This window comes from Candidatus Stoquefichus sp. SB1 (assembly GCF_001244545.1).
In the GTDB taxonomy this organism is placed as follows: Bacteria; Bacillota_I; Bacilli_A; order Erysipelotrichales; family Coprobacillaceae; genus Stoquefichus.
The window spans coordinates 230,686-288,356 of sequence record NZ_LN852693.1 but is presented as its reverse complement, the minus strand read 5'-3'; the positions used below and the strand labels follow the sequence as shown (position 1 = coordinate 288,356).

The window sequence follows — 57,671 nt, the reverse complement described above, 5'->3', positions numbered from 1 at the left end:
GGATTGGCTTTTCAAGTTCAAGATGATATTTTAGATGTCATTGGTGATCAAGAAAAATTAGGTAAAAAGACAGGAAGCGATTTGGAAAATCATAAATCTACATATGTGTCACTTTTGGGTCTTGATGAATCACAAAAATTAGTAGAAAAATTATTTAATAAATGCTACGAAGCAATTTATGCAATGCGTATTAATCATGGGTTAATTTTAGAGTTATTAACAATGATTATGAAAAGGGTGAATTAAATGAATCTTGATAAAATCAAAGGTCCAGATTTTTTAAAACAATTAAATATAGATGAACTTGAGGAATTAGCACAGGAAATCAGAGATTTTATTATTCATAATGTTTCTCAGACAGGTGGCCATTTTTCTAGTAATTTAGGTATTGTTGAATTAACAATTGCGTTACATTATATTTTTGATTCACCTAAAGATAAGATTATCTTTGATGTTGGTCATCAATCATATGTTCATAAAATTTTAACTGGTCGTGCTAACCAATTTCAGACATTAAGACAATTCCAAGGGTTAAGTGGATTTCAAAAAAGACAGGAAAGTGTTCATGATGTATGGGAAGCAGGTCATTCATCAACTGCTATATCTGGTGGTACTGGTATGGCTGTTGCCCGTGATTTGAATAATGAAGATGGTGAAATTATTTGTGTTGTGGGAGATGCAGCAATTATGAGCGGGGAATCTTTTGAAGCGTTAAATTATCTAGGATCAATTGATTCTAAAGTGATTATTATTCTTAATGACAATGATATGTCTATTTCTAAAAATGTTGGTGGATTTAGTAATTTCTTATCAGAAGTACGTATTTCTAATCAATATACAAATGTAAAAAATAATTATACTGCTTTTTTAAATAAAACAAAGTTTGGTAAAAAAATCTATCAATTGACAAAAAATATTAAAGATCAAATTAAAGAAAATGTTATAGATGATAATATATTTGGAGAATTTGGTTTGGATTATATTGGTCCAGTCAATGGACATGATTTTCATGATTTAATGAATGCTCTTCATGTGGCTGATGAAATGGATCATAGTGTTGTTGTTCATGTCCATACCGTTAAAGGAAAAGGATACGTATTAGCAGAGAATGATTGTCAAGGAGTTTATCATGGTGTAGCACCTTTTGATTACAAGGAAGGCATTTTAAAAAAGGAAACGTTGCTGAAAAGTTGGAGTCTGATTGTTTCCTCACAAATAAAATTATGGATGGAAAAAGACCAAGATGTTGTTGTGATAACACCAGCAATGATTGCTGGTTCTTGCCTGGATCAAATTTTTGATAAATTTCCTAATCGTAGTTTCGATGTAGGAATTGCTGAAGAACACGCTATGACATTTGCAGCTGGTCTTTCTAATGCTCAGAAAAAACCATATATAACTGTGTATTCTTCTTTTTTACAACGTGCATATGATCAAATTAATCATGATATAGCAAGGATGAATTTACCATGTTTAATTGGTGTTGATCGTAGTGGACTTGTTGGCTCTGATGGAGAAACACATCATGGTGTATTTGATATTAGTTTTTTATCATCCGTACCACATCTTATTATTATGACACCACGTAATGCTCAAGAAGCAAAGCAAATGGTGAATACAGCTTTTTCTCATTTTGATGCACCTTATATATTAAGATTCCCTAAGGGAAGTATTATGGATAGTGATGTTTCAATAGAAGAAGAGATTGAACTTGGAACATGGGAAAAAGTTATTTTTAATCAAGATTATAAAGATACAATTATTACATATGACGCAAAAGTTGATAAAGTTAAAAATATGATTGAAAAAGAAAACTTATCAGTGAATCTAATTAATGCAAGATTTATAAAACCATTAGACACAGAAATGCTTAATGAATTTCATCAGTTACAACAACATTTAATTATATATGAAACTGATTTAATGATTGGCTCATTAGGTTCTTTAATTGCACAATATTATTCTCGGAAACAACAATTTATGCTTATTGATTATTTAGGAATTGATGATCATTATACACCTCAAGGAGATATTGATACACTATTGAATTATGAGCATATTGGAATTGATGATTTATTGAAATTGGTAAAGGAGAAATGCTGTGAAAAAAGAGAGAGTTGATGTTCTTTGTGTTGAACAAGGCTTATTTGAATCACGTGAAAAAGCAAAGAGAGCTATTATGGCAGGAATTGTAAGAGATGATTATGATTATATTGATAAACCTGGAACAAAGATTCCAGTTGATTCTCATCTCTATATCAAAGGTGAAAAGCTCAAATATGTATCTCGCGGTGGTTTGAAATTAGAAAAAGCAATAAATGAATTTCAATTAAATCTTGATAATCTTTTAATGCTGGATATAGGTTCATCAACAGGCGGATTTACTGATTGCGCTTTACAGCATCATGCACGTGAAGTTTATGCTTTAGATGTAGGGACAAATCAGCTTGTTTGGCAATTAAGAAATGATCCACGTGTACATGTTATGGAACAGACAAACTTTAGATATGCAACACCAGAGATGTTTCAATATGGACAACCAGATTTTGCAAGTATAGATGTTTCTTTCATATCACTCAAACATATTTTAAAGCCATTATCACAAATAATGAAATCTAAGGGTTATGTTGTTGCTTTAATCAAACCACAATTTGAAGCTGGAAAAGAAGATGTTGGTAAACATGGTATTGTAAGTGATAAAGAAGTTCATCAAAGAGTTATTAAAGAAGTTTTTTCATATGCTCATGATGCGAAAATGTCAGTTCAGGGATTAACTTATTCACCTATTACAGGTGGAATAGGAAATATTGAATTTTTAGGATGTTTTAAAAATGATGATAATCATGATATAAATATAAATATTGATGAGATTGTTAATGAAGCTCATCTTCATTTTAAAGGGTAGGTGAAAATATGCTTAAAAGTCTATATATTTCTTCTTTTGTTATTATTGATAAAATGCGTGTCGATTTTTATCAGGGGATGAGTGCTTTAACTGGTGAAACTGGGGCAGGGAAATCCATTATTATTGACGCATTAGGACAATTATGTGGAAATAGAGCGTCCACATCTTTTATCAAAAAAGACTGTCAAAAAGCTGTTATTGAAGGAATTTTTGAAGTTGATATGTCAAAAGCTTTAGAAAATATATGTGATGAATTGCATATTGAACCGGATGAACAGTTTGTTGTTACAAAAGAAATATTATCTTCAGGAAAAAGTAATGTTAAAATTAATTATCAAAATGCTTCAAATAATGCTTTAAAAATGATCATGCCATATTTTATTGATATTCATTCGCAGTTTGAAACACAAAAAATTTTTGAAGAAAAAAATCATATTCAATTAATTGATCAATATGCTTACAAAGATTTAAAAAGTATTTTGAATGATTATCAAATAGTATATCAAGATTATCAATCTGTATCACGCCAACTCAAAAAATCAATTGAAGAAGATATGAGTGATGAACAATTAGATTTTTTAATGAGTCAATTGAATGAAATTGATGAAGTGACATATACTGATAATGAAGTTGAAGAATTAGAAGAAGAATTAAAATCACTTCAAAATATCGAAAAAATTAATGAAGTTATTCAAAATTTTGATCATTTAATGAATCATAATTATGGTGTCTTACCACAATTCAAAGATGCACTCAGTTCTTTACAAAACGTTGTGAATTATGGTCATTTTAATGATTCATATGATAGTCTATATAATCAATACTATAATTTGATGGATGAGTATGAAAATGTAATGGATATTTATAGGAGTTTAAACTTTGATGAATATCGATTTAATGAGTTACAGGATATTTTGTATAAGATTAATCGTTTAAAGCGTAAATATGGATTTACGATGGAAAGAGTCATGGAATATCGACAGGAATTACAAGAGAAAATTGATTTTATTAATCATCGTGAAGAACATATCCATGCTCTTCAAAGTGAAGTAACTATAAAGAAACAAATTGCTTTAGAATTAGCTGAAAAGATCCATAATCTTAGAATAAAAAATGCAAGAAAATTTGAGAATGATATTCATAAAGAACTTCAAGATCTTTATTTAGACAAAGCTCAATTTAAAGTTAATTTTGAAAAAACAGAACTCAACAAGAATGGTTTTGATGAAATTAAATTTATGATTTCTGTAAATAAAGGACAAAATTTAAGTTTACTTAATGAAAGTGCAAGTGGTGGAGAAATTTCACGTATTATGCTTGCAATTAAAACTATTATTTTAAAATACAGTCCAATAGAGACAATTATTTTTGATGAAGTTGATACAGGTGTAAGTGGAAAAGTGGCTACAAGCATTGGTGATAAAATGCTTCAGCTTGCCAAACAAAAACAAGTCATTTGTATTACACATTTACCACAAGTTGCAAGTTTAGCTGATTATCAATATAGTATTGAAAAAACAATAGGTACACAAGAAACTCTGACATCTATCCATTTACTAAAAACTGATGAAAGAGTTACTGAAATTGCAAAAATGTTATCTGGAGAGCAAATTACGCAAGAAGCTATTGAAAATGCTAAAAAATTATTGAATGTATAATTCAAAGCATATATGCCAAACTAAAATGTAATCGTTAGGATTACAGGGAGGTGTATATGCTTTGCTTTTGAAAAAGTTAAGTATTACACTCATAACTGTCGTTTCACTCATCTTACCGTCTTTTAGCGTGTTTGCAGCCGAAGTTATATTAGGTGGTCAATCTATAGGTATTGAACTCGATTATGATGGTGTTATGATCACAGGGACTTATGATATTTCTATTGACAATCATAAGTATAATCCTTCAAGTGATGGTTATTTATCAGGTGATTTAATTGTAAAAGTGAATGATATACGTGTTGATTCGATATCACTTTTAATGGATACTGTTGAAAAAGAAATTGAAAATAAACATTCTATTTCATTAACCCTTTTACGTAATCAAAAAGAAATCACAAAAGAACTTAAGTTTCAAGAAAATAACGGACAATTTACAACTGGACTCTATGTACAGGATGGATTAACCGGAATAGGGACTATGACTTACTACAACCCTGCTACACATCATTTTGGCGCTCTTGGACATATGATGTGTGATGTATCATTATCAAGTGATGCGGTTGTAAAAAAAGGAAGTGTCTACAATTCATATGTTAAAAAAATCAATCCATCTCAAAATGGAACACCTGGTGAAAAAGTTGCTGATATTGGCTCGATTCAAATAGGGACAATTTATGATAATAACAATTACGGCATCTATGGTCAATATGATGAATTAACTGCTAATCAGCAGATTATTTCAACAGCCTCAATAGATGAAATCAAAGAGGGAGAAGCTTATTTCTTAACAGTGCTTGATGGTCATACAATAACAAAATGTTCAATTAATATAACTCATTTAAAGAAACAAAGCAAACCTTCTATTAAAGGAATCACTTTTGAAATTACTGACAAAAAAGTTCTTTCTTTAACAAATGGGATTGTTCAGGGAATGAGTGGATCACCAATTATTCAAAACGGAAAACTCATTGGCTGTGTTACACACGTAGATATCAACAATGTTCACCAAGGTTATGGTTTATATATTGATTGGATGCTTGAAAACGACAAATAAGGAAAGGAATCATCTTTGATTCCTTTTTCTTATTTCAACACATTTAGACATTTGATAGATAACTATGTCGAAAAACATAGCGAAAAAAATGACGAATTGATTTAAATTCACTTTTCACTATACATTTTTTGTATTAAGACTATGAATCCTTTTTTGACATATATATAATAACTTTGCTGATGAGAATAAATCGAAAGGGGAAATTGGAAAAATGAAAACTTTTATAGCAATAGATCAACAAGAATTATTGGAAAATGTAAAATTATGTTTAGAAAAAACAAATCAATTTGAAATTGTTGGTACTGCTAATAACGGAACAGATTGCTTGAATTTTTTGAATCAAAGAACATGTGATTTGTTAATTATTGATTTAATGCTTTCAGAGATTGATGGGTTAGGAGTTCTTAATAGATTAAGAGAAATGCATAAATCAAGTTATCAAAAAGTCATTTGTATTACACAATTTACAAATCAGGTTATTTGTAATATGTTAGAAGACTTATCCGTAGATTATTGCTTTAAATATCCATTTGATATGCAACATTTTGTCCAATCCGCTCTTTACATAACAAGTGCTGATCAACAAAAACATGATCAATTGTTAAATATGGATGAATCAGAAAAGTATAAAAAGGTAAAAATCGAAAACGAAATTACTGAAATTTTACATGAAGTTGGAATTCCTGCACATATTAAAGGCTATATGTATTTAAGAACAGCTATTTTAACAACTTATTACAATATTGAAATCTTAGGACAAGTCACAAAAGTTCTATATCCAGATATTGCAAGAATGTATAATACAACTTCTTCAAGAGTAGAACGTGCTATTCGCCATGCAATTGAAGTGGCTTGGAATAGAGGAAATACTGATGCAATTGATGATATTTTTGGATATACTGTTTCAGCTGTTAAAGCGAAACCAACTAACTCTGAATTTATTGCAATGATTGCTGATAAATTAAGATTAGCACATAAAACAGATAACGTAAAAAAAGAAAGTCTTTATAATTATAAAAACTATATGTTAAAATAGTTATAGGGAAGGGGTGAGTCACCATGCAAATTATCTTTCATATTGATCTGAATGCTTTTTTTGCTAGTGCTGAAATAGCCACTCACCCTGAATTAAAAGGAAAACCAATTGTCATATGTCGTGACTCTCGTCGGAGTATTATCACTACTGCTTCATATGAAGCGCGACAGTTTGGAATTCATTCAGCAATGCCATTATTTAAAGCAAAAGAGTTATGTCCTCATATTATCACAATACCTCCACATTTTGATCTATATAAAACATTATCTCAACAATTTTTCCATATTGTATCAACTTTTTCTAAAAAATTAGAAGTTGCAAGTATAGATGAATGTTATGTTGATATGACCGAATATATTCAGCAAAACAACATTTCTCCTAGTGTGGCTGCCAAAAAAATTCAATCAACTGTATATGAGCATCTTCACTTGCAATGTTCGATTGGTATTGCACCTAATAAATTTTTAGCAAAAATGGCAAGTGATATGAAAAAGCCAATGGGTATTACGATTATCAATAACAAAAATTATAAAGAAAAATTATGGCCATTACCAATTCATACAATGTTTGGAATTGGCAAAAAGACTGCACCAAAGCTTATAGCAATGGGCATTATGACAATTGGAGATCTTGCTAAACATGAAAACTATGATAAGATTAGATCTGTTTTTGGAAAAAACACTTTGCTTTTTTACCAAAAAGCAAACGGAAAAGATTTTTCAAAAATCAATTATTCAAAAAATGAACTCAAATCAGTTGGGAATTCAACAACTTTTGAACAAGATAGCAATGATGAGGATTTCATCAAATCTATGTTTAGAGAATTATCACACGAAGTTTCTCAGCGTGCGAAAAAACGTCTATTAGTATCGAATTCTATATCCATCACACTCAAGTACACAAGAGAAAAAAGTCGTACCAAACAGATGATTATTGATCATTATACAAATGACTATGATACAATCTATGCTACTGCATTATTGTTGTTTGAAGGGATATATGAAGGAGAAATGTTACGTTTAGTAGGTGTCAGCTTAAACAATGTTATTCATCAAGATGAACTTAATGAACAAATATCATTGTTTGCTCATGCTAGTGAATCCAATGATGCTAAGACAGTGAATCAGACAGATCAAATTATTGATCAGCTTACAAAAGCTTTACCTGATGTTAAAATAGTAAAAGCTTCCTCACTCATAGATGAAACACCTGTCCAAAAGAAATACTTAAAAAATAATGAATAATTTCAAAAAACACTCATATGTATTATCAAAGAGGTGATTAGCAATGAGTGTTTTTTTGCGTCGATTTATTGATCATAAAAAATATATTTTTATTTTTATTGTAACTGTCTTTGTTATGGGGTTTCTTTTTGGGTTTTATCAATATTCTATTGCCAATGAAACAATGAAAGGATTTTTGGAAAATTTGTTTTATCTTAATGCAGATGGTTATCAAAATCAATATCAACTATATGTCATGCAAGGAAGTTTATATATTTTGGTATGTACATATTTAAGTTCGAGTTATTATGGACACTTTGGTTTGTTATTCTTGTTATTTATAAAGGGAATGCAGCTTTCTTTTTCATTATTATATGTTTTTTCTGTTGTTCCACTTTCATTTTTACTGGTTCTCTTGTTATTGATAGAAAGTCTTTTAGAAATCTTATTATGTATAGTTTTAAATATAACATGCATGCATATTTCTATGTATGTAACCTTGGTTACATTTTATATAGAACAAAACTTTAATATAAAAAGTATGATGAATTATCGTTTAAATAATTTAATTCTCACTTTGGTTTGTTTTTCTATATCACTTGCATTTCGAGTTTATATCATTCCAATGTTTTAATCATTACATTTGTGGTTTTTCATTTCAATTCTTGTTATAATAAATAAGGTGATGTATATTGAAATGTAAAGAGGCAATGAATGAATATCAACAATATATGGTTGTTGAAAAAGGGTATAGTTATCATACAATTAATGAATATTTAAGAGATATTCAACATTTTGTTAACTATATGAATGATCATTTTCAATTAAATGATATAACTCTGATTGAAAAAGATCATGTCTATACTTATTTAAAAGATTTAAGAAGTTCTTTTAAAACATCTTCAGCAGATAGACATATGGTAGCTTTGCGTCAGTTCTATATTTTTTTAGTTAAAGAAAAGAAAGTTCAAAAGAATGTTATGAGTTCTTTTGAAATGGCAAAAAAAGAACAGTATTTACCAGAAGTTCTAAGTGTTGATGAAGTCAATCAATTACTTAATTCTGTTGAAATGAAAGATCCAAAGAGTGCTAGAAATCGCTGTATGATGGAGATTCTTTATGGATCTGGTTTAAGAGTGAGTGAAATGTGTTCATTAACTCTTCAAAATATTAATATTCAAAAGGGTTTTGTCAAATGTATAGGAAAAGGAAATAAGGAAAGAATTGTTCCTATGAACCAACAATGCTGTATATACCTTAAGGAATATATTGAAAATTTTCGTCCACAATTATGTGAGAAAGTAACAACTCAGTATTTATTTATAAATCAAAAAGGGCAACCTATTCAAAGAGATGATTTTTATCATATTTTAGAAGGTATAGTTAAAAAAAGCGGTCTTAAAAAGCATGTAACACCACATACTTTACGACATACATTTGCTACTCATTTATTGGAAAATGATGCTGATTTACGTTCAATTCAAGAAATGCTGGGACATAGTGATATATCCACAACAACAATATATACACATGTTTCACAAAGTAAAACGATAGAAGATTATATGAAATTACATCCACGAAGTCAAGAAAGGAAGAAAAGATAGTGAAAAAGTATAAAAGAGTATTTTTAATTGTTTTAGATTCTTTAGGAGTAGGAGATGCACATGATGCAATAGAATTTGGTGATGAGGGTGCTAATACTCTTGGTCATATATGCGAAAGTGTTGGTGGTTTAGATGTTCCTCAACTAGAAGGTATGGGATTAGGAAGTATTGGTGAATTTAAAGGTATTCATCAATTAAAAAATCAATTGGCTTATACTGCTCGTTTAGAAGAGGTATCTAATGGTAAAGATACTATGACTGGTCATTGGGAAATGATGGGCTTACATATTACCAAACCATTCAAAACATTTACAGATACAGGTTTTCCTAAAGAGTTTATAGAATTATTCGAACAAAAAACAGGACGCCATTGTGTGGGTAATTATGCGGAAAGTGGAACAAAGATTCTTGATGATTGGGGAGAGCATCAAATTCAAACTGGTGATTGGATTGTGTATACATCTGCTGATTCAGTCTTTCAGATTGCTGCCAATGAAGATGTGATTCCTTTAGAAGAATTGTATCAGGCATGCGAAATAGCTCGTGAGTTAGCAATGGATGAAAGGTGGAAAATTGGACGTGTTATTGCAAGACCATATGTTGGTCAGAAAAAAGGAGAATTTGTCAGAACTGCCAATCGTCATGATTTAGCTTTAAAACCATTTGGTAAAACAGTTTTAGATGCATTAAAAGAAAATTCATTTGATGTCATTGGAATTGGTAAAATTCCTGATATTTTTGTTGATCAAGGTATTAGTGAAAAAGTAAAAACGGTTTCTAATGATGATGGTATGTTCAAAACAACGGAAATTGCTAAAAAAGATTTTGAAGGATTGGCTTTCTTGAATTTAGTTGATTTCGATGCTGTATATGGCCATAGACGAAACCCAAAAGGCTATGGCGATGCCATTGTGGCATTTGATTCACAATTGAATGATTTATTATTGGCGCTTCATGAAGATGATTTGTTAATGATAACAGCAGACCATGGAAATGATCCAACTTACAAAGGAACTGATCATACTCGTGAAAATGTACCATTGATTATCTATAGCAAATCTTTAAAACAACCGAAACATTTAGGTCTTTTAAAAAGCTATGCAGTCATCGGAGCAACTATTGCAGATAATTTTGGTGTAGAAAATCCTGGTATTGGTGAATCATTACTAGAGAAAATCATTTAGAGGTATAGATGTATGCATGAAAAGAAAGTCAGAAAAGTGGTTATACTCGCTTTAGCTGGTATGCTTATAGGGAGTTTATTATTTATTTTTGGTGCTTCTATACAAGAAACAACTGGACCAATGATTGTCAATTATATAATAGCTTTGCTATTGTATATATCTTCATTTTTAGCTGTTTATAACAATCATAAAGTTGATAAAGAACCATTATATAAATATCTTATGTGTATTGATATAGGATTAATCATTCTTGTAAGTTTTGTAGCCATTTCAAATATTCTATAACATTCACATAATATACATTATGCGAAGTTATATATAATTATAAATAAAGTAAGGAGATTTAATAAAATATCCCCTTACTTTTCTTCTTTATTGGCTTTTTCATATGAATCATAGAGTTTGGTTACATATTTCCCATTGAAACAAGACATACACAAATCACAAGTGTGTTCTTTTTTAAAATGAATTGATTTTTTTAATCCAACTTCTTGGATAAATGCCAATGAATCAGCTTCAATATATTGACATAATTCCTGATTATTCATTCGACTTGATATCAATTCTTCTATAGTTGATGTATCAACACCGTAAAAGCAAGGAAATTGAATGGCTGGCGATGCAATCCTAACATGTACTTCTTTAGCTCCGGCTTCCTTTAAAAGTCTAACAATGCGTTTAGAAGTTGTTCCTCTTACTATAGAATCATCTATCATAATCACTCTTTTTCCACTAACAATAGAAGAAACAGCCGATAATTTCATTCGTACTCCCTGCTCTCTCATTTCCTGAGTTGGCTGGATAAATGTACGCCCTACATATTTATTTTTCACTAATCCCATTTCATAAGGTATCCCAGATGCTTCAGCGTAACCAATGGCAGCTGAAATAGAGGAATCTGGAACCCCAATAACAACATCGGCTTCAACTGGTGATTCTAAATATAATTGTTTCCCTGCCAGTTTTCTTGTGGTGTGAACATTAATTCCATCAATTGTGCTATCAGGTCTTGAAAAATAAATATATTCCATAGCACATATTTTATCAACAATCTGATCATGAGTATATAATTTCGATTTTAATTGACCATCTTTTACTCTCACAATTTCACCTGGTTCTACATCTCTCAAAAATTTTGCACCAACAATATCTAGTGCACATGTTTCTGAAGCAAAAACATATGCGCCATTAGGTAATATACCAATAGACAAAGGTCTTAATCCATATTTATCCCTAGCAGCATACAAACGATCCTCAATTAATATAAGAAAAGCGAATGCCCCATCTAATTTATCCAGTGAAGAACAAATGCGTTCTATCATTGTTCCTTTTTGACGTTTGATAAGATGTCCTAAAACTTCAGTATCAGAAGAAGATGAAAAAATACTTCCCTTTTCTTCAAGCTCTTGTTTTAGAATGTTTGCATTAACAAGGTTTCCATTATGACAAATACCCATAGAACCTGTCATTGTTTTAAATAAAAACGGCTGAACATTAGCAATACCGCCTCCACCAGCTGTAGAATAACGGACATGCCCAATAGCCGCATCTCCTTGAATTGCTGATAATTTTTCAGCATTGAACACTTCAGTGACTAACCCTTCTCCTTTATGAATATTCATTTTTTGATGATAGGTAGTTAAAATACCAGCCGCTTCTTGCCCACGATGTTGCAAACTATGTAAGCCATAATAACACATATTCGCTGCATTTTTATGACCAATAACACCAAATACACCACATTCTTCATGTAATTCATTGCTCATGAGACATCCTCCATATAATAAATTTTTATTAATACTATTGAAATTTATCACATTCTTTATAACATGTCAATCACTAAGAGAAAATAAAAAGAAAAAGAATTTCATCTTTTTCTTAATAAATCTCATTTATATATCTATTTTTATCAATAAAATCACTATTTTCTTGATTAGACATCATTGTTATTATTGATTGAGATGTCCCTTTTATGTTGACTCTCAAATCACATTCTAAGGTAATTTTAAGTTGTGAATCTCGCCAATATGATAACATTCTTAATATTGCTTCATCATTGAGATAAATAAATTCTGTAATATAGATTTCATTATCATCTTGATGATAAATCATATAACCTAAATCTTTAAATATCACTATATTTTCATGGAATGCTTGACATCTCTTTACAAGCATATACCAATCATTCTCTTGTCTTATACGATAATCATTAAAAGATGCTGTATAAGCTTCATAATAGTCTTTTAACAGCGATAAATCATCAATAGGCTCTGGAGTATTAAAAGTCAATTCTGTCTTATCTACATCGATTATTTGATGATAATGTGAGGCATGAAAACCAAATGGACGATAAATTTTAGGAATATATGCTTGTAAATAGATATCTTGTTGTTTATAAAGATCTAAAACAAAGTCCATAAGAAATTTCATACATCCCTGCCCTTGCACATGTGGATGTGTACACACACCTAAAATGAAATAACTGTTTTGAATCTGTTGATACTTTTGAATCATCATTGGAACAATCTGTAAAACAGATAAAATCTCATTATTATTTTTTAATACATAAGTATTTTCCATTTGATAAAGATTTTCAAAATAAAATGCAGTTGATTCATCAGTTTCATCCTGGAAACAGATTTTCCATAATTCGATAATATCATTGAAATCATCAGGAGTTGCCTGAGTCACTTGCAGATTCTTCTCATAAATTCGATATTTATAAATCATTTTGACTGGATGAAGTGATTGCTTCGATTTTCTTAAATTTTCCAATCCCATATCTTCTTCTCTATTAACATATTTTTCATCTGGAAAATGATGCTCTAACATCTCTTTTAATATAGCTGGATATAATCCTCTTATTTCTTTATTGGCTTTTTCAACATGAATTTGAATTGTTGAATGTTTTAATCGCGATGCAATAATAAATGCTTCCATTTGCCCTTCAATAAAAATACCACCAACTTCAAAATCCAATAAATGCTTAGAAGACAACAAAGACATAATACCACGGACTTCACTTGTCATTGATTCACTTAGATTATCTTTCTCATTTTCCCAGCGATTCAAACAACTTAAAATAGTTTCAAAATCATCTGTAATATCTAAATCACGATAAACATAATGAGGATAATTCTTTAAAAAAGAATTATAATGATTTCTTCTTTTTTGCATCTTTTTACCAGATAATGTCTGCAGCATTTGACGATCATAAATATAATCATCATTATAAGGGGTTCTTTCAAAAAGTAATTGTTGAGAATATATAGGTTTTATCTTTTCAACAAAATCTTCAATTGCACAATCAATCATAAAGGTAAACTGATGCTGATGACTATAGTTTATCATGTAATCAATAGCTTCTTGATAATATTCTGGACTTGTAAATGGCATTGCCCAAAATTTAATATCTTTATAATGATGTAACATAATCAAAAAATGCTCATGAACTTCGTATTGAATATGATATTCATGATTCCACATCATCATTGTCACAAAGTTGGAATTATATCCTTCATAATCAGCTAAATCCAAAAAAGGTTTTATTATTGAATAATCTTCTAATTTTAATTCTTTCATTATTTCTTTCCAAGCAACATATGAATAAATTGTTTTGCAGTGCGCCCGGAAAAACCTCCATTTCTTATTTCCCATTGCAAAGCTAATTCATGTAATTCATCTAAAGGTATATCAATACCATATGTATTGGCAAGCCCATCGACAATGTCTAAATAATGCTGTTTATCAGGATGGATATACATAATTTGTACACCAAAACGTGAAACCAATGATAATTTTTCTTGTTTTGCATCATTATTGTTAATTTCTTGATCATGGTTTCGATCATTCCAAGTTTCTTTGATTAAATGTCTACGATTACTTGTCGCATAAATCAAAATATTATCTGGTTTCTTTTCCAAACCACCTTCAATAACAGCTTTTAAATATTTGTATTCAACTTCAAATTCTTCAAAAGATAAATCATCCATAAAAATAACAAAATGATATTGACGATTTTGTAGTTCATTAATGATTTGTGGCAAAGCAATAAATTGATGTTTATAAACTTCTACCATTCTTAAACCATCTTTATAGTATTCATTCAGTAAAGCTTTAATACTACTAGACTTTCCAGTTCCACTATCACCATAGAGCAAAACATTATTGGCTTTCTTTCCTTTAAGAAAAGCTTCAGTATTCGCTTTAAGACGTTCCTTTTGACTCTCATATCCAATCAATTGATCTAATGTATTATTACCAATATGATCAATTGGTATAATAGAATCATTCAAATAGCGAAAAGCTTTATTTAAACCATATTTTCCTACTCCATATTGACTGTAATGATTATATAATATATTGTAAAATTCTTCCACTGATGTGCTTTGTGAAAGCAAAGTTTGTAAATGTGTTAATAAATCAAAGATTTCTTGATTAACAATAGGTTTACTATGAGGGAAATCATAAAATAGATCTTTGTATAAAGAATCTAAAAAAGAAAAATCATAATGAAAAAATTGATAAAGTATTTCGATATCTTTCATAATCACTTTTTTTAAAGAATCAGGAATACTTTGTTTTCTTTCTAAAGAAAGAGTAAAAGAATTTTCATGGTTTGCTAATAAAAAAGTCATAAGACTCTGAAATAATTGTCCATGTAGATCATATTTTTCAGTTAATTGTAACATTGTTGAAACAAATTCTGATTCATCAATAAGAGGTTCTTTTTGGATAAAAGATATACATTTATAAATATCTTTATCATTGGTAAGATTTCGATAAATAATAAGTTGTTCTAATTGCATATAATATCCTTCTTTCTTGTAAAAAAAGACGATATCATCGTCTTTTTAGTTTTTAAAACTATGAATTGGAGCTGGTATTCTTCCTCCACGATCAATAAATTCATCACATGAAAAAGAATTAACCGGCATAATTGGAGCATATCCAAGCAATCCACCAAATTCAACTGTCTCCCCAACATCTTTACCAATAACAGGAATGATTCTAACAGCTGTTGTTTTTTGGTTGATCATTCCAATTGCCATTTCATCAGCAATGACACCAGAAATTGTTTTGGCTGATGTTTTACCAGGAATAGCAATCATATCTAATCCAACTGAACAAACACATGTCATAGCTTCTAATTTTTCTAAAGTTAAAGCGCCAGCCTCTACTGCATCAATCATTCCCTGATCTTCACTTACAGGAATAAAAGCTCCAGATAATCCACCGACATATGATGAAGCCATAACGCCACCTTTTTTCACTTGGTCATTTAAAATAGCAAGAGCAGCAGTTGTTCCAGGTGCCCCTACTCTTTCTAATCCCATTTCCTGCAAACAATCGGCAATACTATCACCAACAGCAGGAGTTGGTGCCAATGATAAATCAATAATTCCAAAAGGAATATTTAATGCAGCTGATGCTTCGCGTGCGACCAACTGTCCTACACGTGTAATTTTAAAAGCTGTTTTTTTGACTGTCTCACATAACTCACCAAAATCTTTACCTTTAGCAGTTTTAATCGCATTTCTGACAACACCAGGACCACTTACACCGACATTGATAATAGCATCTGCTTCACTCACGCCATGGAAAGCCCCTGCCATAAATGGATTATCATCAGGTGCATTACAAAGAATAACGAGCTTTGCACAACCAATTGAATCATTTTCCTTTGTGATTTCAGCTGTTTCTTTCACAATTTCACCAGCAAGTTTAACAGCATCCATATTGATACCAGTTTTTGTTGAACCCACATTTACAGAACTACATACAAGTTCAGTTTCTTTCATTGCCTGAGGTATTGAACGAATCAACAATTCCTCAGCCTTTGTCATTCCTTTTGAAACGATGGCACTATATCCCCCAATAAAGTTTACTCCAATTTCATGAGCACAACGATCCAATGTTTTTGCAATCTTGACAAAATCTTCTGATGAATGACAGGCACTTGCCCCAATAAATCCAATTGGCGTTACTGAAATTCTTTTATTAACAATTGGAATTCCATATTTTTTTTCAATAGCTTCTCCTGTCTTGACAAGATCTTTTGCAGTATTTGTTATTTTTTGATAAATGTTTTCACAAAGAACATTAATATTTGCATCAATACAATCTAATAAGCTTATCCCAATTGTGATTGTACGCACATCTAAGTTCTCTTGTTCAATCATTTTATTTGTTTCCGCAACCTCAAATAAATTAATCATTTTATTCCTCCTTAGATTCTATGCATTTTATTAAAAATGTCTTCATGTTGTAATTTGATATTCACTCCGATTTCATCACCTAATACTGACAATTGATCAGCAAGTATAGAAAATTCATCATTTGCACAAGACGTATCAACAATCATCATCATATTAAAATATCCTTGTAAAATTGTTTGTGAAATATCAAGAATGTTGATTTGTGCTTCAGCTAAATATGTACATACTTTTGCAATAATCCCAACTTGATCTTTTCCAACAACTGTTATAATCGCTTTTTTCATTTATAAACCCCTCCTAATATTTTTTAATATTATAGCAAACCTCGTCAAAAAAAGAAAGAAAAAAAGGAGTTTACACTCCTTTTGATTGAGAATTATTCACCTAACATTGATAAAGCTTTATCGAAAACAGCTTTTCCGTTCATTGTTCCGTAATCTCTCATATCGATAACGTCAACAGGGATAGCACCAGCTTTTCTTGAAGCAGCTAATTTTTCGATTGCAGCTTTTTGGAATCTTACTTGTGGGCCAAGTAAAATACAATCAACTTCTTCTAATACTCTAGGGGCATCAGAGAAAGGTAATGCAAAGATTTTGCATTCAACTCCAGCGTCTTTAGCAGCCGCTTCCATTTTTGTTACTAATAAACTTGTAGACATTCCTGCAGAACATACTAATAAAATAGTTTTCATATTTGTTACTCCTTTTCTAGTTATTTCACTGATATTATTTTACCAACTTTTAGGGCAATTGTAAACACTTACGAGACAATTTTTTTCTATTTCAGAAAATTTCGTCAATTCATCGCATAAAAATAAAATAAATATTTTGTATATAAAAAGAAAAGAGTATACTATAGACAAAGAATATAATAAAAATAGAAAGAAGATGATGTTTTGAAAATATTAGTTGTCAGTGACAGTCACTTAATTGGTGATGATTTACAGCGAGTCACTCATCTTTATAAAGAGAAAGTAGATCTTATGATTCATTGTGGTGATTCATCATTGCCATTAAATGATCCTATTATTAAAAAATTTGATATTGTTGTGAAAGGAAATCATGATGATGCGCTTTTCCCAAAATATGAAACATATCAAAATATTTGTGTAACACATGGTCAATTCTACAATGTTTATTATGGGTATGAGCAGTTAATTCAATTGTGTCATGAACAAAATTGTCAAATTTGTTTTCATGGTCATACACATGTCCCTACACATCAAATCCATGATGGCATTCATTTTATTAATCCAGGCAGCTTAATGATGAATCGTGGGACATATGGTTATGGAACCTATGCAATTGTTCAGATTGATACACAGTTAAGTATTGATTTTTACCATCATCATACTGATGAGAAATGTGATCCAACAATCTTAACTGAAGGTTTAGCATTATTAGAAGAATTTAAAACACTTCTTACAAAAGAATAAACCCATAAAAAAACATTTCAATATTCTGTAATATTTACAAAACCTGAAATGCCCAAACAAAACAGTTAAATTGTTTTGTTTTTTTCTTCAATTCTTTTACGCTTATATTCAATAATGAACATAACTTCTTTTAAATCCTCATCAGGTAATTCTGTTAAAAGACGAGCAATATTTGCAATGTTATAATAATCATATTTTTTACCACTCATAATCTCTTCAACACTACGTCCATAAAGATGAGATAAGATTTTTAATTCTCCCACTGTCACATCACGTTTACCATTCTCTATATCTGATATTGCAGAGTGTGGAACATTAAGGTGAGCAGCAACTTCTTTTTGTGTTAAATGTTTAAAATTACGATAAGTTTTCAATCGCTTAGCCAAATCCATATCAATTGACATAATGCCACCTCCATGTCTTTATTATAGCATCATTAGAAAATGATATCAATTTAGAATTATAAAAAAATGCATTTATGAAAGACATAAATAAAATGTTTTATGCAAAATTCAACATTATTCTTTATAATATCCGTAAGTCGTGGATATTTTTTCTTTTAAACGACTTTTATCTTCTTTTTTTAATAAAGATATAAAATGTTCAATCACAAATTTTGTCAATTCTTGGGTTTCATTTGTGAAATGAATAAACAGACCTTGTGAATGACACTTGTATATCTTATCAAAATATAATGTTCTACAATTCAGTAAATGCATACGACATTGCTCATCCATCATTAAATCAAATTTTTCTTTCTTTCGATCAATTAGTGAAAATTGATGTTTTTTGCAAATTTGACAATTTTTCTTCTGATATCCATAATAGTATTGAGAAATAGGACAGTATTCGCTAATCATATTTTCTACTTTACCATAAACCTGAACAATACAATCTGAAAAATCCACATTTAATTGATTGATTTCTTGCAATGACATTTCTAATGAAAGGATTCGCTTTTCAATATAATGAGAAGCAGCATAGGAATTATAAATATTGCATCCTGTACCAACTATACGTTTCTTATCTTGAAAAGCATAATAAGCACCATAATCATTAACCAATATTGTATCAATATGGGAATAGATTGCTGATTTTTGGATATCATTGATATCTTTTTGTTTTAAAACATGTGGTAACCCCATAATAAGTGTTTTTTGATAATGCCGACATACTTGATATGCTTCTTCAATATCGGATTGATAAGGATAAATAATATAATTAATTGGTAATTGACAGGCAGCATTTAATTGTTCTAGATGACTGACTTGAACATAGAGCTGCTTTGGCTGATCTGTTTTTATTTGTTGATATGATGGTATTTTAAATGGTGTTATATGATGAATTTTTTTGTTTGATAAAAGCTGACTTAATAATTGTGAACATTCTCTTCTCATTTGATTCAATGTTTTAATAGGAAGTGTTATATTATTATCTGAATCAATCGTTATTTGCTCAACAAAAAATGGAGTGTCTTTTAATTTTGAGAGTTGCTGGCATATTCTTTCTTGGGTTAATGGTGTTTTCAAAGCTTTTTCAACAAGTTCATGTGATTCAATTTTAATCTGTTCCTGGAGATGTTGAAAAGTTAATTCGGCAGGTTGATTTATTTTGGCTTTAAATGTAATTTTAAGTGGAATTTGGCGATATTCTTTGTCATAAGTTTTATGTAATTGACTAATGACTTTAGTATCAACTGTTTTGCGAACAATTCCTTGTGATACAGGATAATCAAATTCAACTTCTACGAGATCGCCAGGATTTCCATTGGCTACTAGTTTTCCATGAATATAAATTTTATTAACCGGTCTACCCTTATCTATTTTTTCAAACACAATACTATCACCTTGATTTAAAGTTTTATTCAAAGCAATAACAACACGTTTCTGAGCAGAAATATAACGGACGACTTGCCCTATTTTTACTCCTTTATTTCCTGAATAATCACCATCTAAAAGATAAGGATCATTCATTAAATAGCCCTGGGTATAATTACGGTTAAACATTGCCTGCATATCTGCAATATCTTCTTGATAATCAGAAGATTGATGTTGATAATAATTGTCAATAGCATGACGATAAGCTTTCACAACACTTGCAACATATTCAGGTCGTTTCATTCTCCCTTCAATTTTCAAAGAAGTCACACCTGCTTCTATTAATTCAGGAATATGTTCAATTGTCATCATATCTTTTGGAGATAGAAGAAAAGGTATTTTATTTTCTAATATTTTTCCATCCTCAACAAGCTGATATTGAAGACGACATGGCTGTGCACAGGCTCCCCTATTCCCACTACGCTTTCCAATCATGCTGCTCATTAAACATTGTCCTGAATAACAGATACAAATGGCCCCATGAATAAAAACTTCAATTTCTAATTTTGTTGATTGACAAATATCTTTAATCTCTAAAAGAGTATTTTCCCTTGCTAAAACAACTCTTGAAGCTCCTATTTGATCAAAATATTGAACAGCAGAATTATTCATAATTGATGATTGCGTACTCATATGAATTTCAAAATCAGGATAAGCATGTTTGACAACATCAAATAGACCAATATCCTGAATTATTAAAGCATCAACTTGAAAATGATAAAGACGATCAATATATTCTAATAATAAAGGAAATTCCTTATCTTTATAAAGTGTATTAACTGTTACATAAACTTTGACATCACGACAATGAGCATATTGAACAGCCCATTGTAATTGCTCATCATCAAAATTCTTAGCAAAAGCTCTTGCGTTGAAAAGCGTTCCGCCTAAATAAATTGCATCTGCACCATTTTGTATGGCAGCCACAAAAGATTCTTGATCACCTGCTGGTGCTAATAATTCAATTTTTTTCAAATCGTTCACCTCCAAAAAAGAAGCAATAACAAAAGTTATTGCTATAACGAAGAAATAAGGGCATAGCACATTTGTGCTGATGCATAACTTGCTTTCTTTAAATATTCTTCAAATTGAATTGAGTTTTCACCTTTTTGAAACACATCACTTAATGAACGTGTAATAATAAAAGGTTTCTTAAAAACATAACAAACTTGTGCAATCGCAGCCGCTTCCATTTCTGCACACATCGCTTCAGGAAAATGTTTACGAATGGTCTCAACTTGACTATCAAGAGAAATAAATTGGTCACCAGAAGCAATTAAACCTACATGTGAAGGAATATTTTGTTGCCTTAAAATATTCTCAACCTTTGTTAATAAACTATGGTCAGCCTCAAAATAACAAGGCATTCCAGGAACTTCTCCTAACTTTCTTTGAAATGCTGTCACATCAACATCATGATGAACAACATGTGAAGAAATCACAACATCTCCAACATTTTGTTGTTTAGGCAATAGTCCACCAGCTGATCCAATATTCATAACAAATTGAATATCATAATGTGAAAACAATAAAGTAGCAGAAATAGCTGCATTGACTTTACCAATTCCACCCTGCAATAAAACAACAGGTTGATTTGCGAGTGTTCCTTCATAAAAAGTATAATCAAGATATTGTTTTTGTTCTTTTAAATCCATTAATTTTAAAATTTCTGTAACTTCCTGTTCCATTGCACCAATAATCCCAATCATCATTTTTCTCCCTTCTGACATATAAAAATAACTCTTTCACAATCATCATGATAATGATGGAAATCACTATAATAGTCAACCTTTTCAAAACCAGCTTCTTTTAACCAATACAAGTATTGTGAAACACTATATGTTTTTTGATAATGATCTTCATTCACAATTTCTTTTTCAATTTTATCTTCAATATAAACATGATGATGAACATAACCATCATCAAGATTTTCAACTGACCATTCAAAAGCAAATTCATCATCTTCTTCTTTTTCATGATAATCATTCAAAATAACATTCATTTTATAAAGACTATCAATATCAAAAATAAATTGACCACCATCTTTTAATGAATGAAAAACATGATAAAAAGTCTTTAAAACATCTTCAACATCTATTAAATAATTGATTGAATCACATAAACACAAAATCAAATCAACACTATGAGATGTAGAAAAATCGCTCATGTCTACTCTTTGCAACATTAAATTCACATTCATAGACATTGCTTTTTGTTTCGTAACTTCTAACATATCTGGTGAAATATCTGTCGCAAATACATTTTTACCATCTTGTGCTAAACGAATTGCTATTTCACCCGTTCCACATCCCAATTCAAGAACTTCCTTAAAATCACAGTGTTGAATAATAAACTGATAATAATCATCGTAGAATTGAGGATCCATCAAACTATCATAATAGTATGCAAAAGTTTCATAACTCATTTTGCTAACATTCCTTCAACATTAATACGTGGCATATCACCCCATAATTTTTCTAAATTATAACTTTCTCTTTCTCCAGCCTCAAAAATATGACAGACAATATCACCTAGATCAATCAATAACCATTTAGAATTTCTTAACCCTTCAATACTTTTGATTTCAAAACCATTCTTTTCACATTCATCTTTGATATTTTGACTAATGGCTTGCATTAAACGTTCATTATTTGCAGTACATAAGACAAAAGTCTCAAAGATCGGACTTGCATCACGCATATCAATCGCAACTATATGAGTTGCTAATTTATCATCCATTGCTTTAACAATACATTCTAATTTTGTCATTTAAATTTCTCCTTTTGTTACAAAATAATCATAAATTTCAAAAAAATAGTCATCTATAGGTCTGTTCTTCTTTGTTGAAAAATCATAAAAATCAATAAGTGAATCTCTAAAACCTTGATGGATATCGCTCATACACACTTCTATTTGATGGGAAGAATCATATCCACGCAATGGATCAAGCTTATCAGCTACATAAACACACTTCCCTACTGGTGACATATGAATAGATCCTGTTGTATGATGTTCAATTGCCTCTAAGATAACGGAATCATCAATAAGATATTCATGTTCACTGACATATCGCGATACCCATTGATGCCATATAGCAAACGGTTTATCAAGGTATTGAGGATAATGCTGCTGCATAATCAATAAAGCCTCTTGTTCATCCATCTCTTTTGCAATATCATGAAACATTCCAGCGATATAAGCTTGTCGATCATTTAAGTGATTCGCCTTAGCAATTTTTGCAGCAAGATTGGCTACACTACATGTATGTTTCCAACGTTTTTCTTTCATTCGACATGATACCATAGTTTCCAAATAAAGCCCATGTTTTGTAATATATTTAAGAACTGCAGGAGTTAGCATTTCAATATGTCCGTTTCTAACATCACTGCTTGAAGCATAGACAGGTTCATTTTTCAAAAGAAGGAAATGATATTGCTCTAAAACATCCCTATTCGCTTCATATCCTCCTCTTTGAAAGGCAACCAACTGTACCATTTGACTCATTTCATAGGCATTTTTCCATTCACTAAATAAATTGGCCTGATCCATTCCCATAATATACGTATATTCAATATCTGGATATCTTTTCTTTAATTGCTTTAAGGTATCATAAGTATAATTTTTTTTGTTTTCTGGCATTTCTAATTCAATTGTATTAATGGACATATCTTTTTCATTGCCAATGGCTTCTTGCATCATCGCAAGACGATCTATCTGATTGGCACCACTTGTTTCTTTCCATGGATTGTTCAATGTTGGTATAAACTGAATTTCATCAAGTTGAAGCTGTTCTAAAGCGATTTTTGCAATTTCGATATGTGCTTTATGGATCGGATCAAAACTTCCTCCAAATAAACCTACTTTTTTCATGCCAGTTTATAAATTCCTTTATCAGTTGCTTTGTAGAGGACAATTGTATGACCAATAATTTGAACAACTTCAGATTTTGTTTGAACACTTAATTCTAATGCGACTGTATGCACATCATCTGGACAACTTTCTAAAAGCTTCACTTTGATTAATTCCTGTGCTTCTAATGCTTCGATAATTCCTTTAACTTGATTACTTGTGACACCATCTTTCCCAACCTGATAAATGGCATTTAAATGATGTGCCTGACTTCTTAAATATCTTTTTTGTTTTCCTGTTAACATAATTTTTCCTTCCTTTATATAATAGCTTCTCTCATTAAAACAGAAATATGTGGTGGAACAAGCATTCGTATTTTTCCACCATGAGAACTAATTGTTATAAATCCTAATCCTGAAATCACAATATCACATTTCCCCGATGGCAATTGAAATTCATATGACTTCATTTGGGTAATATCTTCGATTCCTTCAATTTCATATTGCAATGCCTGATGACGATTATATAAATCATCAGCCTTTTGTGTTTTTGTACGATGAATCTTTAAATTTTTTGAAAAATAAGCAACAAAATTTGCTTGTTCACCAACACAGTAATCTAGACGTGCTAATCCACCAAAATAAAGTGTTTGATCACTATTTAACTGAAAAACCATAGGTCTTAATTCACTTTGTGGAATGACACTTTTTATGTCCTGCGGTTTTAATAAATGTGTCATTTGTGAATCATTAATAATACCTGGAGTATCATAGAGACTTGTTTTTTCATCAAGTGGAATTTCAATTAAATTAAGCGTTGTTCCAGGGAATTCAGAAACCGTAATAAGATTTTGATTTTCTACATCAGCATAATGCTTAAGCAATGCATTAATAAACGTCGATTTCCCAACATTTGTGACACCAACAACATACACATCACGATTTTGACGATGAGTCATAATTGCATCATAAATCAAATCTAAATTCATATGTTTTTTTCCACTTGTAATAATCACATCAACAGGTTTTATCCCCTCTTCTTTAAGTTGTCTTCTTACCCAGTGTTCTAATTTTCTTTCTTTGACAGATTTTGGTAGAATGTCACGTTTGTTTGCTAAAACAAGTACATCATTATGACCAATATGACGGATTAACCCCTGAATCAAACTTCCATTATAATCAAAAAGATCAATCATATAAACAACCAAACAATCTTTTTCTCCAATTTGTTGAAGACAATTTAAAAAATCATCTTTCGTTAATGTTGTCTGTTGTAATTTATGATAATTCTTTAATTGAAAACATCTTTGACATAAAATTTTATCTTTATTGATGGCACTTTTAGGGACATATCCAATATGTTTTTCATTTTCACTTTGAATAATAGCCCCACAGCCAAAACATTTCATTTCTTTATTCATACATACCTTCCTTTTTGAATATTGTACCCTATTTTTGAATAGTTGAAAAGCATAAACATAAACATCGACAATTTTCATATAATGTTTTGAGGTGGATTATGTTTACAACACTTGTTACATTATTACAGCAATTTTTATTTGTATCATTTATTAAGACCCAAGCCTTTAAACCACAACTGACAACTCAACAGGAAAATGAACTCTTAGAAAAATATTTTCAAGGAGATCAAGATGCGAGAAATCAGTTAATTGAGCACAATTTACGATTAGTTGCTCATATTGCTAAAAAATATGATGGTGGTAAGGATTTACAAGAAGATCTGATTAGCATTGGCACAATTGGACTTATCAAGGCAGTTGATAGCTATAAACCAGATAAAGCAACAAAACTTGGAACTTATGCTGCTAAATGCATAGAAAACGAAATTCTGATGCACATGCGTGGTAATAAGAAAACAGCTCTTGATGTTTCATTAAATGAAGTCTTAGGAATAGATAAAGATGGCGGTGAAATGACTCTTCTTGATATTCTTCCATGCGAACAAAAAGAAATTATTGATCAAATTCAAACAGATGATCAAATCCGCAAATTGCAAGAATATTTTGTTTTATTGACACCTAGAGAACAAGACATTCTCATCTGTCGATATGGCCTTAACAAACACCAAGTTTATACCCAAAAGGAAATTGCTGCAAAGATGCATATTTCCCGTTCCTATGTATCACGTTTAGAAAAAAGAGCACTTATTAAACTATTAAAAGCTTATTTAAATGACAAGTAAAAGAATATGAGATGACAATCTCATATTCTAAAAATCTTCTTTAAAGAGATCATCAAAAGAGATAGGTTCAAAATGTTTATCATCTTCGTTATGATCATTCTTTTTTAAAGGTTGAACAATGACTGGTTCAACTTTTTTTTCTGTTTCATCAATATCTTCAAATAATTCTGGTTCTGGTATAACTTGAAAAGCATCTTCATGATGTTCATCACTTTTGACTTTCTGAATCATATCAGCTATTAAAGTCTTTGGATTATAAACATAAACAAGTTGTTCATCCTTTAAAGCCATAATAGCACTTGGTTTATTTAACAATTGACCATAACTATAATCTTTCACCTGAACTTTAAAATGCTGTTGATTTGTTTCTAACACAAGTTCATCTTGAGTCGTTAAAACAAAGGCAGTTAAAGCATGAATCTGATTTGTTTTTGGCGATTTAAAAACCAAATTCCCCTTTGTTGCACGATTACAGCTTGGAATATCAGAAATACGTAAACGTTTGATTCCTGGCTGATCACTAATAAGAATATACGAATCTGTCTGCAGAGGATTAAAAACATTCATTGCTATAAGTTCATCATTTTTCAAATTAATTCCTTTAATACCACCAGCTTTAACTCCAAGAATTGAAATTTCTTGTTCACTATAAAGTGTCGCATATCCAGCTTTTGTTGTTAAAACAATGCCTTGATGATCATCACTTAATGCAACCTGTAAAAGTGAATCTCCTTTTTTAAGATTCATACATTTCATTGGTTTTGTATATCTTGTCACTTCTAAATCTTTTAAAGCAACACGTTTTAATTGTCCAAAGCGCGTTGCAAAAAGAACATACAGTGGCGATTGAAAAGATTTGACAAGGATTGACCCAATAATCTTTTCATCAGGTGATACCTTTACAAGATAACTAATATGCTTACCAAGTTCTTTCCATTTGAACTCCTCTAATTTATGAAGTGGAATAAAAAGATAATTCCCTTTATCTGTAAAAATGAGTAACTTATCTAAAGTATTCGCATGATGTAAATCAATGAGAACATCATCGTCTTTTTTACCAATTGGTGTATTTTCACTTGCCTTATAAGAACGTTGTGAAATTCTTTTGACATATCCATCACGAGAAACAGAAACATAAATATCCTCAGGTAAAATCATCGCTTCTTCATTAATAACAACTTCTTGAACTTCATCTTTGATTTCAGTTAACCTTGGAGTTGGATATTGTTTTTTTATTTGTTTTAATTCATCAATAATAACTTTTCTTAAAACTTTATCACTATTTAAAATATCATTTAATGTTTGAATAAAGCTTTCTAATTCACTTTTCTCTTTTTCTAAAGCAACAATATCCGTATTTGTTAAACGATACAATTGTAACATAACAATAGCTTCAGATTGCTGTTCAGTGAACTGATATTGTTGCTGTAAATTCTTTTTAGCATCCTGTTTATCTTTGGAATGACGAATTGTATGGACAACATCATCCAAAATAGATACAGCTTTAATTAAGCCATCAACAATATGTTTTCTTTCCTGTGCTTTATTTAAATCATATAATGAACGTTTTGTAATGACTTCAATTTGATGTCCAATATAACCATCAATAATATCTACAATCCCCATACATACTGGTCTTTTATCTTTGATTGCAACCATGTTATATGTATAATTTTTTTGTAAATCTGTATTCTTATAAAAATAATTAAGAGTATTTTGAATATCTACATCTTTTTTTAAATCAATAACAATACTCAAGCCATTTCGATCTGATTCATCACGTACTTCAATAATCCCATCTATATTTTTATTAAAACGAACTTCATCAAGTTTTCTCACTAATTCCGCTTTATTAACCTCATAAGGAATTTCACTTACGACTATCTTATTTAAATTTTTTTCTTCAACAATTTGAACACAAGAACGAACAACAACTTTTCCTTTTCCTGTTTCAAAAGCACCACGTATTCCTTTTTTTCCCTCTACTATAGCACCAGTTGGAAAATCTGGTCCTTTCATAAATTTCATTAGATCATCCAATGTACAATGAGGATGCAAGATTCGATAAATCGTCGCATCAATAACTTCTTCTAGATTATGTGGTGGGATATCAGTCGCATATCCTGCTGATATTCCAGTTGCTCCATTGACTAATAAATTAGGATATTTAGCTGGTAAAACAGTTGGTTCATATTCAGTATCATCGAAATTTAACGCCATTTTTACAGTCTCTTTATCAATATCCTTAAGCAACTCTGAAGCAATCGCAGAAAGACGTGCTTCTGTATAACGCATAGCCGCTGCTGGATCGTTATCAATCGATCCATTATTTCCCTGCATATCAACAAGCGGAATACGCATTTTCCATTCTTGTGATAAACGTACCATCGCTTCATATACTGAACTATCACCATGAGGATGATAGTTACCAATCACGTTCCCAACTGTTTTAGCAGACTTACGATAAGGTTTTAGATGGGTATTCCCTTCTTTAAACATTGCATATAAAATTCTTCTTTGAACTGGTTTTAATCCATCTCTGACATCTGGTAATGCACGATCTTGAATTATATATTTTGAATATTTTCCAAAACGATCACCCATGATATCATCTAATGATTCAGTTAATATCTTTTCGCTCATGCATACCCTCCTTAATTTGTAATAAAGAATGAATCTTCCAATGAAAATTGAACATTTTCTTCAATCCACTCTCTACGTGGCTCTACTTTATCTCCCATCAAAACAGATACACGACGCTCAACCAAAGCAGCATCTTCAATAGAAACTTGAATTAAAGTACGTGTATCAGGATTCATTGTTGTTTCCCATAATTGATCAGCATTCATCTCACCTAGACCTTTATATCTTTGAACAGTGTATCCACGCCCTACTTTTTGTTTGGCTTGTTCTAATTCATGATCATCCCAAGCATAAATAGAATCACTATGCTTTCCATTTTTCTTACTCACTTTATAAAGCGGTGGCATCGCAATATAAACACGTCCTGATGAAATTAATCCACGCATATAACGATAGAAAAATGTTAACAAAAGAACTTGAATATGGGCTCCATCAGTATCCGCATCGGTCATGATAATCACTTTTGCATAATTTGAATTTTCTGCATTAAAATCATCACCAATTCCTGCTCCAACAGTGTTAATAATAGTTGCAATTTCTTCATTCTTTAAAATATCTGCCATAGACGTTTTTTCGGCATTTAATACTTTTCCACGTAAAGGTAAAATGGCTTGAAATTTACGATCTCGCCCTTGCTTTGCACTCCCACCAGCCGAATCACCTTCGACAAGATAGAGTTCTTTTTTCTTTTTATCTTTAGACTGAGCAGGCGCTAATTTACCACTTAGAATTTTTTCGGTTTTATTACCTTTTCCTTTTCTCGCTTCTTCTCGAGCTTTACGTGCAGCATTACGAGCCTGAGCTGCTTTCATCATTTTTCCAATTAGTTTATTCGCAACTTCTTTATTTTCTTCTAAATAATAATTAATTTGTTCATAAACAACACTATCTACAATATTTCTTGCTTCTGGTGTTCCTAATTTTGATTTAGTTTGTCCTTCAAACTGTAATAGTGATTCTGGTATCTTTACAGATACAATCGCTGTTAATCCTTCTCTGACATCAGTTCCTTCTAAATTTTTATCCTTTTGTTTTAATAACCCATACTTTCTGGCATACTCATTAAAAACTTTGGTCAATCCAGATTTAAACCCAGTTTCATGTGTTCCACCATCACCAGTTCTCACAAGATTAACAAATGAAATAAGCGTTTCATGATATCCATCAGTAAACTGTAAAGCAATTTCAACTTCAATAGAATGAGATGTATCATCAAATGAAATTGTCTTATGTAACAAGCTTTTATCAACATTCAAATATTCAATAAAAGCTTCTAACCCATTTTCAAATTGAAATGAATCATGTCGGTCACTTCGCTCATCAATAACATTCATTTCAATACCTTTTAATAAAAAGGCACTTTCTTTAAGTCTTTCACAAATAGTAGAATAATTAAATTCAATTGTTGAAAAAATTTCTGAACTTGGTTTAAATTGAATTGTTGTGCCAGTTCTTGTGGTTTTGCCTATAACTTTTAATGGAGATATTTTTTTAGCACCATTTTCAAATCTTTGCTGATGAATTTTTCCATCACGATAAACTGTCACTTCTAGCCATTCACTCAATGCATTGACAACAGAAGATCCTACACCATGTAGTCCTCCAGATGTTTTATATCCACCATCTTCACTAAACTTTCCTCCAGCATGAAGAATTGTTAAAATAACTTCAGTTGTTGGTTTTCCAGAAGCATGCATACCAGTAGGCATTCCACGACCTTCATCTTCAACCTTAATACTATTATCTTTACCAATTGTCACAGTAATTTTATTTCCAAAACCTGCCAGGGCTTCGTCTATTGAATTATCTACAATTTCCCAGACAAGATGATGTAAACCACGATAATCAGTAGATCCAATATACATACCAGGACGCTTACGAACAGCTTCTAAACCTTCTAAAATTTGTATATTTGATTCATCATAATGATTTTTTTTCATTTATGATATCCTCCCTTCGCAACTCTTTAATTATATCAAAAACAAGTCACTTATGCTAGATTTTTTCATAGGATAATCAAACAACCTCATATTTTGCTTGATTTGAGCTTTTAAAATGATTGATTTTTCACTCTTTTCATGTATAATTATGGTCGAGGATGTGAAAATATGGATATATTTATTTATATATTACTCATTATAATGAGTTATTTATATGGTTCTATACCTTTTGCATTAGTGATTGGAAAATTATTTTACAATACTGATGTTAGAGAAAGTGGTTCTGGAAATCTTGGGGGAACAAATGCTGGTAGAGTTTTAGGCAAAAAAGCTGGGATGGCTGTCATATTATTGGATGCATCAAAATGCTGTATTTCAATACTTATGGCAAAAGTAATAGCCCATTATATGGGATTAAATGTTGATATCATTTATCCTTGTGCCTTGGCATGTGTTATAGGACATTGTTACCCTATTTTTGCTGGATTTCGTGGCGGTAAAGCTGTCTCAGTAGCTATTGGATATGCCCTTGTGACAAATATATTTGCCTTTCTTATTGCAATAGTCATTTTCTTAATAACATTAAAAATATCAAAATATGTTTCTCTTTCATCAATTCTTGCATCTGTATCAATATTAGTCGTTTCGCCTTTTATTGGTTATAGTACTGCTGGAATTGTTACAAATGCTTGTATTGTGGGATTACTTGTTTATAAGCATAAAGCAAATATTGTAAGAATAAAAAATGGAACTGAAAGTAAAATTACATGGATGTAAAAAAAGACCAATGCGATGTGGTCTTTTTTATTTTGAAAAAGAAGCATTCATAACATGTGGTAAAAAATGACAGTCATTATAATTCAATAATTCATAATGCCCATTTTGTTGTTCAAGTACCGTTAAAGAACATCCTTCAACAACTTTTTGATTAAGCTTAATATAATCTTTTCTTTCTAACCCTAACATCGTTGCTAATAAAACGATAAAATACATACCATGAGTCACAATCATGACAGTACTATTTTCATCTAATTTTTGAAGGTCATCTAAGAAACTTTGTGCACGTAACATGACATCATCATAACTTTCTCCCTGAGGAATACATGTAAAACATTCTGGATGATTCCAAAGATTATGATATAGTTCGAAATCCGTTTCTAAAATATCAGATATTTTTCTTCCTTCAAATATTCCGAAATTCATTTCCATTAAACGGGAATCTTGGATAATCTTTTTTTCATCAAATAATAGTGTTGCTGTTTTATAAGCACGCGTAATTGGACTTGAATAAATAAAATCAAAATGCAAATGAGATTGTTCAAGATACTTTTTTAAAGCATATGCATTTTCAATTCCTTCAGATGTCAAAGGAGAATCGCATCTCCCTTGCAATCTTTTTTCATGATTCCAGATGGTTTTAGAATGACGTGTTAAATATATCTTCATAATATAGAAAAAATAAGGGAACACCCTTATTTGTACTGATCATTGATACTTTTCATAATTCTCTTGATTTGAGTCTCGTTAGGTTTACGTCCCATCTCCATAAACATTGCACGAATCATTTTTTCATTGATTGGTGGATTCTTCTTTAAATTTTTCTTAAATACATATCGAGATACGAAGAATCCTATAGCAAGACCTACAGCAAGTCCTAAAAAAGCATATAACATTTTTCAATCCTCCATTTCAATTACTTGATTATTATAGCATACAATGATTTGATTTGTAAAATCAATTATGCCATAATCATATAAAAGTTTTTAGAAAATGTCCTCATAATATCAAAAATAACATGATTTCCACTTTTTTCATCAACTTCAATATCAAATTCATTTAATTTTATTGTCACATTTTCATCAGTAATAGGATTGTTTAATTGATGAACACCATGAAAATAATGATAATCATCTCTTTCCTGAATCATTTTTAATAGCTTTTCTTTGCTTTGTCCAAGAGGTTTAAAAAGCAACTCTACCTGTTTTGTATCATAAGAATTTTGTTGTGAAGAATATAACATCTCAATCAACGATGGATATGTACTTGCAATGTCCTGAAAATTTTCTTTTAAATAAACTATTTTATATTTCATATTTAATCACCACATTGATTATACATGTTATTGAGTGCATTTTTTGTCAAAGTAAAGGTTCTAGTTTGTCTAGAACCTTTCATTATTATTTAAATTTTTTCTGTTTATCATAAGTTGTATGAAGTAATTCATGAGCCAGATGTGAATTAGGCTGACCTAAGAAATCTTCATATAATTTTTGAATTTGAGTATTCTTATGAGATTTTCTTGCTGGCATTGAACGATCTTCATCATATAACGCTTTTGCTCTTGCACCTTTAAAATCAAAACCACTATTTCTAATAAGTGCACTAACATAAGATTGCCCACCACCATTGATACAACCACCAGGACATCCCATCACTTCAATAAAGTGATATGGTGAACGTCCGGCACGAATTTCATCTAATAATGGCTTAGCAATAGCCATACTATGTGCTACAGCAACACGAACTGTTAAATCACCAACTTGTAATGTTGCTTCTTTTAAGCCACGTTGACCTCTTACAGCATGATATTCAATTGAATCTAAATCCTGATTTGTCAATACATCAACAACAGTACGCAAAGCAGCTTCCATCACGCCACCACTTGCTCCAAAAATAACTGCTGCACCAGTGTATTCACCAAACATATCCTGATCAAACTCTTCATCTTTTAAATCAACAAAATTAACACCAAACATTTTGATCAGCTTTCCTAATTCTCTTGTTGTTAAAACAGCATCAACATCTTTCATACCATCTTTTATCATTTGAGAACGTTCTTTTTCACCTTTTTTAGCAACACAAGGCATAATAGAAACAACATAAATATTTTTTGGATCTAATTGATGTTGTTTTGCATAATATGATTTAATCATTGCTCCTAACATCATATGTGGTGATTTACATGATGACAAATGATCTAATAAATCTGGATATTCTTTTTCACAATAATTAATCCATCCTGGTGAACAAGATGTAATCATTGGTAATTGACCACCATTTTGAAGACGATGAATAAATTCGTATCCTTCTTCCATAATTGTCAAATCAGCACCAAAGTTCGTATCATAAACTTTATCAAATCCTAATAGTTTTAATGCAGCAACCATTTTTCCAGTGACACGTGTTCCTATTGGCATACCAAATTCTTCACCTAAACTTGCACGAACGGCTGGAGCAGTTTGCACTACAACATGTTTTGTTGGATCATTAAGCGCTTCTATAACATTATGAATTTCTTCTTTTTCCTGTAATGCACCTACTGGACACACATTAATACATTGTCCACATTGCATACAGTTTACATCATTCAAACTACGATCAAAAACAGGACCAACCTTTGTTTTAAAACCACGTTCCATAAATCCTAAAACACCTAATTCCTGATGTTTCTTACATGCAGCAATACAACGTCCACATAAAATACATTTTGATGTATTTCTAACAACTCCTGGTGAAACTTCATCAAATGTTGGGTTCGTTTTTGCACCTTTAAAAGCATCTTCACGGACACCTAATTCCTGGCAAAGACGTTGCAGTTCACAGTTTGTATTACGAATACATGACAAACAATCTTTAGAGTGATTAGAAACAATAAGTTCAACGACACGACGACGCGCATCAAGGGCACGCATTGAATTTGTTTTAATAACCATACCATCTCTTACTGGATATACACAAGCAGCACAAAGATTCTTAACACCTTCTACTTCAACTTGGCAAACACGGCATGCTCCTGTACCTGTATAGTCCTTTAAATAACACAAAGTAGGTATATGAATGCCATTTTCACGTGCAACTTCTAAAATAGTTTTTCCTTCATAAGCTTCAACTTGACGATTATTAATAGTTAATTTTATTTTTCCCATTCTATCCACCTACTTTCTTGTAATGACACCAAAGTGACAAGCTTTCAAACAGTTACCACATTTGATACATTTATCTTGATCAATACGATATGGAACTTTTCCAAGTTCTCCATCAATGGCATTAGCAGGACATTGTCTTGCACAAAGACCACATTTACGACATTTATCTTCATCAATTTCATAAGACAATAAGGCTTTACATACTCCTGCAGGACATTTTTTATCAACAATATGAGCAATATATTCATCTCTAAATTGAGAAATTGTTGAAAGGACAGGGTTAGGAGCAGATTGTCCTAAACCACAAAGGGCAGTATCTTTAATCGTATGAGCAAGAACTTCTAACTCATCTAACGATTCCATTGTTCCTCTACCTTCACAAATATCTTCAAGTATTTCTAACATACGTTTTGTTCCTATACGACATGGTGAACATTTTCCACAAGATTCATCAACAATAAAATCCATATAGAATCTGGCAACATCAACCATACAGTTATCTTCATCCAAAACAATCATACCACCTGAACCCATCATAGAACCTAATTTAACGAGTTCATCAAAACCAATAGGTGTATCTAATTGACTTTCTGTTAAACAACCACCAGATGGTCCCCCTGTTTGAACTGCTTTAAATTGTTTACGATTTGGACATCCACCACCAATTTCATAAATAACTTCACGTAAAGTTGTTCCCATCGGAACTTCTACAAGCCCAGTGTTTGTAATTTTTCCACCTAAAGCAAAGACTTTTGTTCCAAAAGATGTTTCTGTACCAATTGATTTAAACCAATCTGCACCATTGATAATAATTTGAGCAATATTCGCATAAGTTTCAACATTATTAATAATTGTTGGTTTTCCCCATACACCTTTATGAGCTGGGAATGGTGGTTTAGGATTTGGCATTCCTCTTTCACCTTCAATAGACTGAATTAAAGCTGTTTCTTCACCACAAACAAATGCACCTGCGCCTAAACGAATCTCTAAATCAAAGTCAAAGCCAGAACCAAAAATATTTTGACCTAACAAACCTAAATCTTTAGCTTGTGAAATCGCATGTTTTAATCTTTCAACAGCAATTGGATATTCAGCACGAATATAAATATATCCATAATGTGCTCCAATTGCATAGGCAGCAATAGCCATTGCTTCAATGACACTATGTGGATTTCCTTCCAAGATAGATCGATCCATAAAAGCACCTGGGTCTCCCTCATCAGCATTACAGATCACGTATTTCTCATCACCTGGTTCATTTAATGCAAACTGCCATTTGAGTCCAGTTGGGAAACCTCCCCCACCACGACCTCTTAGACCGCTTGCTTTAATCACATCAACAACCTCTTGAGGCTGCATTTCAGTAAGGACTTTTCCAAGTGCAAAATAACCATCTTTTGCTATATACTCATCAATATTCTCAGGATCAATAACACCACAATTATGTAATGCTATACGTTTTTGTTTTGAATAAAACTTCGTTTTATTAATATCATGAATCTCATTTGTTTCTTGATCAGATTCATTTAACATTAATCGTTGAACTGGACGGCCTTTATAAAAATGTTCCATAACAATTTCTTTAACATCTTCAACCTTAACAGATTTATAAATAATATTATCAGGATATATAGAAACATTTGGACCAACACCACAAAGACCTAAACATCCAGTACGTAAAACACTGACTTCTTTTTCTAATCCCATTGATTTGATTTCATTTTGAAAGGCTTCAATCAAATCACCAGAATTACCAATTGTACACCCTGTTCCAGCGCATACTAAGACTTGTATTCTTTCCATGTCTTATCCTCCTACTTCTTATATTTCCCGACTGTATAGTCATCAATAACTTCATCATTCATCAAATGACGGACAACAATTTCTTTAGCTTTTTTAGCATCAACCAAAACATATGTTGTTTTATGATCATTTTTATCAAAAACTTCAACAATTGGTTCTAATGTACACATACCAATACAACCTGTCTGTAAAACTGTTACAGGGAGTTTAGCCTTTGCAACTTCTTCAACAATTGCATTTAAGACCGGTCTTGCTCCAGCAGCAATCCCGCACGTTGCCATTCCCACAACAACACGATACTTTTGTTCATCATCCATACGCATTGTCATTTTGTTTTGAGCAGCTTCTCTAATCTTTTTTAAATCTTCTAATGATTTCATTTCTGTAATCCCTCCTTCATAAACTCTTTTATCCATAAGAGAACTTCTGGTTCTGTGATTTTCACATCTCCTAAAATCTCTTTCATTTCCTTGGTTTTCATGACAAACGAATTTTCATCTGTCACATATTCAAATTCATAATCAATCTGTTCATCTGCCTGAATCAACGTTAACATTGTTTCAATGATATCTCCCATAATAGGTGTATCAATATGATTTTTAATAAACTGAGCAGTTACTCTTGTTCCAACCTGTAATTGTGACTGAATAGTCAATGAACCACCTGTTAATTCAGCGTTTTGTTTAAACAGTGGAACACCTAATCCTACGACTCTTGTTGTTCGTGTTGTATAAAAAGGATCAGTCACTTTTTCAATAGTATCCGCTGTCATGCCTTTACCATTATCTTCTATTTCAATATGAATAATATTTTGTTTGATACTATCAAGAATAGAAATACGAACGAATGAAGCGTCAGCACGGATAGAATTATAAGCAATATCTAAAATATTTAAAGCTAGTTCATCCATAACGCTTCCTCCACAATCCATAAAATTCTTCTTCACTGATTTCATATATTGGCTCATTAATCATATCTAAACGATGAGCATCACTATTTATTAACCATAACTTGTTTTTTAAATATGGATATTTTTCGGTTAATTGTATACGTTGATGAGGATCTGTCACTTCGATACCATCAATATCTAATGACTCATCAATATTCATAAAGACATGCATAATTGAAAATCTTTCACTCATAGCATGTGCAAAAACAGCAATCCCTTTATGCTGATGAATCCAATCAATAATTTCTTCTACGGATAAATCCAAAGATTTAATCAGTAATCTTTTTTCCTGTGCAATCACTTGATCCATTTCATCAAAAATATATTGATGTCCAAAGTAATATTCATCATTAGGCTCTTCAATTAAATACTCATCTAAAAATGCTTGAATTTCATCTAAAGAACAATCATCTAAGAAATATCCTAAAATATGAACTTCTTCTCGACTTTGAATCTCTACTCCATAAATATAGCGAACTTTATCTTTGGCAACTGTGGCTAAATGATAAAGCTGCTTTACTGAGTTATGATCTGTAATCGCAATCAAATCAAGTGCCTTTAAATATGCCATATTGACAATATTATTTAAAGTCATATCATCATCACTGCAAGGCGATAAAGCAGAATGGATATGTAAGTCATAAAACATATTAAATACCTAATTTCATAAATTCTTTTGTTAATGAATAAGCATCTAATGGGCTTATCAATAATGGAATATGATATTCATTTGCCTTTTCAATTGTTTCATCATCAGGAATCACACCTTGGACAAAAACAATACCAGCAAAATCATTTAATTCAGCCACCGCAACAACATTAACATGTTTTTGTACAGTCAGCCATAAAGCACCTTCTTTTCCATTAGCCATTACAAAACTTAATAAATCACCAATATAAATATCCGTAATTTCATTTTCTAGTGAAGCATGGTTCACTAGCTTTATATCCAATTCATTTATACAATCTTTAAGTTTCATTTTTGCTCACCCTGTTTTCTTACACGACATCTTTGAATATCAACTTTTCCATCAACAACGCTCTGAGCCAAACTGCGACAATTAGCAAAACCACATGCGCCACAATCATATTGAGGTAAAGTCTCTAGAATTTCATTCACTTTAGCAAACCAAGCCATTCTTTCTTTCATTGATTTCATTTCCTGGCGATCAAGTTGATGATCAATGCGATATTCATGTTCATCAAGCTCAATATTTTCTAAAGTATATTCATCCATCATACTTTCAATATTATAACAACCTTCAAAAGGATTTGACCACAAATAATAACCACCTATACATCCTTGGTAACAGGCATACATAGCGACTAAATCAACATGTTGAATACGATCAAATTCAATTAAATCTAATAAACTTTGTGTTTGATTTAATCCTTCCACTCTCACAACTGATAGGCTCCGATTACCAAACAAATCTTCGACATTACTTTTGACACCATATCTATTCATTGTAATAGGATATTTATGATCATCTTTTAATTTATTAATTTTTGGAAAAATATGTGATATCGTCATCGCATAATCAATTGCAGAATCTTGATTTCCAAATGGTTCTTTTGCTAAGGTCATCTTCCCAACGCACTCACATAGTGAATAAATACCAACATCTTTATCACTTAATTTCTGACGGATTCTGCGAGCCGCAATTTCAACAGGATAATCATATGGCAACAAACGATCAAGTAATGTTGGATAATTTTTTTCAATCAATTGATTAATGGTTGGACAAAAAGAAGTCAACCAAATTCCCTCTTTTTCATGACTTTCCGAGATAGCTTTTTTATATAAAAAGCCTTCAATATCACTATAATGATGAACCTCATCAAATCCTAATTTCAAAATAGCCTGGCAAATTTTTTGAAAATCATCATATGATTTCATATCAGATAATAAACTTGTGGGAATCAAAGCAACATTATATTCGTGACATTGAAGTGTTTCATTCATATGGGCACTTTGTACCTTCAAAACACGTGATGGACAACGTTGAATACAAACATCACAATGAATACATTTCTCTTCATCGATATTAACCTGTTCATCAACGATAGAAATAGCATCAGTTGGACATGATTTTAAACACTTAATACATTGTGAACATTTTGTATCGAGCCAACTTATCACTGGTTTCATACGAATGTCATCTGCAAATGGGTTCCATCGCTTGAAGATTGAATATCAAAAGTTGTTGCACAATTTTTCATATTATCCAGTCCCATTCCTGCTCCAAAACCAAATTCACGTGCTTTTTTAGATGCTGTAGAATAACCTGGAGTCATGGCCAAATGAATATCTGGAATACCAGGACCTACATCATCAAAGTATAAATAGACTTTGCCATCATCGTCTATTTCAAAAGTAATTGCACCACCATCTGAATGAATAACCAAATTAATTTCTGCTTCATAACAAGCAATTGAAACACGCTTTAAAACCTTTGGATCTAAACCAAGTGTTTTTAAAGTCATTTTAATATCACGCGATGCCTGTCCCGCATCTTCATAATTATCCTTTTCTATTTTATAAACTTTTTTCATTTACCTAGTCCTTTTTCATAAAGACGTCCACAAGTTTCATACATTGTATAATCAGTAACAAAGACACTCACATTACTCATTTTAGCTCCTTGTATCATATGCTCATCAACCTGCTTTCCTCTTACAATTAATATTGCTGCCAAATCAAGAGTATTGGCAGTATGGAAAATTTGCATATTCGCAAGTCCAGTAATTAATAATTCAGTTTCATCAGCATCTCTTAATTGACACAATGCATCTGACATCAAATCAGTTCCAAAAGCATTTTGAAAATCAATATCATACACATGCGGATCATCAATATAAACTTCCTGCCCATTCACAATGTCTAAAATCTCTTTTAGTCTCATGCTGGAGCTTCCTCCTTTTTGTAATCAAGAACCAGCATTTTTAAGTCTTCTAATTGCTTTGTACAACCAAAAACAGTACCATCCACGCTCACAACCGGTGCCAATCCACAAGCTCCGACACAACGTGTTGCATCAATTGAAAAAACACCATCAGCACTTGTTCCATTGACAGGCGCACCTGTCATTTCGACTAATAAATCTAAAATTGTTTGTGAGCCGTTGACATAACAAGCAGTTCCTAAGCAAACACTAATGACATGTTTTCCTTTCGGCTCTGTTGTAAATTGTGAATAAAAAGTTACAACTCCATAAATTTTAGAAACTGGCTCATGAATAACTTCACTCATTCTTTCCATTGCTTCAAAAGGAATATAACCTAATTCATTTTGAATTTCGTGAAGCATCAACTTAATAGGCCCTTTTTTGTCTTTATGTTTATAGATAACATCATCTATAAAATCCAAAGACTTTTGATTCAATTTTTTCATACTCTCACCTCATTCTTTTTAACTAATATTATTATATCATAGAAAAGTGCATAAATGAAACCGTTTTCTTTTATATAAAAAAAGAAAACTGTTAATAAAAATATTAACAGTTTATTATATTTACATAGCTAAGAAAGTATTCACAATGTTTTCAACAGTAAAGCCATATTCTTCAATCACTTGAGCAGCTGGAGCACTGGCACCAAACTGATTAACAGAAATCATTTTTCCATCTAATCCAATATATTTATACCAACCAAAATCAGTTGCCATTTCAATACCAAGACGTTTTCTCATTGATTGAGGTAATACAGATTCCTTATACTCATCACTTTGAGCATCAAACAATTCCATTGATGGCATTGAAACAACACGCACATCATGTCCTTTTTTCAACAATTCTGCTTGTGCATTGATTGCCAATTCAACTTCACTACCAGTTGCAATCAAAATACCATCCAATTGATTTTGTTCAGATGAAACAATATAAGCTCCATGATTAACATCATCAAATGTTGCATTTGTCATATTCGTTACATTTTGTCTTGTAAGAATCAATGCAGTTGGTTTATCTGTTGTCTCTACTGCTTTTTTCCATGCAGCACACATTTCAAAAGCATCAGCTGGTCTTAGAACCTGAATATTGACCATTGAACGCATCATCGCTAATTGTTCAACTGGCTGATGTGTTGGTCCATCTTCACCTACAGCTATTGAATCATGTGATAGTGGCAAAATAATTGGTAATTTCATTAAACATGCCATTCTTAATGCAGCCTTGAAATAATCACTAAAAACAAGGAAACCACCTGAGGCAACTTTAACGCCTTGGTGCAAGGTCATCCCGTTCATAATTGTCACCATAGCAAATTCTCTAATTCCAAAATAAAGATTTCGACCGCTATAATCATCACAACTAAAACGCCCACCGTCTTTGATTGTTGTTTTTGTTGAAGATGCTAAATCCGCTGTTCCAGATAAAAACGTTGGATTTTGCTTTGCAATTTCATTAATTAATTTTTCACTTGTGTTACGTGTTGCTTCACTTAATCCTGCAGGATAATCAGGAAGCATTTTTTCATAATCAAATGTATATTGTCCTTTAACTGCATCAGCAAGTTCTTTATAAAGTTCAGGATATGCATTTTTATAATCACGCATCATTTTTTTCCATTTATTAAATGCACGTTTACCACGATTCATAACATTTTTTTGAAAATCAAGATAAACATCTTCAGGAACAAAGAAATCTTCATGATCAAATCCATAAGATAATTTTGCTTTTTTTCCATCATCTTCACCTAATGGAGCACCATGAACTTTACTTGTTCCCTGATTTTGAGAACCATAACCAATCACTGTATCCATAATAATTAAAGTTGGTTTAAAGCTTTCTTTCTTTCCTTTTTTGATTGCTTTTAAAATTGCATTTGTATCATTACCATCATTGACACAGATAACTTGCCAATTCATAGCTTCGTATCTTTTTTTCACATCTTCACTAAATGAATAATCCAAAGGTCCATCTAAAGTGACATGATTTGAATCATAAATAACAATTAATTTTCCTAAAGCCAGGTGTCCCGCTAAAGATGCGGCCTCATATGTGACACCTTCTTGCATATCGCCATCACCACATAATGCATACGTATAGTGATTGACAACTTCATATTCATCTTGGTTATAGCGTTGTGCTAAATAACATTCAGCCATTGCCATTCCAACTGCCATTGGGATCCCTTGTCCTAAAGGTCCACTTGAGGCATCAACACCATCAGTTAATTCTAACTCAGGATGTCCAGGTGTACGGCTTTGCCATTGTCTAAACGCTTTTAAATCATCCATTGTCAAATCAAAACCTGACAAATGTAATAAGCTGTATAATAATGAAGACGCATGTCCACTTGCAAGAACAAAACGATCTCTATTAAACCAATCAGATTCTTGAGGAAATATCTTTAATTCCTTTGTAAATAAGGTATATAAAGCTGGTGCTGACCCCAGTACCATTCCAGGATGCCCTGAATTTGCTTTATTAATCATATCAATTCCTAAAGATCTAATTGTCGCTATTGATAATTCCGATTGATTCATTTCTTCTTTTTCCTCCTCAAAACACACTCATCGTTATTATACACAAATTAAGCATAATAGCAAATATCAATTTGACAAATTTCTATAAATTAATTCAATTTTTTTGCTTTTTTGAGTTTTTTTGGTGTTACATCACGACCATTTGCATCAACAACCTTAATGCTTTTCAACTGTTGATCAAAACCACTTCTAAAAATGCGTAAATACTCTTGACGCAATTCATGTTGTCTTTGCTTTTCTTCTTCACTTAATCCAACAGTTTTGCTTTTATGAGCTAACTCATTAATCTCTTTGATCATTTCATCACTTATTTTAGCCATATTCATTCCTCCAAAAGAAAAACCTAAGAGTTTTTTAGATTAATCCCTGGTATATTCAGGTGGGTATCTTGTGCTCGATTTTAGGATTCCTATTCTTGATAGGCATTCAACACCATCGACCAACAATCAGATTCCCGTATCTATAGTGTAGGAAATACATATATCTCTTAGGTCAATCACATTATATCATAAAATTAAAATCTGTAAACTCCCTTTTATTGATGTTTTAAAATTCCTTAATTTTTCATAAAAATTTATGATTTTACCATTTTCCAAGACTTTTTCAGGAACTATTTCTCCACTTTCAATCCCAAAAAGAACAAGCCAGTTCAAACTGGCTATTTTAACTATTTTTTGGTGAAATAATACATGTACTTGTATAGTCTAAATTAAATAACTGTTTAAGCTCATTTAATTGATCTAATGTTAATGTTGAGACACAATCAATTAAATCAAAAATCATAATACCTTCAAAATAATAACGACTAAACAAATTAGCAATACTTTCAGGACTATTAAAAACACCAATTAACATCCCAATATTTTTCTTTTTCACACGATTAAATTCTTCCTCACAAATCTGATAGTCTTTCATATCTTCAATCAAATCCAATATTTTCTCTTTTAACTGTTCAGGTTTTGTTGTATCACCACCGATTTGTAAAAAAGAATAATCACGTTCTTGTGTGAAACTTGCACTAAAACTATCGTTGATAAGCCCTTCTTGTGTCCATTTCTCATATAATGATGAACTTCTTGCAAAAAGAAGATCTAAAAGCACATTCATTCCTAACTCTCGTTTCAGTTTTTCCTTTGGATCTTGTAAAATATCATTTATTTTCATAGAAACAATTAATTTTGGCATAACAACATCCATCTGTAAAACTTCTTCTTTTTGATCAATTTCATATGGTTCTTCAACAATTGCTCTTTCTACCATATTTTCACGTTCAAAATCTTTTTGAGCCTGATTATGTCGAATAAGTTCCATGGTTTCATTAGGTTCAATATTTCCAACCACAAATAACATCATATTACTTGGATGATAGAATGTATGATAACATTTTTCCAAAGTCTCTTTATCAATTTGCGCAACTGTTTCTACCGTTCCAGCAATATCAATCTTAACTGGATGTTTTTGATAAAGATTTTGAATACTACCAAAATAACAACGCCAATCAGGATCATCATCATACATACCAATTTCCTGATTAATAATTCCTTTTTCTTTTTCTACATTTTCTGGTGTCAGATAAATATCTTGAACAAAATCTAATAATAATTCAATACATTCATTTTCATGACTTGTTGTACTAAAAAGATAAGCAGTTCGTGATGAAGAAGTAAATGCATTTGTACTCGCACCAAGTTTTGCAAAAGCATTACTAGCATCACCATCTTCCATTTCAAACATTTTATGTTCTAAAAAATGTGCAATGCCATCAGGAACTTTTATCATTTCTGTTTCTCCAATTGGAACAAAAGTCGTATCTATTGATCCAAAATGAGTTGAAAAGAGACCATAAGTTTTTGAAAACCCTTTTTTAGGTAACAAATAAACATTTAATCCATTATCCATTTGTTCATAATATAATGTTTCTTGAAGGGTTTGATAATTAATTGTTTTCATTGAAATCCTTTCCTGTTAAGAAGAAAATTGTATCTAATTGAACTTTTGAGGCTACATTAATAATATCCTCTTTCTTAACATTTAATAATTTTGCAATATATTCATCATTTGTCTCTTCTTTATGAGTAATATCACGATTATAAGCAAGGGTAATCATACTTCCAGCTTCATCCTTAGTTTTACGTAAAGCATTTTCTAACATCATTTTTGCAATTTCAATATCATGATCAGCCAAATCACCATTTTGTATTCTTGTGAGTTCTTGGGCAATTAAATCCATTGTCTTATGGTAATCAGCAGCCTCTATTCCTGCGTTGACAAGCATAATCCCATTAAAAGCATCATAACTAGAGGAAACATAATAACAAAGGCTATTTTCTTCTCTTACAACCTGGAAAAGACGTGATTGTGAGAAACCACCAAAAATAGCATTAAAAACAGTAAAAGCATAATGATTTAAAGATGTAAAATCACAGTCAATACGATAACCCAAATTTAATTTAGATTGCGTAATATCTTGTTTTTCAATAACTTCTAATACTTCTTTACGTTCACTCGTAAAAGTATAAGCAGAAGCATAATCATGCGTATTCATTGGAAATTGCAAATACTGTTCAAAAATATCTACAATCGTTTCATCAATATCACCTACCACATAAATATGTTTCTCATCTTCATTAATACAATTCAAGAAATACTGATAGAGACTATGAGCATCAATTTTTTCAATTTCATCTTCATAACCAGTACTTGGAACACCCAATGTTTGATCTTTTCCCATATATTCAAATAATTTATCTAAGGAATAAGAAAATTTATCATCTTTAGCCACTTGTAATCTTTCTTTTAATTCTTTTTTCTTTAATTCAACAATTGTTTCATCAAATGCATTATCAATAACAAATGGATTAAAAAAGAGATCACTCAAGAGTTGAATTTGTTTTTCCAATAACTGTTCATTTTGAGGAAGGTATACATCATTTACAAAGCTCGTATAAACATTCATAATTTGAGATTGACCTTTTGTTGCTACATTTGTTGATAAACGAGCCCCATAATTATCATCAAGATAACTTGCTAAAAGTTTTGTAGATGGATAATCTTTGGTTGCCGCAATTAAAACAAATGTTAAAAGTGTTCGCAATGTTGTTGTTTCTTTAGTTAAGGGACTTTGCATTCGCAAAGATATTGTAATCGTTTTAAATTTCTTTGTAGGGATAAGATGCAAAGTATATCCCTTCATTTGATATACAGTTTTCATAAATCCTCCTTTTTTGTCACATATTACTATTATACTCATTTTTATAAAAAATAAAATAAAAAAGACCAAGACTTATTGTCTTGATCAGTTTTCTAACGTTTTGCTTTATCAAAAGGTTCCCCTTCTGCTTTTGGTGCTGCCGAATTTTTAGAAGTAAAGGCAAGCAAAATTAAAGTTGCAACATAAGGGATTAACTTATATGCAGTCGCAGGCAAAGAAAGCGCTGCTAAAAACGATATGGAATTATATGTATATGCAATCGTCTTTGTCACTCCAAAGAAGAACGCAGCTCCAGCAATTCGCCATGGTTTCCAATTTCCAAAAATCAATACTGCAAGTGCCAAGAATCCATATCCAGCCACGTTACAATTGAATTCTGTACTAATTGGTAAAATATAAATAAGGCCACCAACTCCAGCTAGAAAACCTGATATAACAACACCTAAATATCGCATTTTATAAACACTAATTCCAGCCGCATCAGATGCCTGAGGGTTTTCACCACATGATCTTAAACGCAAACCTATTCTTGTTTTCATAAGGAAAACATAAGAAGCAATTAAAATGAAAATACCTATAAATGTTGTTAAATAACAATTTTTAAAAAACAAATCTCCTAAAATCGGAATATCTGAAAGTATTGGAACAGCTTCAATTCTAAATTGATTTTCAAACATAACACTTTGCACACCATCTTGAACAGTTTTAGCAATAAATAATCCCAAAGCAGGTGCAAACAAATTCAACGCAGTCCCACTAATTGTCTGGTCAGCTTTTAAGTGAATAGAAGCAAATGCATGTAAAAGTGAAAACAATGCCCCAACAACACCAGCAACTAATAAAGCAACCAGCAACAAAGCCTGGCCAGACAAAATCTGATTTGTCTGCATGAAATTAATAAAGAAAATACCAAAGAAACCACCTAAAATCATGATACCTTCCAAAGCAATATTAATAACACCACTACGTTCTGAAAACATTCCCCCTAAAGCAACAACCATTAAAGGGATAGCAAATAATAAGGTTTGCGCAAATAAGAAATAAACAATATTCATTATTCATGCCCTCCTTCTTCTATTTTTATTTTTTTATTCTTATGATGATTGAAAATCATCTTAATAAACAAAGTAAAAGAACTAAAATAGATAATTGATGCAACAATAATATCAATAACTTCAACAGCAATATTTAATGATTGCATATAATTACCACCAACATTAATATATCCAATAAATAAAGCCGCAAAAATACAACCAATTGGATTATTAAAACCAAGTAGTGCAACCGGAATACCATTAAAGCCTTCATTTGGTAAAACTTCAGAGATAGGTAATGTTTTTCCAGTTCCAGAAAGATAAGCAATAGCGCCACCGACTCCAGCAAAAAAACCAGCAATCGCCATTGATAAAATAATACATTTCTTTTCATTCATACCAGCATATTTTGCAGCATTAGAATTATAACCACAAGCTTTTAATTCATATCCAAAAGTTGTTTTATTCATAATGATATAAGCTAATATACAAAAACCAATAGCAATAATAATTCCAAAGTTAATATTTGAATCCGGAAACAACAAATCTAACCCGAAAGCCGGTATAGCTTTAGATGCTGGTACAGCAAATGATTCAGCTCCAGCCGGATTATAAATGAAAGCTTTAATTCCTTCAATTACCAATAACATACCAATGTAATTACACATAATACATGAAATAACAACATTTACATTTTTAAAGGCTTTTAAAACACCTGGGATAATAGCCCATAATGCTCCAGCAATACCAGCAGCCAAGATACAGAAAATCCATAATATTGAATCAGGAATAAATGTACATTTTAAAGCCACAAAAACAGCTGTAAATGCACCAACAATATATTGTCCTGGTGTTCCAATATTGAACTCTCCACATTTAAAAGCAAAAGCAACAGAAAGCCCTGTCATCATAATAGGAACAGCAAGATAAAAAACTTGTCCTAAACTTTTTGCACCACGATAAAAACCACCTGTTAAAAGTAATTTAAATCCCGACAAAGCATCTGATGGATTGGCAATCACTATAATTAATAGTCCAAACAATAAACCCATTCCAATCGCAGCCAAAGATGAGACAACAGACTTACTGCCTTCTTTTTTGAATAAAGCAGAAATTCTATCTTTTAAATTATTCATATCCTACACCTCTCTTTGACCCAGCCATATAAAGACCTAATTCTTTCGTATCAATTTCTTTAGGATTTAAATCAGCAACGATTTCTCCTTCATACATAACCAAAATACGATCACTAACATTCATGACTTCATCTAATTCAAGCGAAACCAATAAGACACCTTTATCATGATCTCGATGTTCTACTAATTGTTTATGAATAAATTCAATTGCTCCTACATCTAATCCTCTCGTTGGTTGAACAGCAATCAGTAAATCAGAATTGCTATCAATTTCTCTAGCAATAATTGCTTTTTGCTGATTACCACCTGACATTCCTCTAGCAATTGATTTTCCACCTTCACCAGATCTTACATCAAATTTATCAATCAACTGATTAGCATACTGATTCATTTTATCAAAACGAATAAAACCATGCTTTTCAAATTCAGGTTTATAATAATTTCGTAAAATCAGATTTTCAGCTAATGTATAATCCAAAACCAAACCATGTTTATGTCGGTCTTCAGGAATATGAGACATACCACAATCACTTCTATATCGAATAGAAGTTTTTGTAATATCTTCATCATTTAAATAAATATGTCCACTCGTCACCGGAACCATTCCTGTCAACGCATAAACGAGTTCACTTTGTCCATTCCCATCAATTCCAGCTATACATACAATTTCTCCTCTACGAACCTGAAAAGAAATATTTTTAAGAATATCTTTATGAGAAGACTTTGGATGATATGTTAAATTTTCAACTTTTAAAATTGTTGTACCTGTTTCAATTTCATCTTTTTCAACATTAAAATTAACTTTTCTACCAACCATTTTCTCAGACATTTCTTCTTTTGAAACACTTGCAACATCAACTGTATCAATATATTTACCTTTACGTAAAATCGTACAGCGATCTGCAACTGCTTTAATTTCATTTAACTTATGCGTAATAAAAATAATTGATTTTCCTTCTTTAATTAATCCTTTCATAATATGCATTAATTCTTCGATTTCCTGTGGTGTCAAAACAGCCGTCGGTTCATCAAAAATTAAAATATCATTATCTCTAAATAACATTTTAAGAATCTCAACACGTTGTTGCATTCCCACTGTAATATCTTCAATATAAGCATCTGGATCAACATTTAAATGATATTTTTGGGATAATTCAACAACTTTCTTACGAGCATCATTTTTTTTGATAAATCCCATTGAAGTATCTTCAACACCCAAAATAATATTTTCCAAAACTGTAAAATTATGAACCAATTTAAAATGCTGGTGAACCATTCCTATCGCATATTTATTGGCATCATTTGGATTGTTAATCTGAACTTCTTTACCATTGATTTTAATTTGACCTTCATCTGGCTGATACAAGCCAAAAAGAATACTCATCAATGTTGACTTTCCTGCACCATTTTCACCTAAAAGTGCATGAATTTCACCTTGTCTTACTTGAAGAGTAATATTATCATTGGCTTTAATTCCAGGAAACTCTTTTGTAATATTAAGCATTTCAATTGCGTATTCCAATATCCTCACCTCGCCATTATTATACTATAAATTTTATATTTCGAAAATAAATTTATTTTCTATTATCAATTTTTCTATCATTATAATAGAAATGATAAACATCAAAAAGAAAGAGTGAAGTCAAAAGAAATGATTTCACCCCATCATAATCATATAAATATTCAACTTTCAAGATTTGAATTATTTATCATATGTAACTTTAATATTTGTAAATGTATCTTTTAATACTTTTGTATTAGGATCACCTTGTGCATTTTTATCTACATCAGCATTTGTAACGATTTTAACTTTATCACTCTTAACAGTTTCAAAAACCTTATCATAATCAGATTTTGTGAATTTTTTGAATCTTGTGAAATCTTCTGATAATCCAACATAATTACCAGTTGCATCTAGTGTATGAACTCCACCTTTAAATGTGTTATCAAATGCAGCAGCGATTTCATCATAAACTGTCTTTTTAACACCTTTCATTGCAGAAGTTAAAACAGTTTTACTTGCATCTTTTTGGTCACTATCTACACCAATTGACATTTTATTTGATTCTTCAGCAGCAGCAAATACTGAGTTACAAATTTGTCCACCACAAGAGAAGATAACTTCAGTTCCAGTGTTATACCATCCAGCAGCTTTTGATTTGATATCTGGTGATTCATTAAATGTACCAGTATAAGCATATTTCACTTCAACATTAATACCTAATTCTTTAGCTGCATCATTAGCACCTTGTAAATATCCATAACCATAGTTAATAACGGCTGGTAAAGCAATACCACCCATAAATCCTAATTTTGTATAACCTTCTTTAACAGCAGCATAACCAGCTAAATATCCTGGTTGTTGTTCTTTATATAATGCACAATAAACATTATCTTTTGGATCTACAGCATTTCCTTTTGCATCAGCAGGTGTTGCATCAATTAAAATAAATTTAACATCTTTGTATTTTTCTTGAACATTTGCAATTGTTTCAGAGAATTTAAATCCTGGACAAACAATAACCTTAGCACCATTGTCAACTGCATTTTCAATTTGAGCAGTATAACCAGCAGTATCAAATGTCGCTGGCTTATAATATTTATTACCTAAGCCTTTTTCCTTTGCATACTGTTCTACAGCTTCCCATGCAGATTGGTTAAATGATTTGTCACTAATAGTTCCCTGATCAGTAACTAAAGCAATCACTGGTGTATCATCTTTTTTCTCATCTGATCCACCACCGCATCCAACTAGCATTAATGATAATGCCAATAATGACGCAAACATTTTTTTCATATTCAGTTTTCCTCCTTCAAATTTCTACACATATTTTAACATTAAATTAACAAAATGAAAAGAGAGATTGTACATAACTTAAAACATTTTTATATATTATGCCCACTCTCTCTTAAATTATAAATCTTCTTCATGATATTGACGTATAAAAACTTCTCTTGGTTTGCTGCCGAGTTGAGGTCCAATTACCCCTTCTTCTTCTAAACGATCAATAATACGTGCTGCCTTATTATAGCCAATTCTAAACTTTCTTTGTAATAAAGATGTACTGGCTTTTTGAGCCTGAATAACAAATTCACGACAATTTTCATATTCTTCATCTTCATCGTCATAACCATCTCCACTAGTCGAAGAACCTGAAGATAAACTCTTGGCATTGACATAACGCTCTTCATATATTGCTTCTTGTTGGGAAGACACATAATGAACAATCTCTGCCACTTCATCATCAGAAACAAAACAACCTTGAACACGAATCGGTGATGAAGCACCCATTGGTGAAAATAGCATGTCCCCTTTTCCCAATAATTTTTCAGCACCTGATGTATCTAAAATCGTTCGTGAATCAATGCTTGAAGAAACTGCAAAAGCAATTCGTGAAGGAATATTGGCTTTAATAACACCAGTAATAATATCCGTTGATGGACGTTGTGTGGCAACAATTAAATGAATACCAGCAGCACGCGCCATTTGTGAAATACGCATAATGCAGTCTTCAACCTCTTTACTTGCTACCATCATCAAATCTGCAACCTCATCTAATATAATCACATGATATGAAAGAATTTCTTTTTGTTCTGACTCATCTTTTCCTACATTATATTCATGCGCAAACGCATTATAACTTTTAATATTTCTAGCATTAACACTAGCAAAAACATCATATCGGCGTTCCATTTCTGCAACAACTTCTCTTAAAACAGCAGCTGCTTTCTTTGGATCAGTCACTACTGGTGCTAATAAATGAGGAATTCCATTATAAACAGATAATTCAACTTTTTTAGGATCTACCAATATTAATTTAACTTCGTCAGGTCTTGCACGCATCAAAATAGATGAAATAATTGTATTGACACATACTGATTTCCCAGAACCTGTAGCTCCTGCAATTAATAAATGGGGCATTTTATCTAATTCAGCATAAATCGGCTGACCGGAAACATCTTTTCCTAAAGCAACAACAAGTTTGTTATCCATAAGTTTTTTACTAGATTGTAATGTCTTAAAAACATCTTTAAATCCAACCATTGAAGCCGACTGATTTGGAACTTCTATTCCTACATAAGGTTTACCAGGAATAGGCGCTTCAATACGTATATCAGCGGTTGCTAAAGCAAGTTTAATATCATCTTGTAATTGTAAGATTTTGTTGACTCTTGTTCCTGTTTCTAATTTTAATTCATATTTTGTAATTGTTGGTCCAATAAATGCATTTTCTATTGTTGCATTAACTCCAAATTGTTTTAAGACACTTGTTAGTCGAGCAGCATTTTTATTAGCTGAACTTCTTTCTTTGGAAGCATTGTTAGTTGATTTTGTTGATAATAAAGATAATGGTGGTAATTGATAATGGGAAGATGTTTTGATTGTTGGTTTGATTATTTTTTCTTCTTCAATCTTTTCTTCTTTAGGTGGTTCCATTTCTTTAATATCTAATTTCATCTTTTGTTCATCAAATTCAAAGGCACTTGTAATTTCTTCTTCTATAGGTGTTTGCTCGATTGGATCTTCAAAAACATCATCAGGAAATAAAGGAATTTCTTCATCTTTGGAAAGGAAATCAAAGAAATGTGATTTCTTTTTTAAAACAATTGTTTGAACAGCTGGATCTGGTTGATTCTCAACTTTGGTTTTCACTGTTTTTTTCTTCTTTTTCTTAACTTGAGATTGATGTTTCATATAAATTTTACTAAACAATAAGACACATCCAATCAAAAGAATCACAATCGCTAAAATAAGTGCTCCTAAATTATCAAACAAAGAGCTAAAGACACCATAAAAAACAGTTCCTAAAAAACCACCTTTATTATTTAAACGACTTTGAATATATGTATTAATAACCCCTAATCCTTTCACTTGTGGATTACTAGGAATTGAAGCCATTGTTAAAGCACTGACTGAAATCAAATAAATACCAATAGCCTCTGGTCCATTCAAACGAGGAATTGTTGCTTTATATATGATATAACACAAAAAAAGAATCAAACCTAAATAGACAACACCAAATAAATTACCAACCATAAAAGCAAAACACTGATGAAGAGTTTGACCAATGACCCCTAACCTTAAAGCAGCAATTACAATCAGGAAAATTAACAATAATGATATAATTCTTAATCTTAATGTTTCTTCAATAATTTGTTCTTTAGATTTTTTAGAACGCTTTGTCTTGGCCATAAGCTTCACCTTCTTTCACTTTTCCCATTATATCAAAATATTGACTTAATGAAAAGAAAAAGCAAGATTTTCTCTTGCTTAGATTTCTACAACAACCCCTATAAAAACTGGTTTTTTCCCTGTTTCCTTAATAATATATTTCATTGACTGATCTTTCATCATAGCTCTAATTTCGGCAATTTCTAATTGAGGATCTTCTTTTAATTTTGCAACAACATTTTCACAAATCTCAATGATATGTTTAATCACATACTCTGAATCCTTCAAATAGACAAACCCTCTTGTTTGACAATCAGTCTGAGCAATAATATCCTTTGTTTCACGAGAGATAGTCAAACCAACAATAACCACACCATCATTAGCTAATTGAATACGATCATCAATCACCTTTTCACCAACATCACCTATTCCAATACCATCAATCATGACATCTTCAATTTCAAAAGTTTCACGTCCAGGTATTAATTCTCCATTTTTAAACGCAATACTCTCACCATTATCTAAAATAATGATATGTTCTTTATCAATACCCATTTCCTCAGCAATCTGCTGATTAAAAATCAAATGCTGATATTCACCTTTCATTGGAATATAATATTTTGGTTTGAAAATCTGAATAATCACTTTAATATCTTCTTCAGATGCATGCATTGAAAATAAATCCTTATTTTTCAACAAATGAATATGTGCATCTGTCTTATATAAACCATTATGTGCTTTATTGGCAATTTTCTCTGTTCCAGGCAAAACAGGTGATGCAACGATAAATGTATCGCCTTTACGTAACTTTAATAATTCATCACCACCATCAATAATATCACAAATATCATGATAGATATGACGTGGGCTGCCACTTAATAAAATGACATAATTACTATCATATTGTGCTTGCCCAATATATTCTTTTTTACCTAGTAATTGGGCAGGTACATCGATAATTGGTTCTTTTGATTTTTTACCTATACGTAATAAACTGTTTGTATTATCATATTTGTCTCTACCATAGAAAACAATTTGACGTTTATACTTCTTAGTTAATTCAATAATTTCTTTTGTTCTAAAAACATTTTGCGCATAACTAGAAATAATAATTCTTTCATTACTGTCTTCAAAAATATGATCAATGCGATTTGTTAATTTATGATTAGGAGAAGTATAGCCCTCATGTTTTGCACTTGATGATTCCACCAATAAAGCTAACACACCTTTTTTCCCGATCTCCATCATCTTTTGAATATCACATCTAAATCCCTCTGGTGCACCAAAATCAATAATGAATTCTCCACTATAAACCAAATATCCTTTATCTGTCCATAATGCCACACCAACACTTCCAGGAATAGAATGTGTCACTGGGAAAAATTCAATTGGAACACCTGCTATATCAATAGAAGCATTTCTTTTCACACGATGCAAGTCTAAATGCAGTTTCACACGATTATGTCGTTGGAAACGATCAATCATCTGCTCAATTAAGTCCGCTGTTAAGTTTGGTGCATAAACCGGTACATTGACACTTTGAAGCAAATATGGCAAAGCTGCCATAGCATCATCATGACCATGTGTAATAATAATGGCCACAATTTTATCTAACCTTTCTTCTAAATATGTAAAACTAGGAATGATCACATCAACACCTAGTTTATCTGAATCAGGAAAACGGAAACCTGAATCTATTATAAATATCTTTTCATTGATTTCAAAACAGTACATGCTTTTACCCATTTCTGCTTGTCCACCCATAGGTATAAACCTAATGATATCGTTTTTCATTTTTTCACCCTTTCTTTTCATTTGTATATTGCTATAATCATTATACATGTCTTTCTTTATTGTGTATAGTTTTTTCAAAAGTATGATTATCATATCACATAAAATGTTTCTCATCAAATCATTTTCTTATATTTTTCAATTAATGGTGCTAACTTCACTTCCGATTCTTCTCCAATCGGTGTTAAGGGACATCTTAGTATATTTTGAATATACCCAAGCTGACTTAAGATATACTTGATAGGTGCAGGTGATGGTTCAATAAAAACATATTCACTAATTAGTTTTAAATAACGATCATCAAAAACATTTTCATTTTTACATATTTCATCAATTAATGGATAATCAAGATGGCTCGTTACTGAAATAACACCATCAGCTCTTTGTTTTAATCCTTCTAACAGTAAGTGATCATCACCAATATAAACCTTAAATTGAGGCAAAGCATCTTTAATTTGATGAATTTCTTCTAATGGACCACATTGTTTCATACCAATAATATTTTTATGTTTATTTGCTAAACGAATGACTGTACTAACTTCAATCGCAACACCACATCGACTCGGAATATTATAGATCATTATCTTTTTTTCTGTTGAAGCCGCAATTAAATCAAAATGTTTAAAAATACCGCTTTGGCTTGGTTTAATATAATAAGGAACAATTACTAAAAAAGCATAGATACGAGGATTATCTTTATACATTTGGATATGACGAATAACCTGTGATGTGCTATTTGAACTAATTCCAACAATGACACGGATAGTTGGATATTTTTCAAGTATATTTTCAACAAGCAGACGACGTTCATCTAATTTTAAAGTTGATGTTTCACCTGTTGTTCCACAAAGTAAAAATGATTTATTCCCCTCTTCTATTAATTTATCCATAATTCGATATAGTCCAGGATAATCAATTGATTGATCTTGATTAAATGGTGTAATTAATGCTGTAAATATCTCTTTCATTTTATACCTCCTTATAGCCTAATACAAACGGCTGATATTGAAGATGTTGAATAGCACAGTTTAATGTATCTTTTACTTTCTTTTTACAAGCAATCATACTGTTAGGTTTGTTTTTATAGTGATCCTGATACATTGGTACAAAATAAAAATGTTTGCGTCCCATTAAAGAAAGAAGATTTTGTCCACTTGCATATAAAACATCATTAGAATAAACTCCTAAAACAATTGGTGTTTGATTTCTTAGTGAAGATTTAATTAACATAGTTACTGCATTATCATTAATTCCATGATTTAATTTTGCTAAAGTAGAAGCATCACAAGGATAAACCAAAACAACATCTAATTTTTTCATTGGTCCATAGACCTCTGCTTCTTGAATAGTTGTATGAGGTTCTTTTTGAGTGATTTCCTGAATTTTTTCTTTCAGTTCAACATGTGAATAGAACCTTGTATCCATTGTATTCACATTTGGTGTTAAAAAGACCTCAATATCATAATCATCTTTCAATTCCTTTAAAACATATAACATATCATCCATACTACAAAAAGACCCTGTAATACAAAATCCTAATTTAAGCATTTTCTAACTCCCTTTCTATTTCATCAGCCACCATTTTACCAGCATAACCATAAGCATATTTACAAGGTATAGATGATAAAATCTGACAATTTAATCCCTTTGATAAAGCATAGTGATGATCAATACCATAAGGATAAGATGCAATATCAATAATCATGATATGATGATTAACACGATCTAACTTATCCTCTTTGACAACAACATAAGGTATCGTATTAATTAAAATATCGCTTTGAGATAATGATAAATCATCTAATCGAATATACTCAGCCCCCATTTCCTCAATATCTTTTTGATAAATACCTTTTCTAACAGCAACTCTTACCTTTGCTTGCATTGCAACAAGATATTCAATAATCGGTTTTGCACAATGCCCAAATCCTAATATATCAATGTGACTGTGATATATAGGCATTCTCCGATGTGCAATTAAATAGGCTATTAACCCTTCAGCCGTTAAAATGCTATTTTTCGTTACAAAATTCTCATCATCTAATAAAGCAATATAACGAAAATGATACTGCTTTGATAATTCATTAAGATAAGCATTATGGACTAAAGTCAATATCAAACAATTATCTTTTAAGCTTTCCAGCATTTTTTGATCAATCATTATTGTTTCCTGATGCGTCAACAAACGATTTTTACGATCTGGTCCTTTCAACCCTAAATAAAGAACATCTGCATACTTCATATCCTTAAATTGATCACTCACATAATATCCACGACGAATCATCTCTTCCATCAATTCCAAAGAACGCATATCATCATGATTCACAAA

General features: G+C 31.2%; 56 protein-coding genes and 1 other RNA gene (2 of these 57 only partly in view). 14 read left to right on the top strand and 43 right to left on the bottom strand.

Annotated elements, in window-relative coordinates:
- The 11 genes from BN1865_RS02505 to BN1865_RS02455 form a co-directional block, all read left to right on the top strand.
- Positions 1-246, top strand: the 3' end of a protein-coding gene (locus BN1865_RS02505; RefSeq protein ID WP_050635686.1) for a polyprenyl synthetase family protein. It extends 603 nt beyond the left edge of the window; only the last 246 of its 849 coding nucleotides appear in the window; its start codon lies off the left edge, out of view; the stop codon is at positions 244-246.
- A complete protein-coding gene (gene dxs, locus BN1865_RS02500) occupies positions 247-2,121 on the top strand; it encodes a 1-deoxy-D-xylulose-5-phosphate synthase (RefSeq protein ID WP_050635685.1) in 1,875 nt (624 codons plus the stop codon).
- Positions 2,102-2,905, top strand: coding sequence for a TlyA family RNA methyltransferase (locus BN1865_RS02495; RefSeq protein ID WP_050635684.1), 804 nt, complete (start codon positions 2,102-2,104; stop codon positions 2,903-2,905). The genes dxs and BN1865_RS02495 overlap by 20 nt, the downstream gene beginning before the upstream one ends.
- 8 nt (positions 2,906-2,913) lie before the next feature.
- A complete protein-coding gene (gene recN, locus BN1865_RS02490; protein ID WP_050635683.1) occupies positions 2,914-4,563 on the top strand; it encodes a DNA repair protein RecN in 1,650 nt (549 codons plus the stop codon).
- Positions 4,564-4,624: 61 nt separating this feature from the next.
- The gene (locus tag BN1865_RS02485) at positions 4,625-5,617 is read left to right on the top strand and encodes a SpoIVB peptidase S55 domain-containing protein (RefSeq protein WP_050635682.1); all 993 of its coding nucleotides are present in this window, start codon (positions 4,625-4,627) and stop codon (positions 5,615-5,617) included.
- Between the two features lie 211 nt (positions 5,618-5,828).
- The gene (spo0A, locus tag BN1865_RS02480) at positions 5,829-6,653 is read left to right on the top strand and encodes a sporulation transcription factor Spo0A (protein ID WP_050635681.1); all 825 of its coding nucleotides are present in this window, start codon (positions 5,829-5,831) and stop codon (positions 6,651-6,653) included.
- A gap of 23 nt (positions 6,654-6,676) precedes the next feature.
- On the top strand, positions 6,677-7,897 hold the full coding sequence (locus BN1865_RS02475) for a DNA polymerase IV (RefSeq protein ID WP_050635680.1): 1,221 nt from the start codon (positions 6,677-6,679) through the stop codon (positions 7,895-7,897).
- Between the two features lie 43 nt (positions 7,898-7,940).
- A complete protein-coding gene (locus BN1865_RS02470; protein ID WP_050635679.1) occupies positions 7,941-8,510 on the top strand; it encodes a hypothetical protein in 570 nt (189 codons plus the stop codon).
- Between the two features lie 58 nt (positions 8,511-8,568).
- A complete protein-coding gene (gene xerA / locus BN1865_RS02465; protein ID WP_050635678.1) occupies positions 8,569-9,480 on the top strand; it encodes a site-specific tyrosine recombinase/integron integrase in 912 nt (303 codons plus the stop codon).
- Complete coding sequence (locus tag BN1865_RS02460; RefSeq protein WP_050635677.1) at positions 9,480-10,664, top strand: phosphopentomutase; 1,185 nt, start codon at positions 9,480-9,482, stop codon at positions 10,662-10,664. Before xerA ends, BN1865_RS02460 begins: the two co-directional genes overlap by 1 nt.
- A gap of 12 nt (positions 10,665-10,676) precedes the next feature.
- The gene (locus tag BN1865_RS02455) at positions 10,677-10,949 is read left to right on the top strand and encodes a hypothetical protein (protein WP_050635676.1); all 273 of its coding nucleotides are present in this window, start codon (positions 10,677-10,679) and stop codon (positions 10,947-10,949) included.
- Between the two features lie 74 nt (positions 10,950-11,023).
- Here the strand turns inward: BN1865_RS02455 and purF are convergent, their stop codons facing one another.
- The 6 genes from purF to BN1865_RS02425 all read right to left on the bottom strand — a co-directional run bounded on the left by purF (position 11,024) and on the right by BN1865_RS02425 (position 17,576).
- Positions 11,024-12,430: an amidophosphoribosyltransferase gene (purF, locus tag BN1865_RS02450; protein WP_050635675.1), complete on the bottom strand. Its 1,407-nt coding sequence runs from the start codon at positions 12,428-12,430 to the stop codon at positions 11,024-11,026.
- Positions 12,431-12,542: 112 nt separating this feature from the next.
- Entirely contained in the window at positions 12,543-14,246 is a 1,704-nt protein-coding gene (locus tag BN1865_RS02445; protein WP_050635674.1) for a GNAT family N-acetyltransferase, read from the bottom strand.
- Complete coding sequence (locus BN1865_RS02440; RefSeq protein WP_050635673.1) at positions 14,246-15,472, bottom strand: ATP-binding protein; 1,227 nt, start codon at positions 15,470-15,472, stop codon at positions 14,246-14,248. The genes BN1865_RS02445 and BN1865_RS02440 overlap by 1 nt, the downstream gene beginning before the upstream one ends.
- A 45-nt stretch (positions 15,473-15,517) precedes the next feature.
- Positions 15,518-16,882, bottom strand: a complete 1,365-nt coding sequence (locus BN1865_RS02435) for a PFL family protein (RefSeq protein ID WP_050635672.1) — start codon at positions 16,880-16,882, stop codon at positions 15,518-15,520.
- An 11-nt stretch (positions 16,883-16,893) separates the two neighbouring features.
- Positions 16,894-17,166, bottom strand: a complete 273-nt coding sequence (locus tag BN1865_RS02430; RefSeq protein WP_050635671.1) for an ACT domain-containing protein — start codon at positions 17,164-17,166, stop codon at positions 16,894-16,896.
- A 92-nt stretch (positions 17,167-17,258) separates the two neighbouring features.
- Positions 17,259-17,576: a PTS sugar transporter subunit IIB gene (locus BN1865_RS02425; RefSeq protein WP_050635670.1), complete on the bottom strand. Its 318-nt coding sequence runs from the start codon at positions 17,574-17,576 to the stop codon at positions 17,259-17,261.
- A gap of 204 nt (positions 17,577-17,780) precedes the next feature.
- On the opposite strand from BN1865_RS02425, the gene BN1865_RS02420 reads away from it, so the two are divergent.
- Positions 17,781-18,320, top strand: coding sequence for a metallophosphoesterase family protein (locus BN1865_RS02420; RefSeq protein ID WP_050635669.1), 540 nt, complete (start codon positions 17,781-17,783; stop codon positions 18,318-18,320).
- A gap of 65 nt (positions 18,321-18,385) precedes the next feature.
- Here BN1865_RS02420 and BN1865_RS02415 read toward each other — a convergent pair whose 3' ends face one another.
- The 8 genes from BN1865_RS02415 to yqeH form a co-directional block, all read right to left on the bottom strand.
- The gene (locus BN1865_RS02415; RefSeq protein ID WP_050635668.1) at positions 18,386-18,724 is read right to left on the bottom strand and encodes a helix-turn-helix domain-containing protein; all 339 of its coding nucleotides are present in this window, start codon (positions 18,722-18,724) and stop codon (positions 18,386-18,388) included.
- A gap of 114 nt (positions 18,725-18,838) precedes the next feature.
- Positions 18,839-21,172 carry a U32 family peptidase gene (locus BN1865_RS02410; protein WP_050635667.1) on the bottom strand — a complete coding sequence of 778 codons (2,334 nt, stop codon included), beginning with the start codon at positions 21,170-21,172 and terminating at the stop codon, positions 18,839-18,841.
- A gap of 41 nt (positions 21,173-21,213) precedes the next feature.
- A complete protein-coding gene (locus BN1865_RS02405) occupies positions 21,214-21,909 on the bottom strand; it encodes a 5'-methylthioadenosine/adenosylhomocysteine nucleosidase (protein WP_232780298.1) in 696 nt (231 codons plus the stop codon).
- Positions 21,906-22,622, bottom strand: a complete 717-nt coding sequence (locus BN1865_RS02400; RefSeq protein ID WP_050635665.1) for a class I SAM-dependent DNA methyltransferase — start codon at positions 22,620-22,622, stop codon at positions 21,906-21,908. The genes BN1865_RS02405 and BN1865_RS02400 overlap by 4 nt, the downstream gene beginning before the upstream one ends.
- Complete coding sequence (gene rsfS / locus BN1865_RS02395) at positions 22,619-22,966, bottom strand: ribosome silencing factor (RefSeq protein WP_050635664.1); 348 nt, start codon at positions 22,964-22,966, stop codon at positions 22,619-22,621. Before rsfS ends, BN1865_RS02400 begins: the two co-directional genes overlap by 4 nt.
- Positions 22,967-24,067 carry a nicotinate-nucleotide adenylyltransferase gene (locus tag BN1865_RS02390; RefSeq protein WP_050635663.1) on the bottom strand — a complete coding sequence of 367 codons (1,101 nt, stop codon included), beginning with the start codon at positions 24,065-24,067 and terminating at the stop codon, positions 22,967-22,969. It lies immediately after the preceding gene.
- Complete coding sequence (yhbY, locus tag BN1865_RS02385; protein ID WP_050635662.1) at positions 24,064-24,351, bottom strand: ribosome assembly RNA-binding protein YhbY; 288 nt, start codon at positions 24,349-24,351, stop codon at positions 24,064-24,066. Before yhbY ends, BN1865_RS02390 begins: the two co-directional genes overlap by 4 nt.
- 14 nt (positions 24,352-24,365) lie before the next feature.
- The gene (gene yqeH / locus BN1865_RS02380) at positions 24,366-25,466 is read right to left on the bottom strand and encodes a ribosome biogenesis GTPase YqeH (protein WP_050635661.1); all 1,101 of its coding nucleotides are present in this window, start codon (positions 25,464-25,466) and stop codon (positions 24,366-24,368) included.
- A 98-nt stretch (positions 25,467-25,564) separates the two neighbouring features.
- Between yqeH and sigK the strand changes: the two genes are divergently transcribed.
- Entirely contained in the window at positions 25,565-26,248 is a 684-nt protein-coding gene (gene sigK, locus BN1865_RS02375) for an RNA polymerase sporulation sigma factor SigK (RefSeq protein WP_050635660.1), read from the top strand.
- Positions 26,249-26,275: 27 nt separating this feature from the next.
- Here the strand turns inward: sigK and parC are convergent, their stop codons facing one another.
- Positions 26,276-28,891 carry a DNA topoisomerase IV subunit A gene (gene parC / locus BN1865_RS02370; RefSeq protein WP_050635659.1) on the bottom strand — a complete coding sequence of 872 codons (2,616 nt, stop codon included), beginning with the start codon at positions 28,889-28,891 and terminating at the stop codon, positions 26,276-26,278.
- An 11-nt stretch (positions 28,892-28,902) separates the two neighbouring features.
- Entirely contained in the window at positions 28,903-30,831 is a 1,929-nt protein-coding gene (gene parE / locus BN1865_RS02365; RefSeq protein WP_050635658.1) for a DNA topoisomerase IV subunit B, read from the bottom strand.
- Positions 30,832-30,999: 168 nt separating this feature from the next.
- Between parE and plsY the strand changes: the two genes are divergently transcribed.
- Positions 31,000-31,608 carry a glycerol-3-phosphate 1-O-acyltransferase PlsY gene (plsY, locus tag BN1865_RS02360; RefSeq protein ID WP_050635657.1) on the top strand — a complete coding sequence of 203 codons (609 nt, stop codon included), beginning with the start codon at positions 31,000-31,002 and terminating at the stop codon, positions 31,606-31,608.
- 27 nt (positions 31,609-31,635) lie between these two features.
- Here plsY and BN1865_RS02355 read toward each other — a convergent pair whose 3' ends face one another.
- From BN1865_RS02355 to BN1865_RS02230, 27 genes are all read right to left on the bottom strand, one after another.
- Positions 31,636-32,277 (bottom strand): histidine phosphatase family protein, encoded by a 642-nt coding sequence (locus BN1865_RS02355; RefSeq protein WP_050635656.1) that lies wholly within the window; start codon positions 32,275-32,277, stop codon positions 31,636-31,638.
- 26 nt (positions 32,278-32,303) lie between these two features.
- Positions 32,304-32,504 (bottom strand): YneF family protein, encoded by a 201-nt coding sequence (locus BN1865_RS02350; RefSeq protein WP_050635655.1) that lies wholly within the window; start codon positions 32,502-32,504, stop codon positions 32,304-32,306.
- Between the two features lie 65 nt (positions 32,505-32,569).
- Positions 32,570-32,923: a hypothetical protein gene (locus tag BN1865_RS02345; RefSeq protein ID WP_050635654.1), complete on the bottom strand. Its 354-nt coding sequence runs from the start codon at positions 32,921-32,923 to the stop codon at positions 32,570-32,572.
- Positions 32,924-33,008: 85 nt separating this feature from the next.
- Positions 33,009-34,757, bottom strand: coding sequence for an NADH-dependent [FeFe] hydrogenase, group A6 (locus BN1865_RS02340; RefSeq protein ID WP_050635653.1), 1,749 nt, complete (start codon positions 34,755-34,757; stop codon positions 33,009-33,011).
- A gap of 9 nt (positions 34,758-34,766) precedes the next feature.
- On the bottom strand, positions 34,767-36,560 hold the full coding sequence (locus BN1865_RS02335) for an NADH-quinone oxidoreductase subunit NuoF (protein WP_050635652.1): 1,794 nt from the start codon (positions 36,558-36,560) through the stop codon (positions 34,767-34,769).
- Positions 36,561-36,571: 11 nt separating this feature from the next.
- Entirely contained in the window at positions 36,572-36,940 is a 369-nt protein-coding gene (locus BN1865_RS02330) for a (2Fe-2S) ferredoxin domain-containing protein (protein ID WP_050635651.1), read from the bottom strand.
- Positions 36,937-37,470: an ATP-binding protein gene (locus BN1865_RS02325; protein ID WP_050635650.1), complete on the bottom strand. Its 534-nt coding sequence runs from the start codon at positions 37,468-37,470 to the stop codon at positions 36,937-36,939. Before BN1865_RS02325 ends, BN1865_RS02330 begins: the two co-directional genes overlap by 4 nt.
- Positions 37,463-38,158, bottom strand: coding sequence for a PHP domain-containing protein (locus BN1865_RS02320; RefSeq protein ID WP_050635649.1), 696 nt, complete (start codon positions 38,156-38,158; stop codon positions 37,463-37,465). Before BN1865_RS02320 ends, BN1865_RS02325 begins: the two co-directional genes overlap by 8 nt.
- Before the next feature lies 1 nt (position 38,159).
- Positions 38,160-38,489, bottom strand: coding sequence for a hypothetical protein (locus BN1865_RS02315; protein WP_050635648.1), 330 nt, complete (start codon positions 38,487-38,489; stop codon positions 38,160-38,162).
- Complete coding sequence (locus BN1865_RS02310; RefSeq protein ID WP_050635647.1) at positions 38,486-39,661, bottom strand: [Fe-Fe] hydrogenase large subunit C-terminal domain-containing protein; 1,176 nt, start codon at positions 39,659-39,661, stop codon at positions 38,486-38,488. Before BN1865_RS02310 ends, BN1865_RS02315 begins: the two co-directional genes overlap by 4 nt.
- On the bottom strand, positions 39,658-40,065 hold the full coding sequence (locus BN1865_RS02305; RefSeq protein WP_050635646.1) for an ATP-binding protein: 408 nt from the start codon (positions 40,063-40,065) through the stop codon (positions 39,658-39,660). Before BN1865_RS02305 ends, BN1865_RS02310 begins: the two co-directional genes overlap by 4 nt.
- Positions 40,062-40,415 (bottom strand): hypothetical protein, encoded by a 354-nt coding sequence (locus tag BN1865_RS02300; RefSeq protein ID WP_050635645.1) that lies wholly within the window; start codon positions 40,413-40,415, stop codon positions 40,062-40,064. The genes BN1865_RS02305 and BN1865_RS02300 overlap by 4 nt, the downstream gene beginning before the upstream one ends.
- Entirely contained in the window at positions 40,412-40,903 is a 492-nt protein-coding gene (locus BN1865_RS02295) for an NADH-quinone oxidoreductase subunit NuoE family protein (RefSeq protein ID WP_050635644.1), read from the bottom strand. The genes BN1865_RS02300 and BN1865_RS02295 overlap by 4 nt, the downstream gene beginning before the upstream one ends.
- A gap of 120 nt (positions 40,904-41,023) precedes the next feature.
- Positions 41,024-42,997: a transketolase gene (gene tkt, locus BN1865_RS02290; RefSeq protein ID WP_050635643.1), complete on the bottom strand. Its 1,974-nt coding sequence runs from the start codon at positions 42,995-42,997 to the stop codon at positions 41,024-41,026.
- A gap of 89 nt (positions 42,998-43,086) precedes the next feature.
- A complete protein-coding gene (locus tag BN1865_RS02285; RefSeq protein ID WP_050635642.1) occupies positions 43,087-43,317 on the bottom strand; it encodes a DUF896 domain-containing protein in 231 nt (76 codons plus the stop codon).
- A gap of 16 nt (positions 43,318-43,333) precedes the next feature.
- Positions 43,334-43,494: non-coding RNA, 6S RNA (gene ssrS / locus BN1865_RS17860), on the bottom strand.
- 166 nt (positions 43,495-43,660) lie between these two features.
- Positions 43,661-44,947, bottom strand: coding sequence for an EF-P 5-aminopentanol modification-associated protein YfmH (gene yfmH / locus BN1865_RS02280; protein ID WP_050635641.1), 1,287 nt, complete (start codon positions 44,945-44,947; stop codon positions 43,661-43,663).
- Complete coding sequence (yfmF, locus tag BN1865_RS02275; RefSeq protein ID WP_050635640.1) at positions 44,934-46,208, bottom strand: EF-P 5-aminopentanol modification-associated protein YfmF; 1,275 nt, start codon at positions 46,206-46,208, stop codon at positions 44,934-44,936. The genes yfmH and yfmF overlap by 14 nt, the downstream gene beginning before the upstream one ends.
- A 92-nt stretch (positions 46,209-46,300) precedes the next feature.
- Positions 46,301-47,263, bottom strand: a complete 963-nt coding sequence (locus tag BN1865_RS02270; protein WP_050635639.1) for an ABC transporter permease — start codon at positions 47,261-47,263, stop codon at positions 46,301-46,303.
- Positions 47,263-48,378: an ABC transporter permease gene (locus BN1865_RS02265; RefSeq protein WP_050635638.1), complete on the bottom strand. Its 1,116-nt coding sequence runs from the start codon at positions 48,376-48,378 to the stop codon at positions 47,263-47,265. Before BN1865_RS02265 ends, BN1865_RS02270 begins: the two co-directional genes overlap by 1 nt.
- Positions 48,371-49,900 (bottom strand): ABC transporter ATP-binding protein, encoded by a 1,530-nt coding sequence (locus tag BN1865_RS02260; RefSeq protein WP_050635637.1) that lies wholly within the window; start codon positions 49,898-49,900, stop codon positions 48,371-48,373. The genes BN1865_RS02265 and BN1865_RS02260 overlap by 8 nt, the downstream gene beginning before the upstream one ends.
- Before the next feature lie 180 nt (positions 49,901-50,080).
- A complete protein-coding gene (locus BN1865_RS02255; protein WP_050635636.1) occupies positions 50,081-51,175 on the bottom strand; it encodes a BMP family lipoprotein in 1,095 nt (364 codons plus the stop codon).
- Positions 51,176-51,292: 117 nt separating this feature from the next.
- On the bottom strand, positions 51,293-53,572 hold the full coding sequence (locus tag BN1865_RS02250) for a DNA translocase FtsK (RefSeq protein WP_050635635.1): 2,280 nt from the start codon (positions 53,570-53,572) through the stop codon (positions 51,293-51,295).
- A gap of 78 nt (positions 53,573-53,650) precedes the next feature.
- The gene (locus BN1865_RS02245) at positions 53,651-55,366 is read right to left on the bottom strand and encodes a ribonuclease J (RefSeq protein WP_232780297.1); all 1,716 of its coding nucleotides are present in this window, start codon (positions 55,364-55,366) and stop codon (positions 53,651-53,653) included.
- Between the two features lie 92 nt (positions 55,367-55,458).
- Complete coding sequence (dapA, locus tag BN1865_RS02240; RefSeq protein WP_050635634.1) at positions 55,459-56,310, bottom strand: 4-hydroxy-tetrahydrodipicolinate synthase; 852 nt, start codon at positions 56,308-56,310, stop codon at positions 55,459-55,461.
- 1 nt (position 56,311) lies between these two features.
- Positions 56,312-56,890, bottom strand: a complete 579-nt coding sequence (locus BN1865_RS02235; protein ID WP_050635633.1) for a dipicolinate synthase subunit B — start codon at positions 56,888-56,890, stop codon at positions 56,312-56,314.
- Positions 56,883-57,671: the 3' portion of an NAD(P)-dependent oxidoreductase gene (locus BN1865_RS02230; RefSeq protein WP_050635632.1), read on the bottom strand. 9 nt of this gene lie beyond the right edge of the window; the window shows 789 of its 798 coding nt (coding positions 10-798); its start codon lies off the right edge, out of view — the gene reads right to left on this strand; the stop codon is at positions 56,883-56,885. The genes BN1865_RS02235 and BN1865_RS02230 overlap by 8 nt, the downstream gene beginning before the upstream one ends.

Excerpts from the sequence above, each read along its gene's own strand:
- BN1865_RS02415 (WP_050635668.1), bottom strand. The coding sequence starts at position 18,724 with ATGTCAATTGATATGGATTTGGCTAAGCGATTGAAAACTTATCGTAAT.
- BN1865_RS02400 (WP_050635665.1), bottom strand. The coding sequence starts at position 22,622 with ATGAGTTATGAAACTTTTGCATACTATTATGATAGTTTGATGGATCCT.
- yhbY (WP_050635662.1), bottom strand. The coding sequence starts at position 24,351 with ATGTTAACAGGAAAACAAAAAAGATATTTAAGAAGTCAGGCACATCAT.
- BN1865_RS02390 (WP_050635663.1), bottom strand. The coding sequence starts at position 24,067 with ATGAAAAAAGTAGGTTTATTTGGAGGAAGTTTTGATCCGATCCATAAA.
- BN1865_RS02345 (WP_050635654.1), bottom strand. The coding sequence starts at position 32,923 with ATGAAATATAAAATAGTTTATTTAAAAGAAAATTTTCAGGACATTGCA.
- yqeH (WP_050635661.1), bottom strand. The coding sequence starts at position 25,466 with ATGAATAAAGAAATGAAATGTTTTGGCTGTGGGGCTATTATTCAAAGT.
- BN1865_RS02405 (WP_232780298.1), bottom strand. The coding sequence starts at position 21,909 with ATGATGATTGGGATTATTGGTGCAATGGAACAGGAAGTTACAGAAATT.
- tkt (WP_050635643.1), bottom strand. The coding sequence starts at position 42,997 with ATGAATCAATCGGAATTATCAATAGCGACAATTAGATCTTTAGGAATT.
- BN1865_RS02440 (WP_050635673.1), bottom strand. The coding sequence starts at position 15,472 with ATGCAATTAGAACAACTTATTATTTATCGAAATCTTACCAATGATAAA.
- BN1865_RS02300 (WP_050635645.1), bottom strand. The coding sequence starts at position 40,415 with ATGAGACTAAAAGAGATTTTAGACATTGTGAATGGGCAGGAAGTTTAT.
- recN (WP_050635683.1), top strand. The coding sequence starts at position 2,914 with ATGCTTAAAAGTCTATATATTTCTTCTTTTGTTATTATTGATAAAATG.
- BN1865_RS02235 (WP_050635633.1), bottom strand. The coding sequence starts at position 56,890 with ATGCTTAAATTAGGATTTTGTATTACAGGGTCTTTTTGTAGTATGGAT.
- parC (WP_050635659.1), bottom strand. The coding sequence starts at position 28,891 with ATGAGCGAAAAGATATTAACTGAATCATTAGATGATATCATGGGTGAT.
- BN1865_RS02305 (WP_050635646.1), bottom strand. The coding sequence starts at position 40,065 with ATGAAAAAAGTTTATAAAATAGAAAAGGATAATTATGAAGATGCGGGA.
- spo0A (WP_050635681.1), top strand. The coding sequence starts at position 5,829 with ATGAAAACTTTTATAGCAATAGATCAACAAGAATTATTGGAAAATGTA.
- BN1865_RS02325 (WP_050635650.1), bottom strand. The coding sequence starts at position 37,470 with ATGGATGAACTAGCTTTAAATATTTTAGATATTGCTTATAATTCTATC.
- BN1865_RS02475 (WP_050635680.1), top strand. The coding sequence starts at position 6,677 with ATGCAAATTATCTTTCATATTGATCTGAATGCTTTTTTTGCTAGTGCT.
- dapA (WP_050635634.1), bottom strand. The coding sequence starts at position 56,310 with ATGAAAGAGATATTTACAGCATTAATTACACCATTTAATCAAGATCAA.
- BN1865_RS02425 (WP_050635670.1), bottom strand. The coding sequence starts at position 17,576 with ATGAAAACTATTTTATTAGTATGTTCTGCAGGAATGTCTACAAGTTTA.
- BN1865_RS02250 (WP_050635635.1), bottom strand. The coding sequence starts at position 53,572 with ATGGCCAAGACAAAGCGTTCTAAAAAATCTAAAGAACAAATTATTGAA.
- BN1865_RS02335 (WP_050635652.1), bottom strand. The coding sequence starts at position 36,560 with ATGGAAAGAATACAAGTCTTAGTATGCGCTGGAACAGGGTGTACAATT.
- BN1865_RS02355 (WP_050635656.1), bottom strand. The coding sequence starts at position 32,277 with ATGAAGATATATTTAACACGTCATTCTAAAACCATCTGGAATCATGAA.
- BN1865_RS02270 (WP_050635639.1), bottom strand. The coding sequence starts at position 47,263 with ATGAATATTGTTTATTTCTTATTTGCGCAAACCTTATTATTTGCTATC.
- BN1865_RS02435 (WP_050635672.1), bottom strand. The coding sequence starts at position 16,882 with ATGATTAATTTATTTGAGGTTGCGGAAACAAATAAAATGATTGAACAA.
- BN1865_RS02310 (WP_050635647.1), bottom strand. The coding sequence starts at position 39,661 with ATGAAACCAGTGATAAGTTGGCTCGATACAAAATGTTCACAATGTATT.
- BN1865_RS02470 (WP_050635679.1), top strand. The coding sequence starts at position 7,941 with ATGAGTGTTTTTTTGCGTCGATTTATTGATCATAAAAAATATATTTTT.
- plsY (WP_050635657.1), top strand. The coding sequence starts at position 31,000 with ATGGATATATTTATTTATATATTACTCATTATAATGAGTTATTTATAT.
- yfmH (WP_050635641.1), bottom strand. The coding sequence starts at position 44,947 with ATGAAAACAATTAATTATCAAACCCTTCAAGAAACATTATATTATGAA.
- purF (WP_050635675.1), bottom strand. The coding sequence starts at position 12,430 with ATGAGCAATGAATTACATGAAGAATGTGGTGTATTTGGTGTTATTGGT.
- BN1865_RS02340 (WP_050635653.1), bottom strand. The coding sequence starts at position 34,757 with ATGGGAAAAATAAAATTAACTATTAATAATCGTCAAGTTGAAGCTTAT.
- sigK (WP_050635660.1), top strand. The coding sequence starts at position 25,565 with ATGTTTACAACACTTGTTACATTATTACAGCAATTTTTATTTGTATCA.
- yfmF (WP_050635640.1), bottom strand. The coding sequence starts at position 46,208 with ATGAAAACTGTATATCAAATGAAGGGATATACTTTGCATCTTATCCCT.
- BN1865_RS02320 (WP_050635649.1), bottom strand. The coding sequence starts at position 38,158 with ATGTTTTATGACTTACATATCCATTCTGCTTTATCGCCTTGCAGTGAT.
- parE (WP_050635658.1), bottom strand. The coding sequence starts at position 30,831 with ATGAAAAAAAATCATTATGATGAATCAAATATACAAATTTTAGAAGGT.
- BN1865_RS02455 (WP_050635676.1), top strand. The coding sequence starts at position 10,677 with ATGCATGAAAAGAAAGTCAGAAAAGTGGTTATACTCGCTTTAGCTGGT.
- BN1865_RS02255 (WP_050635636.1), bottom strand. The coding sequence starts at position 51,175 with ATGAAAAAAATGTTTGCGTCATTATTGGCATTATCATTAATGCTAGTT.
- BN1865_RS02265 (WP_050635638.1), bottom strand. The coding sequence starts at position 48,378 with ATGAATAATTTAAAAGATAGAATTTCTGCTTTATTCAAAAAAGAAGGC.
- dxs (WP_050635685.1), top strand. The coding sequence starts at position 247 with ATGAATCTTGATAAAATCAAAGGTCCAGATTTTTTAAAACAATTAAAT.
- BN1865_RS02330 (WP_050635651.1), bottom strand. The coding sequence starts at position 36,940 with ATGAAATCATTAGAAGATTTAAAAAAGATTAGAGAAGCTGCTCAAAAC.
- BN1865_RS02295 (WP_050635644.1), bottom strand. The coding sequence starts at position 40,903 with ATGAAAAAATTGAATCAAAAGTCTTTGGATTTTATAGATGATGTTATC.
- BN1865_RS02445 (WP_050635674.1), bottom strand. The coding sequence starts at position 14,246 with ATGAAAGAATTAAAATTAGAAGATTATTCAATAATAAAACCTTTTTTG.
- BN1865_RS02285 (WP_050635642.1), bottom strand. The coding sequence starts at position 43,317 with ATGGCTAAAATAAGTGATGAAATGATCAAAGAGATTAATGAGTTAGCT.
- BN1865_RS02350 (WP_050635655.1), bottom strand. The coding sequence starts at position 32,504 with ATGTTATATGCTTTTTTAGGACTTGCTGTAGGTCTTGCTATAGGATTC.
- BN1865_RS02315 (WP_050635648.1), bottom strand. The coding sequence starts at position 38,489 with ATGAAACTTAAAGATTGTATAAATGAATTGGATATAAAGCTAGTGAAC.
- rsfS (WP_050635664.1), bottom strand. The coding sequence starts at position 22,966 with ATGACAAAATTAGAATGTATTGTTAAAGCAATGGATGATAAATTAGCA.
- BN1865_RS02245 (WP_232780297.1), bottom strand. The coding sequence starts at position 55,366 with ATGAAAAGAAAGGGTGAAAAAATGAAAAACGATATCATTAGGTTTATA.
- BN1865_RS02430 (WP_050635671.1), bottom strand. The coding sequence starts at position 17,166 with ATGAAAAAAGCGATTATAACAGTTGTTGGAAAAGATCAAGTTGGGATT.